We start from the raw sequence: 55,622 nt of genomic DNA, 5'->3' as shown, positions 1-55,622 counted from the left end.
ATCGAGCGCCGAGGTCGGCTCATCGAACAGCATCATCTTCGGTTTCACCGCCAGCGCGCGGGCGATAGCGACGCGCTGCTGCTGGCCGCCGGAGAGTTCAGACGGGAAGTGGTGCGCGCGCTCGGCCAGACCAACCTTCGCCAGCAGCTCGCGCGCCAGCTGGTGTGCGTCCGCTTTCTTTGCGCCGCGCACGCGGATCGGGCCGAACGCCACGTTATCCAGCGCGCTCATCTGCGGGAACAGGTGGAACTGCTGGAACACCATGCCCGCTTCCTGGCGGATCAAGCGCTCGTCGACTTTAGGATCGTTGACCTTCAGGCCGTCGACGATCAGCTCGCCGCTGCTGATCTCTTCCAGCTTGTTGATGCAGCGCAGCAGCGTCGATTTGCCCGAGCCGGACGGCCCGATAATCACTACCACTTCGCCCTGATTGATCTTCAGGTTGATGTCGTGCAGCACCTGGGTTGTGCCGAAGCTCTTGGAAACGTTTTTGAATTCAATCACAGGATTTTCATCCTTTTCTCAATACGGCGCAGCACAAAGCTCAACACCAGGGTAATAACGAGATAGATAATCGCCACGGCGCTCCAGATCTCCAGCGCGCGGAAGTTGCCGGCGATGATTTCCTGGCCCTGACGCGTCAGTTCCGCCACGCCGATAACGATAAACAGCGAGGTGTCTTTGATGCTGACGATCCACTGGTTGCCGAGCGGCGGCAGCATGCGACGCAGCGCCAGCGGCATAATCACGTAGCGCAGGGTTTCGCGACGCGACAGACCCAGCGCCAGGCCCGCTTCGCGGAAGCCTTTGTTGATCGACAGCACCGCGCCGCGCGTGATCTCGGCGATATAGGCGCCAGAGTTGATCATAATGGTCACCACCGCGGCGGTGAAGGGATCGATGCGCAGATCGGGAAACGCCATCGGCAGGGCGAAGTAGATAAACATCACCTGTACGACGATAGGGGTGCCGCGAATGATCTCGATAAAGACCAGCGCGAGATTATTGGCGATCCAGCCGCCGTAGGCGCGGGCAAAGCCGGCGACCAGGCCGATGATCAGTCCGCCGACCAGACCGAGCACCGAGATCAGCAGGGTCATTTTCGCGCCTTCAATCAGCACCGGCATAGCGGGCCAGATGACGCTCCAGTCAAACTCCATGGTGTGACTCCAGTTTTGTTGCGATGGAAAAAAGCAGGGAACGCGTCCCTGCCTAAAATTACGTCAAGACTTTCTTATTTAGGTTCGCTGCCAAACCATTTTTTGTAGATCTGGTTATAGGTGCCGTTCTCTTTCAGGGTTTTCAGCGCGCCGTTTACTTTTTCACGCAGCTCGTCGCTGCCTTTCGGGAACGCAACGCCATACTGCTGCGCTTCGATAGAGTCGCCTACCGCTTTGAAGCGGCCTTTGCCGGCGGTGTTAATGAAGTACAGAATATTCGGCGTATCGTGCAGCACCGCGTCAGCGCGGTTGGTACCCAGTTCCATATAGGCGTTGTCGATATTCGGGAACTGACGCAGGTCTTTGGTTTTAATATGTGCCTTCGCGTAATCGACCGAGCCGGTGCCGCTCTTCACCGCCACCACTTTGCCGTTCAGATCGTCGATGCCTTTGATGTCGTTTTCGTTGTTGCGCACCATCACCAGCAGGCCGCTTTTGTAGTAGCCGTCAGAGAACTCGATCGCTTTTTTACGTTCGTCGGTAATGGTGATGCCCGCCAGCGCCAGGTCGATATTGCGCGTTTGCAGTGCGGGAATAATGCCGCTGAAGTCCATCGGCTTCAGGGTATAGTCCAGCTTCAGCTCTTTGGCGACGGCGTCCCAAAGGTCAACGTCAAAACCTACATACTTATCGCCCTGCTTGAATTCAAACGGCACGAAAGCGGTGTCGGTGGCGACGATCAGTTTTTTTTCTGCTGCGGTAGAAGAGAGAGAGAAGGCCAGCGCCAGCGCGGCCACAGAGACTTTAAACAGTGACTTCATCATTTTTCCTTATTACTGCCCGGCCCGAAAGCGGTGTTTTCAGCTTACCATATGAAAAAACTATGCCAACTTTTCAATTCAGCCAGAATCAACAGCTTAAACCGCAAAGCTGACACGATTTTGCACTGGCAAAACCTTTTGCACCAAAAATGGGCACCATAATGGTGCGTAGTGAGTTTTTGGTGCAATCGCACCTTTGCATGCGGCAATAAGGGTGGGAAGAAGGGGAGTGCAGAAGTGTTATAGAGGTCAAAGAATGGTAATTTTTCTGTGATGCAGAGAGAAAAAAGGCGGGTCTCCCCGCCTGATAACGCTTTTCAGTTTTATTCGATGTTGGATTCAATGAACCACAGGAATTTGTCTAAATCGCGTGACGCTGCGGTAAAGATGTCAGCGGTGTCTTCATCTTTCACTTCGGAGATCGCTTTACGCGTGTCGTTGGCGACAATTGCGTAACGATCGGCCAGCGCCTTCAGGTGATCCTGCACGCTGTGAATGTTAAGCGGGTAGCTCTGCAGCGGCGTACGGTCGTTAACGACCTGGGTGGTGCCCAGCGCTACGCCGCCCAGCTGTACGACACGTTCAGCGATGGTGTCCTGATGATCGGTAATGGTAGTGCGGAAACCGTCCAGCATTTCATGTACGCCGATAAAATTCGCGCCGCGCATGTTCCAGTGCGCCTGCTTGGTAATCAGCGACAGATCGATAAATTCCACCACCAGACGGTTGAGCACCTCAATGGTGGCTTTTTTCTCGTCGTCAGCCACATCGTTACGGGTGTAAAGCAGATCGGAAGCGTTCGTTTTAACCAGTTTTGCGGTACTCATCGTATGAATCCTCTCTTTGATGGGTTGTCCTAATCAAGCACGGGAATAAGTATAGCAGCAGCTGGCGTGTTTGCAGTATTGAGCTTATCGATGGCTGAAATAGATAGCATTTACGGATAAGGCTTAAGCGTAAATATGGGCAGCGCATTAGCGGCAACAGCAGGGCCGTGAAATAAAGAAGCGAATTAACAATTAGTTAAATCTGAAGATGCGGTAAAGTTCAACAGTATGTTTCAGAATAATAATATTAATGTGTATTGCTGGTTAAAATAAAGCCAGCGGGAGCCGGCGAATATTATCCGCCGGCGACAGAAGCCGACGGAATAGCTTATTGCGGCGGTGGCGTGTTTATTTTTACTTCTTTCAGCTGATTATTTTTGGGCTTTAGCGTCAGCGTCGCGCCAGCGGACGCCAGGATGATTGCCAGCAGGCCTGCGCACTGCTTCAGCGACAGCGTTTCCCCCAGGAACAGAATGCCCGACAGCGCGGCCACTGCGGGTTCAAGGCTCATCAGGGTGCCGAAAATGCGCGCCGGCAAACGGGTCAGCGCTACCATCTCCAGCGCGTAGGGAATGGCGCTGGAGAGCAGGGCGACCAGCAGCGCCACAGGGATCACGCTCCAGTGCCAGATGCCCGGCTCGGCGAAGGTCAGTCCCAGCGGCACAAAGATCACCGAGGCGATCAGCGACCCCATCGCCACCGTCGCCGGGCCGTGCTCCGCGCCCGCACGCGGACCCGCCAGAATATAGAGCACCCAGCAGGCGCCCGCGCCGACCGCCAGTGCCGCGCCCAGCGGATCGATCGTCTTCATACTGTCGCCGAACGGTAGCAGGAACCACAGGCCGGCCACCGCCAGCACCACCCAGATCAGGTCCAGCAGGCGGCGCGTGCCCAGCAGCGCCAGCGTCAGGGGACCGGTGAACTCCAGCGCCACCGCCACGCCCAGCGGCACGGTACGCAGCGACAGATAAAACAGAAAGTTCATGCAGCCCAGCGCCAGGCCGTAGATCAGCAGGGGCAGGCGCTGCTCGCGCGTGAAGCGCAGCCGCCAGGGTTTGAAGATCGCGCACAGCATCAGCGTGCCGAGGCCGAGGCGCAGCGCGGTAATGCCGGTGGCGCCCACGGCGGGGAACAGCGATTTCGCCAGCGACGCGCCGCCCTGCAGCGACAGCATGGCGATCAGTAGTACAGCGACCGACAGAGCCGGGGCTGCGTTTTTATCGGAGAGAGAAAGAGACATCCTGTACACGCGTCCTGATAGTCAACACAGAGGTAACAAAGGGTGCCAGTTTAATGGAAGCGAAGGGAAAAACAGAGAAGACATTCAGCAAAATCCGTTGGCGACTGCGTGAAATTTAACCCATTTCAGGGCCATTTACGTAAAGAAACGTCAGGTTTTTTTAGGATTTTACTTAAACGACAATTTTTATTGCGGGAAATTCATTGCAGTTTAATGACGCAAAATATAAGTAAAATGAATAACATAGGAAACTTCATTAACTTTCTGTTACACCAAACATTCTGTTAGACAATAATTTGCGGGCAGAGTTTCTTGCTGAGTTTTGTTATATTTTTAGCGTTGTCAGGAGAGAAGTATTATCACATTTGAGGTGGTTATGAAAAAAATTGCATGTCTTTCAGCACTGGCTTGTGTTCTGGCAGTTTCTGCGGGTTCCGCAATGGCGCAGAGCACAGTCACCGGCGGTTACGCTCAGTCCGACTATCAGGGCGTGGCTAACAAAGCGAACGGTTTCAACCTGAAATACCGTTACGAAGACGGCTCTAACCCACTGGGTTGGATCGGTTCTTTCACCTACACCGAAAAAGATCGCACTGATTCTGGCGTGTACAACAAAGGCCAGTACTACGGCTTCACCGCAGGTCCGGCTTACCGTCTGAACGACTGGGCGAGCATCTACGGCGTAGTAGGTATCGGCTACGGCAAATTCCAGCAGAATGACACGGTTGTCCGTGACAAATCTGACTCCAGCGACGTGGGCTTCTCCTACGGTGCCGGTCTGCAGTTCAACCCGTACGAGCAGTTTGCTATCGACGTGGGTTACGAGCAGAGCCGTATCCGTAACGTCGACGTAGGTACCTGGATTGCTGGCGTAGGTTACAGCTTCTAAGTTCTTGCTTAGACCAGTTACAAAAAAACGGCCCTTCGCGGCCGTTTTTTTTATGCTTTTTGCGCGACAGCAGCTGCTAAAAAAGGCGCATAGCAAAACAGCCCTGACCGGAGAGGAGGGCTGTTAAGAAGCGCGAGCGCGTTAACCGCGCCAGATAAGATTAGGGCAGTTGCGGTTGGCGCGTTTGCTGCCAAGCAGTTTTTCAACCAGCATCAGGCGCAGGGAAAACGGGGAGCGGCTCAGCAGGCAAAGCCATGACTTCAGCGATGCGGATGAAGCCGGTGTTTCAGTCTGGAAGCATTTGCCGCACTCAAGGCAGCATTTCAGGGTGCTCATATCGACCTCCCAATCAGTAACGTCGTAATAGCAGGCAGAGCCCGGCGACATACAGAAGAAACAGCAGTAATAACAGATAAGGATCCTGCACGATCGTTTCTCCATTGCCAGCGCGTTTGCCTACAATATCAACAAATATAGCACTGGCTATACCCTGTAGCCAATGCTATTTACGAAAAATTTGAGCTTCTTTGTGCCTGGTTTACAATGAGCGCAGCAAATCCGTCTCGCTGCGCGGGTACGGAGAATAATAAAGAGGAAGCTGAATGAGTCGTCGTGCCAAAACTGGGGTGTCCGCGCCGCAAGGACCCCTGAAAGATATCGAAGAGCATGTCGAAGGATTTCGACAGGTTCGCGAAGCGCATCGCCGCGAACTGATCGATGACTACGTTGAGTTGATCTCAGATTTAATCGGTGAATTCGGCGAAGCGCGCCAGGTGGATATGGCGGCGCGCCTGGGCGTTTCGCAGCCTACCGTGGCGAAAATGCTGAAGCGCCTCAGCAGCGGCGGGCTGGTTGAGCAGGTTCCCTATCGCGGCGTGTTTTTAACCGCGGAAGGGGAGAAGCTGGCGGCGGAAAGCCGCGCCCGCCATCATATTGTCGAAACCTTTCTGCTCGCGCTCGGCATCAGCCCGGAAACCGCGCGTCGCGATTCTGAAGGCATCGAGCATCACGTTAGTGATGAAACCCTGGCCGTATTTCAGAAATTCTACGAAAGCCGCAGTTAACCTCTGGATGGTGCACCATGTCGACCCTGCTGCGCTCTTTTTTGCACGATCGTCTTCTGCATCTGCTGCTGGCGCTCGGCGCGCTGCTGCTGCTGCTGGCGGACTTCCGTTGGCCGGATCTGCCTCGCGCGGTGGACTGGCACACCATCGTTACCCTGACGGGCCTGCTGCTGCTGACCAAAGGGCTGGAAACCAGCGGCTATTTTGACGTACTGGGCGCGCGGCTAATCGGCCGCTTCCGCCACGAGCGCGCGCTGGCGCTGTTTATGGTGCTGGCCGCGGCGCTGCTGTCGACCTTTCTCACCAACGACGTGGCGCTGTTTATCCTGGTGCCACTCACCCTGACGCTGCGTAAGTTTTCACGCCTGCCGCTATCCCGATTGATCATCTTTGAGGCGCTGGCGGTTAACGCCGGCTCGCTGCTGACCCCGGTCGGCAATCCGCAAAACATCCTGCTGTGGAGTCACGGCAAACTCAGCGTGGCGGGGTTTATCGCGCAGATGGCCCCGCTGGCGATCTGGCTGTTGTTGACGCTGCTGGCGCTGACGTGGTTCAGCTTTAAGCCGCGCGCCATTGAGAAGCATGGCAACGACGACGCGCGCCAGTGGCAGAAGCCGCTGTTCGCCCTTAGCGTGCTGCTCTACCTGGTGTTTGTCGCCGCGCTGGAGTGGCAGATGACCGGCTGGGCGCTGCTGCTGATTATCGGCTGTTACCTGCTGATGGCGCGCAGGGTGCTGACCACCATCGACTGGAGCCTGCTGGCGGTTTTTATCGCTATGTTTATCGACGTCTATCTGCTGACGCATCTGCCGCTGGTACAGCGTCACTTCGATGCGGTGGCGCATCTGGGCGACGGCGCCATTTATCTGCTGGCTATCGGGCTGTCGCAGGTGATCAGCAACGTGCCCGCCACCATCCTGCTGCTGCAGAAAATCCCGCCGTCCGAGCTTTTCGCCTGGGCGGTTAACATTGGCGGTTTCGGGCTGCTGCCGGGTTCCCTTGCCAACCTGATTGCGCTGCGCATGGCGCAGGATCGCCGCGTCTGGTGGCAGTTTCATCTCTTCTCGCTGCCGATGCTCGCCTGGTCGATGCTCTGCGGCTGGCTGCTGCTGCGCCTGCTGTCCTGACTTGCGCTGCGCTTAAAAAAATGTTGCAGGTTGTGCCTCTTTTGTCGGGAAAGGTCAAGAAACGCTGGAAAATGTCAGTTTTTTATCTACTGTTGATCTGACCTTTTATGCCCGGGAATTAGGGCGTTAGCCATGCGGAACTGACTATGAGCGAGAATGAGAAACGCGGATCCCATCAGGATGATGCAGAGAACGCGCAGCAGCCTTCTAATGACCAGTCTGAACAAAACAATAACGATGAGCCAGAACGCAAAAGGCCCGGCAAAAAACCGCTGATTATCCTCGCGATTGTCGTGGTGATCATGCTGATTGTCGGTTTCTGGTTCTGGTTCACCACCCGTAATCAGGAGACCACCGACGACGCCTTTACCGAAGGTGACGCGGTCACTATTGCCCCGAAAGCCTCTGGCTACGTGGTAAAGCTGCTGGTCAACGATAACCAGCGGGTGAAAAAGGGCGATCTGCTGGTAGAAATCGATCCAAGTGATACCCTGGCCCAGCGCGATCAGGCGAAAGCGCAGCTCGGGCTGGCGCAGGCGCAGCTGCATCAGGCACAGGCGCAGCTGGCGCTGTCGAAGGTGCAGTACCCGGCGCAGCGCGACCAGGCGCTGGCCGACCAGGCGAAAGCCCAGGCTAACCTGCTGAATGCGGAAGCGGACTATCGTCGTCAGCGCGGCGTCGACCCGCGCGCCACCAGCCAGCGCAATATTGATACCGCCGCCGCGCAGCTGCGCTCGGCTCAGGCGCAATTGCAGAGCGCCAAAGCGCAGGTGGAAGTCGCCTCACAGGTGGCACTGCAGATCCGCCAGCAGGAAACCAACGTCGAGGCACGGCAGCAGCAGGTGGCGCAGGCGCAGGCGCAGCTCAACACCGCCGAACTGAACCTCTCTTATACCCAGGTGCGCGCGCCCTATGACGGCTTCGTCACCAAACGCAACGTCCAGCTCGGCACCCTGGTGCAGGCGGGCAGCTCGCTGTTTTCGCTGGTGTCGCCCGATATCTGGATCACCGCCAACTTTAAAGAGTCGCAGCTGGCGCGTATGAACCCAGGGGATAAAGTGGCCATCAGCGTCGACGCCTGGCCCGATATGCAGCTGGAAGGGCACGTCGACAGCATCCAGATGGGCTCCGGCTCGCGCTTCTCTACCTTCCCGTCGGAGAACGCCACCGGCAACTACGTTAAGATCGTGCAGCGCGTGCCGGTGAAGATCGTCATTGATAAAGGGCTGGATCCCAACCATCCGCTGCCGCTCGGCCTGTCGGTGGAACCGAAGGTGACTGTGGAATGAGCCAGTCGCAGAGCTGGCAACCCTCCAGCAATCCCTGGCTGGTGGCGGTGACCGTCACGCTGGCGGTGTTTATGGAGATCCTGGACACCACCATCGTTAACGTGGCGCTGCCCCATATTGCCGGCTCGCTCTCATCCAGCTACGACGAATCCACCTGGGTGCTGACCTCTTATCTGGTGGCGAACGGCATCGTGCTGCCGATCTCCGCCTTCTTTAGCCGCCTCTTCGGCCGCAAGCAGTTCTTCCTGATCTGCATCGTGATGTTTACCATCTGCTCGTTCCTGTGCGGCATCGCCACCGAGCTGTGGCAAATCATCCTGTTCCGCGTGCTGCAGGGTTTTTTCGGCGGCGGCCTGCAGCCGGTGCAGCAGTCGGTGCTGCTTGACTACTTTAAGCCAGAGGATCGCGGCAAAGCATTCGGCCTCTCCTCGATCGCCATCATCGTCGCGCCCGTTATCGGCCCGACGCTTGGCGGCTGGATCACCGATAACTACAGCTGGCGCTGGGTCTTCTTTATCAATATTCCGGTGGGCATTCTGACGGTGCTGGCGATCTACCAGCTGCTGGAGGATCCGCCGTGGGAGCGCAAGTGGGCGAAAGGGCGGCTGAAGATCGACTACATCGGCATTGGTTTGATCACCCTCGGCCTCGGCTGCCTGCAGGTGTTCCTCGACCGTGGCGAAGATGAAGACTGGTTCGCCTCGCACTTTATCGTGCTGTTCGCCACCCTGGCGCTGGTCGGCATCGTCGGGGCGATTTACTGGCTAATGTATGCACGCAAGCCGGTGGTGGATATCCTGGTAATGAAAGACCGCAACTTCTGGGTGTCTGGCCTGCTGATGGCGGGCATGGCGATGATCCTGTACGGCAGCTCGGTGGTTCTGCCGCAGCTGGCGCAGCAGGATCTCGGCTATACCGCCACCTGGTCGGGGCTGGTGCTGTCGCCGGGCGCGATCCTGATTGTGCTCACCATTCCGCTGGTGATCAACCTGATGCCGCGCATACAGACGCGCTACATCATCGCCTTTGGCTTCAGCTGCCTGGCGCTGGCGTTTTTCTACTCCTCGACCCTGACGCCGGATGTGGATTTTAAAACGCTGGTGCTGATGCGCAGCGCGCAGTCTATCGGGCTGGGCTTTCTGTTCGTGCCGCTGACCACCATCGCGTTCGTCACCATCCCGCAGCGCCTTAACGCCGACGCGTCGGCGCTGTTTACCATGTTCCGCAACGTAGCGGGCTCTATCGGCATTTCGCTGTCGACAGCGGCGATCACCGAGCGCGAGCAGGTGCGCTCGGCGCATATGGTGCACAACATGTCGCCGCTCAACGAGCCGTTCAATATCACCGTGCAGCACTGGGCGCAGGCGATCCGCGACTTCACCTCGGCGGTGGGCGATCCCGCGACGCTGGCGACCGGCCAGCTCTATCAGGAGATGGTGGCGCAGTCGCGCATCCTGGCATATATCGACGTTTTTTCGGGCCTGAGCATCGTCGCCCTGATCTTGATCCCATTTTGTTGGCTGCTGTCGCCGATTAAGAGCGAAGGCAGCGCAGGAGCACACTGACATGAAGGTTATCTCTACTCGTTCGCTGAGGCCGCTCAGCCTGCTGACGCTGGCGCTCTGGCTGGCGGGCTGCGCCGTCGGGCCCGATTATCAGGCGCCGAAACCGCAGCTGCCCGGCGGCTATCATCAGCTGGACGCGCAGCAGGCATCGAAAACCGCGCCGGGCGCCGTCAATGCGCGCTGGTGGCAAACCTTTAACGATCCGCAGCTCAACAGCCTGATCGATCGCGCTATTGAAGGCAATCTGACGCTGCAGCAGGCGGTGTTGCGCATCGCGGGCGCGCGTCAGGAGCTGGCGCAGGCGCGCGGCGGCCTGTTTCCCAGCCTGAACGGCAGCGCCAAAGTCACGCGCCAGCAGCTGGGTCTGGAGGGGCTGCTCAAGGCGAACGGCGTCACCGACCAGCTCGACAGCGACACCGCCAGCCAGCTCAGCAGCCTGGAGCAGCCGGTCACGCTTTATCAGGGCAGCTTTGACGCCAGCTGGGAGCTGGATCTGTGGGGCAAAGTGCGCCGTCAGGTCGAGCTGGCAGACGCGCAAACCCAGGCGGCCGTAGAGCAGCGCAATGACGCGCTGGTGTCGCTGGAAGCGGAAGTGGCGCGCGCCTACCTGCAGCTGCGCGGCGCGCAGGCCACGGTCGCGACGCTGGAGCAGCAGATTGCCGTGGCGCAGCAAAGCTGGGAGCTGACCCAGAGCCAGCAGCGCAACGGCCTCGCACCGCTGACCGATGTGGAAAACGCGCGCGCGCAGCTCAGTTCGCTGCAGGCGCAGCTGCCGCAGTATCAGTCGCAGGCGCGGCAGGCGATGAACGGTCTGGCGGTGTTGCTGGGCAAAACGCCGGGCGCGCTGGATAACGAGCTGTATGCGACGAAGCCGATGCCGGCGTTGCCGCAGATGGTGCCGGTCGGCATTCCCGCCACGCTGGCGCGGCGGCGTCCCGACATCCGCCAGGCGGAAGCGACGCTGCATGCCCAGACGGCGAATATCGGCGTCTCAGTGGCGCAGCTTTTCCCCAGCCTGTCGCTCACCGGACAGCTTGGCGTGCGCAATACCGACGTCAGCTACCTTGATAACTGGAGCAGCCACTTCTATTCCGTCGGCCCCTCGCTGTCGATCCCTGTTTTTCAGGGCGGCCGGCTGGTGTCGAGCGTGAAGCTGGCGCGCGCGCAGCAGGCCAGCGCGGCGCTCGACTATCGTCAGACAGTGCTGACCGCGCTGCAGGATGTTGAAAACGCGCTGGTAAGCTATCGCGCCGATCAGGCGCGCGTCACGGCGCTGGATGAAACCACCGGCTCGCTGCAGCGCGCTTTCGATCTGGCCAGCGACAGCTACCGCCAGGGCATCTCAACCTTTATCGACGTGCTGGACGCGCAGCGTCAGCTGGCACAGGCGCAGGAGCAGGCGACCCAGGCGCGCATGCAGAGCGCGCTCGATCTGGTGGCGCTCTACAAAGCGCTGGGCGGCGGCTGGGAGAGCTACCAGAACGTGACGCTGCCGCAGTTCGACGTCTTCGGCCCGGCGACGCAGGCCAACTGAGTCTGCCGCAATAGCGGCTGCGGCAGGCGCCGCAGCCCGCTTGCTCGACGCGGCTATTTTTCCGCTTCTTTCTATGAAATAAACATTCCTTTTTTCATTTCCTTTCGGATAAGAGAGAGAAGATAATCTCTGTACGTAAAGCGTTGCAGGGGATATTTGTGATCTGTTATACAAAATGAGGCGGAACATATGACTCACCGCGCAAAACTAATATTTCATATTTTGTTTACACGATAGAAATAATCTATTTTCACTGGACACCTGCACACCATCGGGAGAATACATGTCCAGAGAACCCTACCTTACGCTGAATAAAGCCTCAGGGCCGAACAGCACCACCCGCACCGAGCCCTTCGTCAAAGTCATCGCCGTGGTCGCCACCCTGGGCGGCCTGCTGTTTGGTTACGACACCGGCGTGATTTCAGGTGCGCTGCTGTTTATGGGCCCCGAACTCAATCTGACGCCTTTTACCACAGGACTGGTCACCAGCAGCCTGCTGTTTGGCGCCGCGTTTGGCGCGCTTATCTCCGGTCATTTCGCGGCGGCGGCCGGACGGAAAAAAATTATTCTGGTACTCGCCATCATCTTTGCCATCGGCGCGCTGGGCACCTCGATGGCGCCGGATGTAGAGTGGATGATTTTCTTCCGTCTGGTGCTCGGCGTCGCGGTCGGCGGCGCGGCGGCGACCGTGCCGGTCTATATCGCGGAGATCGCGCCCGCCAACCGGCGCGGTCAGCTGGTGACGCTGCAGGAGCTGATGATCGTCTCCGGCCAGATGCTGGCCTATATCTCCAACGCCGGTTTTAACGCCGCGTGGGGCGGCGAAACCACCTGGCGCTGGATGCTGGCCGTGGCGACGCTGCCAGCGGTGCTGCTCTTCTTCGGCATGATGTTTATGCCCGATACGCCGCGCTGGTATGCGATGAAAGGACGTCTGGCCGAGGCGCGTAAGGTGCTGGAGCGCACCCGCGCCCGACAGGATGTGGAGTGGGAACTGACGGAGATCGAAGAGACGCTGGCGGAAGAGGAGCAGCAGCGGCCGCGCCTGCGCGAGCTGCGCAAGCCCTGGCTGTTTAAGCTGTTCTTTATCGGCATGGGCATTGCGGTCATCCAGCAGCTGACCGGCGTCAATACCATTATGTATTACGCGCCGACTATGCTGAAGGCGGTTGGCATGGACGACAGCGCCGCGCTGTTCGCCACCATCGCCAACGGCGCCATCTCGGTGCTGATGACCTTTGTCGGCATCTGGCTGCTGGGCAAAATCGGCCGCCGCACCATGACGATGCTGGGCCAGTTCGGCTGCACCGCCTGTCTGGTCTTTATTGGCGCCGTCACCTTTTTTATGCCGGAAACTATTAACGGTGAACCCGATATGCTGCGCAGCTATATGGTGCTGCTTGGCATGCTGATGTTTTTGAGCTTTCAGCAGGGGGCATTATCGCCGGTCACCTGGCTGCTGCTGTCGGAAATATTCCCGACGCGCCTGCGCGGCATTTTTATGGGCGGCGCGGTGTTTGCCATGTGGATCGCCAACTTTCTTATTTCGCTGATGTTCCCGGTGCTGCTGGCGAGCGTCGGGCTGGCGGGCGCGTTCTTTATCTTTGCGCTGGTCGGCATTGCGGGCGCGATATTTGTAATAAAATGCGTACCGGAAACGCGTAACCGCAGTCTCGAGCAGATTGAACATTATCTGCATGAAACGCTCTCTCGCGATGCGGCGCCTGCTCACGAAGCACTTGGACGGCCGTTAAATAAAACTTCATAATAAAAAGTTATCAATTCGCTCCTGAGCCGGCTTAACCGCCGGCTTTTTTTTATCCATTTTTCGCGCTGCATCACCTTTTTCAGGCCATGCGCCTGCGATTCTTCGCAAACCAGGCCATGCAGCGTCCATCAGGCACTATTTGCAAAACATAAAGCGTAAAGGCGTTTTATATCCACTTTTTTCCCGCATGCCACGCTATTAACCTGGGCGGCAGGCAATGAAAACGATTTCAGCTGCGCGTTTTTATCGCGGCGACTGCTGTTAATTCATCGTTAATAATGCAGCCAGGATCGTCAGGTTTTTTGCTGGGAAAATTAACGCTTATGCTTCAGAATTTTCCGTAGACGAAAATTAATTTATTTTTTTATTTGAATTGGGTAATCTTGTCGCTACAGTTTTATTAAACCCCTTAGTCAAGGACATTGTAAAATGAGTGACGCATTTAAAGTTCTGAACAACATTCGCACATTGCGTGCTCAGGCGCGCGAACTGCCGTTGAGCGATCTGGAAGAAATTCTGGAGAAATTAACCGTCGTCGTCACAGAACGCCGCGAAGAAGTGGAAGCTGAAGAAGCGCAGAACCGCGAAAAAGAAGAAAAGCTCTCTAAATATCGCGAAATGCTGCTGGCCGATGGAATTGATCCGAATGAATTACTGGGCGCGCTGGAAACCGGTAAAAAACGCGCCAAGCGCGCGCCGCGTCCGGCCAAGTATTCTTACACCGACGAAAACGGCGAAGAAAAATCCTGGACCGGCCAGGGCCGTACTCCAGCGGCAATTAAAAAGGCGCTGGACGCCGGCAAAAGCCTCGACGATTTCCTGATCGGCTAAATTTCCCTCATCCTTGCAAGCGGTAGCCGGTGGCGTCACAGCCATCGGCTTTTTTATTTTTCCCCCGCCGCCAGCGGTTTGCCTCTGCCCGCACGCCTGGCGCTGGCATGCGTAAGGCGATGTCTGGCATAATGGCCGCCGTTTTTTCCTCCACTCAGCCATAAAGGTTAATGCCGTGTTAGTAAGCAGCAATATCACCATGCAGTTTGGCAGCAAGCCACTGTTCGAAAATATCTCCGTAAAATTTGGCGGGGGTAATCGTTACGGTTTAATCGGTGCAAACGGCAGCGGTAAATCCACCTTTATGAAAATCCTCGGCGGCGACCTGACGCCCACCGGCGGAAATGTCTCTTACGATCCCAATGAGCGCATCGGCAAGTTAAGACAGGACCAGTTTGCGTTTGAACAATATAGCGTGCTGGACACCGTCATCATGGGTCACCATGAATTGTGGGAAGTAAAGCAGGAGCGCGATCGCATATATGCGCTGCCGGAGATGAGCGAAGAGGAAGGCTATAAAGTGGCGGACCTCGAAGTGCTCTACGGTGAAATGGATGGTTACACCGCTGAGTCGCGCGCAGGCGAGTTACTGCTGGGCGTCGGTATTCCGGTTGAGCAGCATTATGGCCCGATGAGCGAAATTGCGCCGGGCTGGAAATTACGCGTGCTGCTGGCGCAGGCGTTATTTTCCAATCCCGATATTTTGTTGCTGGACGAACCGACCAACAACCTGGATATTGACACCATTCGCTGGCTTGAGCAGGTGCTGAACGAGCGTGAAAGCACCATGATCATCATTTCGCACGACCGCCACTTTTTGAATATGGTCTGCACGCACATGGCGGATCTGGATTACGGCGAATTACGCGTTTATCCCGGCAATTATGACGAGTATATGACGGCGGCCACCCAGTCGCGCGAACGCTTATTAGCGGACAACGCCAAGAAAAAAGCGCAGATTGCCGAACTGCAGTCTTTTGTCAGCCGCTTTAGCGCCAACGCCTCTAAATCGCGTCAGGCGACCTCGCGCGCAAAACAAATTGATAAAATCAAGCTGGACGAAGTGAAAGCCTCCAGCCGTCAAAACCCCTTTATTCGTTTTGAGCAAGAGAAGAAACTGTTCCGTAATGCGCTGCAGGTGGAAGCATTACGTAAAGGTTTCGATAATGGCCCGCTGTTTAACAATCTTAACCTGCTGCTGGAAGTGGGCGAGAAGCTGGCGGTCATTGGCGCCAACGGTATTGGTAAAACCACCCTGTTGAAAACCCTGGTAGGGGAAATGGCTCCCGACAGCGGCAGCGTTAAATGGTCAGAAAATGCGCGCATCGGTTATTACGCGCAGGATCACGCCGCCGACTTCGCCGACGACCTCAGCGTCTTCGACTGGATGAGCCAGTGGAAGCAAGAGGGTGACGACGAGCAGGCGGTGCGCAGCATTCTGGGGCGTCTGCTGTTTAGCCATGATGACATCAAGAAACCGGCGAAGGTGCTGTCGGGCGGTGAAAAAGGACGCATGCTGTTCGGCAAGCTGATGATGCAGAAACCGAACATTCTCATCATGGATGAACCGACCAACCACCTGGATATGGAGTCGATTGAGTCGCTGAACATGGCGCTGGAGATGTACGAAGGCACGCTGATCTTCGTTTCCCACGACCGTGAGTTCGTCAGCTCGCTGGCGACGCGCGTGCTGGAGATCAAAGAGGACCGCGTGGTGGACTTCACCGGCAACTACGAAGACTATCTGCGCAGCCAGGGTATTTACTGATTCGACAGGCTATGTGGGGTAGCGAGAGTTACCCCATGGCGGTTAGTTCAGGCGCGAACGCAGGTGGCATGGCCCGATCGCAAAGTCGCTTAAGCATCCATGCCGCTCGGCCCGCGCCATCCCTGGCGCGGGACGCTTTGTTTTTCGGGCCATGCCGCCTGCTTTGAAGCTTATTTGCTGGCTGCCGGTAAACCACAGACTTCGCAGTGCGCATCCTGCGCCACCTTCACGCTGCGGAACTCCGCGCTCATCGCATCATACATCAGCAGCCGCGACGTGGCGGGCGTGCCGAAGGCCGTCAGCACTTTAATCGCCTCCATTGCCTGCATCGCGCCGATCACCCCGACCAGCGGCGCCATCACTCCCGCCTCCACGCAGCTTAGCGTCTGCTCGCCAAACAGGCGGCTGATGCAGCGATAGCAGGGCGTGCCCGGCTGCCAGCTAAACACGCTAATCTGGCCCTCCATACGGATCGCCGCGCCGGAAACCAGCGGCACGCCACGCGCGCGACAGAGCCGGTTAAGCTGTTCGCGTATCTGCACGTTGTCGGTGCAGTCGAGCACCACCTGCTGCCCGGCGATCAGCGCCTCAAGTCCGGCATCGTCCAGCAGGCCGTTAACCGTTTCGATCTGCACATGAGGATTTATTGCCGCCAGGCTCTGCGCCGCCGAGTCGACCTTGGCGCGGCCGATATCAGCGTCGTGATGCAGGATCTGTCGCTGCAAATTCGACAGGGCGACGGTATCGAAGTCGAGCAGCGTCAGCACGCCGACGCCCGCCGCCGCCAGGTAGGGCGACGCCGCGCAGCCCAGCCCGCCGAGGCCGACAATCAGCGCGCGGCTCGCCTTCAGCCTTTCCTGACCGTCGAAGTCAAAGCCGCGCAGTACGATCTGGCGGTTGTAGCGCAGCATCTCTTCATCACTGAGTTCCGGCAGCATTTACCCCTCCAGCAGCGCGTTAAACGGCTCAATCTCCACCCATTCGCCCGGCTCGACCGCGCCGCGATCGCGCTCCAGCACGATAAAGCAGTTGGCGGCGGCGAACGAGCTAAAGACGTGCGAACCCTGATGCCCGGTGCTGCTCACCTCCAGCTCGCCGTCCGCGCCGCGGCGCATGATGCCGCGCTGGAAGTCGAGGCGGCCAGGGGATTTCTTCAGGCGCGAGGCGGCGCGCGCGCGCAGGCGCGGCGGCAGCGGCGAGGCGTGCTGGCCGGTCAGGGCGGCGAGCAGCGGCTGCACCAGCTGATAGAAGGTGACGGCGGCCGACACCGGGTTGCCCGGCAGCCCGCAGAACCAGCTGCTGGCGAGACGGCCAAAGGCGAATGGCTTGCCCGGCTTAATAGCCAGCTTCCAGAAGGTGATCGCGCCCAGCTCATCCAGCATGGTTTTGGTGAAATCCGCTTCGCCCACCGACACGCCGCCGGTGCTGATCACCACATCGGCCTGACGATCCGCCTCTTCAAAGGCGCGGCGCAGCGCCTGCGGATCATCTTTGATAATGCCTAAATCGAGAACCTCACAGCCGAGCTTGTGCAGCATCAGCGAGACGGCAAAGCGGTTGGTGTCGTAAATCTGGCCCGGCGCCAGTGGCTGGCCCACCGGCTGCAGCTCATCGCCGGTGGAGAACACCGCTACGCGCAGCTTGCGCAGCACGCTGACCTCAGCGATGCCGAGCGAAGCGAGCAGCGGCAGCTCCGCCGCGCCGAGGCGTACGCCCGCCGCCAGCACCGGCTGGCCGCAGCGGATATCCTCGCCGATCAGGCGGATATTCTGTCCCGCCTGCACCGGCGCATTAATCACAATGCCCCCGTCGACTTCGCGGGTCTCCTCCTGCATCACCACCGCTTCGCAGCCGGCCGGCACCGGCGCGCCGGTCATAATGCGCACCACGCTGCCCGGCGGCCAGTCGCCGCTGAAGGGGGCGCCGGCGAAGGCTTTGCCGGCGACGCTGAGCGGGCGATCGGGGTGAAGATCGGCCAGCCGCACGGCATAGCCGTCCATCGCGGAGTTGTCGAACGGCGGCACGTCAAGGGGCGAGGTGACCGGCAATGCGGTAATGCGGCCCGCGGCGTCGGCCAGCGGCACGCTAAGGCGATCGCGAAGAGGCTGAAGCTGCGCCAGCATTTTCGCCTGCGCTTCTTCCAGAGAGATGAGCCCTGCGGTAAAGCTTTCCATGGTAATAACAACCTGCGTGAAGAGAGTAGCTGCTTATTATGGTGCTAATCGCCAGCGGAGTCACATCTGCGCCACGGCATAAGCCACAATAAAAGGTTATGGCGCTCAGGCGACATTCCGCTTTACAAGCCTTAACAGGCTTTCTATAGTCAAAAATCACTAAAATTGGCTGAAAACCATTTTAAATCAGTGTTTTCACTCCAGTAAAAGGACAGGGCAAGCGTTATGGTCAAAGCAGTCATCGCCATTCACGGTGGGGCGGGCGCCATTACGCGCTCGGCAATGAGCGCAGAAAAAGAGCAGGCGTATCGTCAGGCGCTGAGCGATATCCTCGCCGCCGGCCAGGCGATGCTGGCGCAGGGCGCCAGCGCGCTGGACGCGGTAACCGAGGCGGTGCGGCTGCTGGAGGAGTGCCCGCTGTTCAACGCCGGCAGGGGCGCGGTCTTTACCCATCAGGGCACGCACGAACTCGACGCCTGCGTGATGGATGGCCGCACGCTGGAGGCGGGCGCGGTGGCGGGCGTCTCGCGCCTGCGCAATCCGGTGCTGGCGGCGCGCAAAGTGCTGGAGGTGAGCCCGCACGTGCTCTTTATCGGCGCGGGCGCCGAACAGTTCGCGCGGGACAACGGACTGGAAGAGGTTGAGCCCGATTTCTTTTCGACGCCGGAGCGCTGGGCGCAGCTGCAGCGCGCGCTGGCCAGCGACGAGACGCTGCTGGATCACGACGGCGCGGCGCAGCCGGACGATCCGCTCGATCCCGACCATAAATTCGGCACCGTCGGCGCGGTGGCGCTCGACGCCGAGGGCAACCTCGCCGCCGCGACGTCCACCGGCGGCATGACCAACAAGCAGGCGGGCCGCGTCGGCGATTCGCCGCTGCCGGGCGCCGGCTGCTACGCCAGCAACGACACGGTGGCGGTCTCCTGTACCGGCACCGGCGAAGTCTTTATTCGCACCCTGGCGGCCTACGATATCGCCGCGCAGATGCGCTACGGCGGTCACTCGCTGCAGCAGGCGTGCGTCAACGTCATCCACGACGCCATTCCCGAGCTGGGCGGCAGCGGCGGCTTAATCGCCGTCGACCGCTTTGGCAACGTGGCGCTGCCGTTCAACAGCGAAGGCATGTATCGCGGCGTGGCGCGCGTGGGCGAAGAGATTGAGGTCGGCATCTACCGCGAAAGCTAAGGAGCAGGCATGACGCAGCAAATGGCGCCGGAGCAGGTGCTGGCAGTACGCAATCTCAACGTGCGCTTCAGCCATGAAGGGCGCGTGACGCAGGCGGTGCGCAACCTCTCGCTGGAGGTGCAGCGCGGCGAAACCCTGGCGATTGTCGGCGAATCCGGCTCTGGCAAATCGGTCACCTCGCTGGCGCTGATGCGGCTGATCGAGCAGGCGGGCGGCGAGGTCAGCGGCGATATCCTGCTGCGTCGCCGCAGCGGCGATCTGCTGGACGTCTCGCGCGCCGCGCCGGGCGTGATGCGGCGCGTGCGCGGCGCCGATATGGCGATGATCTTCCAGGAGCCGATGACCTCGCTTAACCCGGTTTTCACCGTGGGCGAGCAGATCGCCGAATCGATCCGCCTGCATCAGGGAAAAAGCCACCAGCAGGCGCTGGCAGAAGCGCGCCGCATGCTCGATCTGGTGCGCATCCCTGAAGCGCAGGGCGTGCTGTCGCGCTATCCCCATCAGCTCTCCGGCGGCATGCGCCAGCGCGTGATGATCGCCATGGCGCTGTCGTGCCGGCCGGCGCTGCTGATCGCTGACGAGCCGACCACGGCGCTCGACGTCACCATTCAGGCGCAAATATTACAGCTGATCCGCGTGCTGCAAAAAGAGATGCAGATGGGGGTGATTTTTATCACCCACGATATGGGCGTGGTGGCGGAAATGGCAGACCGCGTCCAGGTGATGTATCGCGGCGACGTGGTGGAAAGCGCGCCGGTGCAGCAGCTGTTTGACGCGCCGCAGCAGCCCTATACCCGCGCGCTGCTGGCTGCGGTGCCGAAGCTCGGCGCCATGAGCGGCCAGCCGCTGCCCGCGCCTTTCCCGCTGCTGGGCGCCGACGCGCAGGCCGAGCCGGAAACGCCACAGGACACGGTGCAGCGCGACAGAGAACCCATTTTACAGGTGCGCGATCTGGTAACGCGCTTCGATATCCGCGGCGGCCTGCTTAACCGCGTTAAACGCCGCGTGCACGCGGTGGAGAAGGTGAGCTTCGACCTCTACGCCGGCGAGACGCTGGCGCTGGTGGGCGAATCGGGCTGTGGCAAATCCACCACCGGCCGCTCGCTGCTGCGGCTGGTGGCGAGCCAGGGCGGCACCATCACCTTTAACGGCCAGCGCATCGACCAGCTTGCCGGTTCGGCGCTGGCGCATCTGCGGCGCGACATTCAGTTTATTTTTCAGGATCCTTACGCCTCGCTCGATCCGCGCCTGACGGTGGGCTTCTCGATTATGGAGCCGCTGCTGGTGCACAAGGTGATGCCGCGCCGCGAGGCGGAGCAGCGCGTCGCCTGGCTGCTGGAAAAGGTCGGGCTGCTGCCGGAGCACGCGCAGCGCTATCCCCACGAATTTTCCGGCGGTCAGCGCCAGCGTATCTGCATCGCCCGCGCGCTGGCGCTCAACCCGAAAGTGGTGATCGCCGACGAGTCGGTGTCGGCGCTCGACGTCTCGATTCAGGCACAGATCGTCAATCTGATGCTCGACCTGCAGCGCGAGTTCGGCATCGCCTTTTTGTTTATTTCGCACGATATGGCCGTGGTGGAGCGCATCAGCCATCGCGTGGCGGTGATGTACCTGGGACAGATCGTTGAAATGGGGCCGCGCCAGGCGGTGTTCGAACAGCCGCAGCACCCCTACACCCGCAAGCTGATGGCCGCCGTGCCGGTGGCGGATCCGACGCATCGCCGCCGCGAGCGCGCGCTGCTGGTGGATGAAATCCCCAGCGCGGTGCGCGCGCTGGGCGACGAACCGGAGGTCGCGCCACTGATTGAGGTGGCGCCAGGCCACTTCGTCGCGCGCCATGCCATCAGCAGCACCTGATATCACACTCACACTAAGCAGGGATTACAGGAGAACCAGATGCACAACACAATGCGTAAAGGGCTACTGGCGGCAGGCGTGCTCAGCGCCATCACGGCGCTGCCCGCCTGGGCGGCGAAAGATGCGGTGATCGCCGTCGGCTCGAACTTCACCACGCTCGATCCTTACGACGCCAACGACACGCTGTCGCAGTCGGTGGCGAAATCCTTCTATCAGGGGCTGTTCGGCTTCGATGAAGAGATGAAGCTGACCAACGTGCTGGCGGAAAGCTATCAGGCGAGCCCGGACGGGCTGACCTACACCATCAAGCTGCGTCCAGGGATCAAATTTCAGGACGGCACGGATTTCAACGCCGAAGCGGTCAAGGTCAACCTGGAGCGCGCCAGCAATCCGGACAATCACCTGAAGCGCTACAACCTGTTCAAATATATCGCCACCACCGAGGCGGTCGATCCCACCACGGTGAAGATCACCCTGAAGCAGCCTTTCTCGGCTTTTATCAATAATCTGGCGCACCCGGCCGCGGTGATGATCTCCCCGACCGCGCTGAAAAAATATGGCAAGGAGATCGGCTTCCATCCAGTGGGCACCGGTCCCTATGAGCTGGTGACCTGGAACCAGACCGACTTTGTGAAGGTGAAGAAGTGGGACTGCTACTGGAAAAAGGGCTATCCGAAGCTCGACTCCATCACCTGGCGTCCGGTGGTCGACAACAACACCCGCGCCGCGATGCTGCAGACCGGCGAGGCGAACTTCGCCTTCCCGATCCCGTTCGAGCAGGCAAAACTGCTGGAGAAGAACGCGAAGCTGAAGGTGGTGACCTCGCCGTCGATTATGCAGCGCTATATCAGCCTGAACGTTACCCAGAAGCCGTTCGACAACCCGAAGGTGCGTGAGGCGCTAGAGTACGCCATCAACCGCGAGGCGCTGACCAAAGTCGCCTTTGCCGGCTACGCCACGCCGGCGACCGGCGTCGTGCCGCCCGCCATCGACTTTGCGCAAAAATATCCGGCGATCCCCTACAATCCGGCCAAAGCGCGCGAGCTGCTGAAGGAAGCGGGTTACCCCAACGGCTTTGAAACCACGCTCTGGTCGTCGCACAACCACAGCACCGCGCAAAAAGTGCTGCAGTTTACCCAGCAGCAGCTGGCGCAGGTGGGCGTGAAGGTGAAGGTGACGGCGATGGACGCTGGTCAGCGCGCCGCCGAGGTGGAGAGCAAAGCACAGAAAGAGAGCGGCGTGCGCATGTTCTACACCGGCTGGTCCGCCTCGACCGGCGAAGCGGACTGGGCGCTGACGCCGCTGTTCGCCACCACCTCCTGGCCGCCCGCCATTTTCAACACCGCGTTCTACAGCAACCCGCAGGTTGATAAAGATCTGGCCGACGCGCTGAAAACCACGGACCGCGAGCGTAAAGCGAGCCTCTACAAAGACGCGCAGGATAAAATCTGGAACGATCATCCGTGGATCCCGCTGGTGGTGGAGCAGCTGGTTTCCGCCAACACCACCTCGCTGAGCGGCTTCTACGTCCAGCCGGACACCGGCTTCAATTTCGACGAGGCCGATCTGAAGTAACCCGACAGGCCAGCCCGTCTGGGCTGGCCGCCGCTGCGCAGGATTTCGCATGCTTAACTATTTTATTAAACGGCTGCTGGGGCTGATCCCCACGCTGCTGATTGTGGCGGTGCTGGTGTTCATGTTCGTTCACCTGCTGCCGGGCGATCCGGCGCGCCTGATCGCCGGTCAGGACGCGGACGCGACGGTGGTCGCGCTGGTGCGCCAGGAGCTGGGCCTGGATCAGCCGCTGCCGCAGCAGTTCTGGCACTTTATGCTCAACGCGCTGCAGGGCGATTTCGGCCAGTCGCTGGTGTCGAAGCGGCCGGTGGCCGACGAGATCGCCGCGCGCTTTATGCCCACGCTGTGGCTGACGCTGGCCAGTATGATCTGGGCGGTGGTGTTCGGCATGGCGATTGGCATCCTCTCTGCCGTCTGGCGCAACCGCTGGCCGGACCGTCTTGGCATGACGCTGGCGGTGTCAGGCATCTCCTTTCCCGCTTTCGCCCTCGGCATGCTGCTGATGCAGGTGTTCTCGGTGGAACTCGGCTGGCTGCCGACCGTCGGCGCCGACAGCTGGCGACACTATATTCTGCCGTCGATTACGCTGGGCGCCGCGGTGGCGGCGGTAATGGCGCGCTTTACCCGCGCCTCCTTCGTTGAGGTGATGCAGGAGGATTATATGCGCACCGCGCGCGCCAAAGGGGTGCGCGAATCGCTGGTGGTGGTGAAACACGGCCTGCGCAACGCCATGATCCCGGTGGTCACCATGATGGGCCTGCAGTTCGGCTTTCTGCTTGGCGGCTCCATCGTCGTCGAGGTGGTGTTTAACTGGCCGGGGCTGGGCCGTCTGCTGGTGGATTCGGTGGAGATGCGCGACTACCCGGTGATCCAGGCCGAAGTGCTGCTCTTTTCGCTGGAGTTCATCCTGATTAACCTGATTGTCGATCTGCTCTATGCGGCAATCAATCCCGCCATTCGCTACAGGTAAGGAGTCGCAATGAAAAACTGGCGACGTGAAGCGGCGCTGAAAAGCCTGCCGCTGACCACGGAAAATCGGGTTCGTACGCCCTGGAGCGAGTTCTGGCGACGTTTTCGCCGTCAGCCGGTGGCAGTGACGGCCGGACTGTTCGTGCTGCTGCTGATCGTGGTGGCCTTTATCGCGCCGCTGATCGCCCCCTTCGACGCAGAAAACTACTTCGACTACGACCGGCTCAACGAAGGCCCCTCGGCGCTGCACTGGTTCGGCGTCGATTCGCTGGGGCGCGATATCTTTAGCCGCGTGCTGGTGGGCACGCGCATCTCGCTGATCGCCGGCTTCTTTTCCGTGGCCATCGGCGCGGCGATCGGCACGCTGTTCGGCCTGCTGGCGGGCTACTACGAAGGCGCCTGGGATCGCATTACCATGCGCGTCTGCGACGTGCTGTTTGCCTTTCCCGGCATTCTGCTGGCGATCGCCGTGGTGGCGATTATGGGCAGCGGCATGAGCAATGTGATCATCGCCGTGGCAATCTTCAGCATTCCGGCGTTTGCTCGCCTGGTGCGTGGCAACACGCTGGTGCTGAAGCATCAGACCTATATCGAGTCGGCGCGTAGCATCGGCGCCTCGGACGCCACTATCCTGCTGCGCCATATCCTGCCCGGCACGGTGTCGTCCATTGTGGTCTACTTCACCATGCGCATCGGCACCTCAATCATTACCGCCGCCAGCCTGTCGTTTCTCGGGCTGGGCGCGCAGCCGCCCACGCCGGAGTGGGGCGCGATGCTGAACGAGGCGCGCGCCGATATGGTGCTGGCGCCGCACGTGGCGATTTTCCCCAGCCTGGCGATTTTCCTCACGGTTTTAGCATTTAATTTGCTTGGCGACGGGCTTCGCGACGCACTCGATCCTAAACTCAGGTCATGAAAAAATTCGACTACGAGCAAGACTTTAAAACCATCGACTTCCGCAAGCAGCCGGAGCGCTATCAGGTTGGGCGCGGCGAGCAGGGCGTGCTGATGGTGGAGCCCTATAAAAGCGAGATCCTGCCGCACTGGCGCTTTCGCACCGTGCCGATAGCGCAGGCCTCGGCGGCGAAGATCATGGAGCTGTTTGAGGCCTATCGCGCGCAGGATGATTTCGTTGGTATGGATATGGCGCGTAAATTCATTCAGATGGGCTACACCCGCGCGCGTCGCTACAGCAACCACAAGGGCGGACGCAAATATGACGCCGACGGCAATGAGCTGCCGCGCGGCGTCGACGAAGAGAAGGCCGCGGCGGCGGCCGTGTTCAAAGCCTACTGGGATCGCCTGCGCGAAGATGAGGACTATCTGGCGCGCAAACAGGCGCACCAGAAGCTGTATGGCTAAATGTCGCACGATTGACCGATAAATCGTGGGGTTTTTCAACCAGATAAAGGGCGCTTCCCTGTGCGGGCAAACCGCCTTTTCTTTGGTCCATTACGTAAATAAGTGCAAACACCGTCGCCGGGCGTTTGCTGGCTAACCTCGCGTTATCTCAGTAAAAAATCAAAAAAACGCTCTCAGATGGAACCGGCTGGTGCGCACAACAGGGTTGAGTTTGGCGCGGCCTGGTGCTTAAATCCGACATTCAAATTTACTGTGAATTCAATAATAAGCAGATAACAAGGCAGCTGCGGACACCTGTCGCCGCAGTCGACGAAGTGGATAATGTGAGAGCGCAATGATGAAAGAGATCGTTAACGGATTTCTGAGTTTTCAACAGAATGTGTTTCCTGAAAGGAAGGATCTTTTCAAAAGCCTGGCGTCGAACCAAAATCCTAAAGCGCTGTTTATCTCCTGTTCCGACAGCCGTCTGGTGCCGGAGCTGGTGACGCAGCAGGAGCCGGGCCAGCTGTTCGTGATCCGCAACGCGGGCAATATCGTGCCGCCGTTCGGTCCTGAGCCGGGCGGCGTCTCCGCCACCATCGAATATGCGCTGATGGTGCTGGGCGTCAGCGAAATCATCATCTGCGGCCACTCCAACTGCGGCGCGATGAACGCTATCGCCTCTTGCCAGTGCATGGACACCATGCCGGCGGTTGAGCACTGGCTGCGCTACGCCGACGCGGCGAAAACCGTGGTGGAAGAGCGCGAGTTCGAAACGCCGGAAGCCAAGCTAAACGAGATGGTGAAAGAGAACGTTATCGCGCAGCTGAACAATATCAAGACGCATCCGTCCGTGGCGCTGGCGCTGCGTAAAGGCAAAGTGCGCCTGCACGGCTGGGTCTACGACATTGAGTCAGGCAAAATCATCGCCCTGACCGAAGGCGGCAAAAGCTTTATCTCTCTCTCCGATAACCCGGAAACCTGCTTCGAGTAATCCTCTCGCCCGCTGTGTCCACAGCGGGCGTTTTCTTTCCTTTTCTTCCGGCGCGTTCTCATTAGATTATCTAAGCTATTAACGTCCTGTTTCCACTTGAGAACTGACTATGCGCAAAATTTCCTTGTTGACCCTGTTAGCAGGCGCCGCGCTGCTGGCGGGATGTACCTCGCACGTTACCGATAAACAGCACTATTCCGGTTTTATCCAGGATTACAGTCAGCTTAAACCCGCTTCTTCCGCCAGCGACCGACCGACGCTGCGCTGGATTTCGCCCGACTACCGCAGCAGCGACTACAGCTCGGTGGTCTATACGCCGGTGGTGTACTATCCGGCGGCGAAGCCTACGGCGCGCGTCAGCCAGCAAACCCTGGATCAGATCCGCAGCTACACCGACACGCGGCTGAAAGCGGCGATTGGCGAGCGTAAAAAGCTGGTGACGCAGCCCGGCCCGCGCACGCTGATCGTGCGCAGCGCCATCACCGGCGTCACGGCGGAAAACGAGGGCGTGCAGTTCTATGAGGTGGTGCCGGTCGCGGCGGTGATCGCCAGCACCATGGCGGCGACCGGGCACCGCACGCAGAACAGCGCGCTGTTCCTGGAGATCGAAGCGCGCGACGCCCAGACCGGCAAACCGCTGATCAAGGTGGTGCGCAAAGCGTTCGGCAAGCCGCTGAACAACAGCAGCGCGCCCATCACCTACGGCGACGTGAAAAGCGCCATTGACGAAACCGTCAGCGACGCTATGCACTTTAGCGCGCCCTGAGTCAGCGGGCACTGGCAGGGATGCCATACTTAATCTTTTGTAAAGCCTGAACATTATCCCGTCGCGCTGGCTACCCTTAAGCTTATCCCCTGGCGACTGGAGCACTCTATGGCCCGATTCACTGCTGCGCTGCTACTCGGCGGCGCGCTCGCGACGCTTCCCGCGCTGGCGGCGGAGGTGCAGGTTCAGGTTTTACAGGACAAACTCGATCATCCCTGGTCGGTGGCGTTTCTGCCGGACAATCAGACGCTGCTGATCACCGAGCGCAGCGGCCAGCTGCGCAGCTGGCAGCCGCAGAGCGGCCTGTCGCAGCCGATTGAGGGCGTGCCGCAGGTGGTGGCGCGTCGCCAGGCAGGGCTGCTCGACGTGGTGCTGGCGCCGGATTTTGCGCAGAGCCGCCGCGTCTGGCTGAGCTATACCGAGGCCAACAGCCGCGGCGAGCTGGGCGCAGTGGTGGGCTACGGTCAGCTCAGCGCGGATAATCGCCGCCTGACCGACTTTAAAACGGTGGTGCGCCAGACGCCGCAGCTGTCGGCGGGCAACAACCTCGGCACGCGCCTCGCCTTCGATGGCGACGGCTATCTCTATATCGTCTTCGGCGACAACTTCCACAGCAGCAGCGCGCAGGATCTCGACAAGCTCACCGGCAAAATCCTGCGTCTGAATCAGGACGGCAGCGTGCCAAAAGATAATCCATTCGTCAGCCGCAGCGGTGCGCGTCCTGAGATTTGGGCTTACGGCCTGCGCAATCCGCAGGGGCTGGCCTTTAATCCCTGGACGCAGCAGATGTGGGAGAGCGAGCATGGCCCGCGCGGCGGCGATGAGGTGAATATTCCGCAAAAGGGCAAAAATTACGGCTGGCCGCTGGCGACCTGGGGCATTGACTACAGCGGCAGTAAAGTGCCGGAGTCAAAGGGCACGCACGTGGCGGGAACGGAGCAGCCGGCGTTTTACTGGAAAGTCTCGCCGGCGGTTAGCGGCATGGCGTTTTACAACAGCGCCCGTTTTCCGCAGTGGAAAAATTCGCTGTTTATCGGCGCGCTGAAAGAGAAAAGCCTGATCCGCCTCAGCGTCAACGGCGATAAGGTGGTCGAGACGCAGCGCCTGCTGGGCGATCGCCACGAGCGCATCCGCGACGTGCGTCAGGGGCCGGACGGCTATCTCTATGTGCTCACCGACGAGGACAACGGCAAGCTGCTGAAGGTCGGGCTGGCGCAGGAGGCCAGCGCCGCACGCGGCTAATCAGCGCGCCCAGCGGCAGACCTCCCAGCCGCGCGCGAGCGCTTCCTGATGCAGCCGCGCGTCGGGGTTGATCACCAGCGCATGATCGGCCTGCGCCAGCAGTGGCAGGTCGTTCATGGAGTCGCTGTAGGCCCAGGTGCGATCAAACTGACTCTCCTGCTGCAGCGCGCGCCAGTCGGTCAGCCGCGTCACCTTGCCCTCTTTGTAGGTCAGGGTGCCGTAGGTCTGGCCGCTGTAGCGATCGTCCACCACTTCGACGCCAATCGCCAGCGCGCCGTGCGCCCCCAGGCGTTCGGCAATCGGCGCCACCAGATGCTCGCCGCTGGCGGAGCAAATCACCACTTTGTCGCCGCGCAGCTGATGCCATCCAATGCGGTCACGCGCCTCTGGATAGACGCGCGGCAGGATGTCGCGCTGGATCCAGCGGCGCACCCAGCCCGCCACGGTCGGCGCCGCCAGCCCGGCCAGCGGCGAGAGCGTCAGCGCCATATACTCTTCCATCGCCAGGGTGCCGGCGTAGTACTGCGCCATCAGCGCCTGCTCTTCCGCCAGCAGCGTTTCCCGCGCGAAGCCCTGCGACACCAGCCAACGCAGCCACAGGCCAGTACTGTCGGCGCAGATGACGGTTTCGTCGAGGTCAAATACGGCTAAGTCCATGGTGCATCTCCTCAGTTGACTCCCATCAGCCTGGCAGAATTTTGTGACGGTCTTAACTCTTCTGCGAAAAATCGGAATTTAACCGGCTTTTCTCCACGCGCGCGCGGCGCGACACTGGTCAGCGCGTCCGGCTGGTGCCAGGGTTACTCTACTAAACTCTATAAAACTTTACGGTTGGGCGGTTTTTTTCATGCGCTGCAGAGGGTAGCGTTTTACTCTGTCGTTTTTTGCCTTAAAACCGCGATTTAACATGGAATTTCCTCGCATATGACAACTATTCGCTCTCCACGCCGCCTGCGGTTCGCCGCCGCCTCGTTACTGCTGTTTGTCGCGCCCGCCGCGCTTGCCGTTGATGCCCCCGCGCCGCCTCAGGTTGAGGCCAAAGCCTGGATTCTGATGGATTACGCCAGCGGTAAGGTGCTGGCGGAAGGCAACGCGGACGATCGGCTCGATCCCGCCAGCCTGACCAAAATGATGACCAGCTATGTGGTCGGGCAGGCGCTGAAATCGGGCAAGATTAAGCGCGACGATATGGTGACAATCGGTCAGGACGCATGGGCCACCGGCAATCCTAAGCTCAAGGGTTCGTCGCTGATGTTCCTTAAGCCTGGCGACCGCATTCCGGTGTCGGAGCTGAATAAAGGCATTGTTATCCAGTCCGGCAACGACGCCTGCATCGCGCTGGCCGACTATGTCGCCGGCAGCCAGGACGCCTTTATCGGCCTGATGAACAACTACGTGAAGGCGTTCGGGCTGAAAAACACCCACTTTATGACGGTGCACGGGCTGGATGCAGAAGGGCAGTACAGCACGGCGCGCGATATGGCGCTGATTGGCCAGGCGCTAATCCGCGACGTGCCGGAAGAGTATGCGCTGAATAAAGAGAAAGAGTTTACCTTCAACCATATTCGCCAGATGAACCGCAACCGGCTGCTGTGGAGCACCAATCTGCAGGTCGACGGCATCAAGACCGGCCACACCTCGGGCGCCGGCAACAATCTCGTGGCCTCCGCCACCGAGAACGATATGCGCTTGATCTCCGTGGTGCTCGGCACCGCCACCGACGCCGCGCGTTTCCGCGAAAGCGAGAAGCTGCTGACCTGGGGATTCCGCTTTTTCGAAACCGTGACGCCGATTAAGGCGGACAAGCCGTTCGCCCAGCAGCGCGTCTGGTTCGGCGATCGCAAAGAGGTCAATCTGGGTGTCGAGAAAGACGCCGCGCTGACGCTGCCGAAAGGGCAGATGAAGAACCTGAAGGCGAGCTATAACCTGACCACGTCGCAGCTTGAAGCGCCGTTAAAGAAAAATCAGGTGGTGGGCACCATCGACTTCCAGCTGGATGGCAAAACCATCGAACAGCGTCCGCTGGTGGTGATGGAGGAGGTGCCAGAAGGCAATTTCTTCAGCCGCATCGTCGATTTCGTGCTGATGCAGTTTCACTCGCTGTTCGGCAAGTGGTTTAGTTAAAGTACACTCTGGTAGTGTTGAGCAGACGCGGATGGCGTGGGCCGATCGCAAAGTCGCTCACGGCCTCCCTGCGCGCTCGGCCCGCTTGCTTAATCCTGGATCCAGCCCTTGCGTATCGGCAGGGCGAACAGCGCGCGGTAAAGCGCGCTACAGGTCGCCAGCATGCGCGCGCCGTAGCCCTGCCAGGCGAGATGCGACGCCAGACAGCCGAGCAGCCCCACCAGAAACCCGCCCAGCATATCCATCGGCCAGTGCACGCCAAGGTAAACACGCGACCAGGCGATGGCCGTGCCGAGCGCCATCAGGATCACGCCCGACCAGAGGCGATGCCAGAAAATAAACGCCAGCGCAAAGGTAAAAATGGTGGTGCCGTGATCGCTCGGGTAGGAGTCGTCAGGCGCATGATGCAGAAACTGATAGCCCAGCCCGATGGCGAACGGGCGCGGATGCGGAAACAGCTGGCCGACGCACCATGAGATGCTCAGCGCGTAAATCAGCGCCATGCCGGTTTTCAGCACCAGCACGCGCTGCGAGTGGACGCGATCGCGCGGACCCCACAGCCAGAGCGCGACAATCAGCAGCGGCACAATAGCGATCAGGTCTTTGGCGATAAAGGTCGCCAGCGCCAGCAGCCAGGCGGGGGAATCCGGGGTGGCGTTGATCAGTAAAAACAGAGAGTGGTTAAGCGCTTCCATCGTGGTGTCAGTCTCCTCGTCATAAACCTGCGCCCGTCTACCGTTGCGCACAAAATGGCAATAAAAAGCCTATCCTGGCGGCACGGCCCGCCGGGGTATATAGCGTCGGTTCTTAAATGACACGCAGGTTGCAGAACGGTTTAAGTTCAGTGACGCTGCGCGCAGCCTTTGCCCGCTGCGACGCAGTAAATCGCAGGCATAAAAAAACCCGTCAGTAAAAAACTGGCGGGCTCCACAATTTGGGGATTTCAAAGAAAAGCAGTGGCACATATTCAGACTCGGTCTTAACAAAAAAGTTCTGGACTGAGTCAAAAAAATTTTATAAGGGCAAAATCGGCCAGATAATCACAATCAGCGTGCCGGCCAGCGTCAGCAGCACGTTGGCGATGGCGTAGGTGCCTGCGTAGCCGAGCGCCGGAATATTGCTGCGCGCCGTATCGCAGATAATCTCCATTGCCGGCGCGCAGGTGCGGGCGCCCATAATGGCGCCAAACAGCAGCGCGCGGTTCATACGCAGCACGTAGGCGCCGAACAGATAGCAGATCACCACCGGCAGCAAACTCACCAGCAGGCCGCACAGCAGCATCAGCGCGCCTTCGCTGCCGAGCCCGTGATTGATGCCGCTGCCGGCGCTCAGGCCGACGCCCGCCATAAATACCATCAGCCCAAACTCCTTCACCATGGTCAGTGCCCCCTGCGGGATATAGCCGAAGGTCGGATGGTTGGCGCGCAGGAAGCCGAGCATAATGCCGGCGAACAGCAGCCCGGCGGCGTTGCCGATGCCGAAGCTGAAGTTGCTGAACTGAAAGGTAATCAGCCCGATCATCAGCCCGACGATAAAGAAGGCGCAGAACGCCAGCAGATCGGTTACCTGACTGTGAATGGCGATAAAGCCGATGCGGTCCGCCACGTTTTTCACGCGCTTCGCCTCGCCGCTGACCTGCAGGATATCGCCCTTGTGCAGCATAATGCTGTCGTCGATCGGCATCTCAATCTGGCTGCGGATCACCCGGTTCAGGAAGCAGCCGTGATCGGTCAGGTTGAGTTTGCTAAGGCGCTTGTTCACCGCGTTGTGGTTTTTCACCACAATCTCTTCCGTGACGATGCGCATATCGAGCAGATCGCGGTCAAAAACCTCTTTGCCGTTGCGGAAGCTGGCGTCGAGGCGCGCGTGGGCGTCGGGGTAGCCCACCAGCGAAATATCGTCGCCAAGCTGCAACACCGCGTCGCCGTCCGGGCTGGCCAGTATGCCGTTGCGGCGAATGCGCTCGATATAGCAGCCGGTCTGGCGGTAGATGCCCAGCTCGCGCAGGTTCTTGCCGCCGCTCCATGCCACCAGCTCCGGGCCGACGCGATAGGCGCGGATCACCGGCAGAAAAACCTTGCGCTGGCTGTCGGCGTCGAGCCCGCGCTCGCGCGCGATCTGCTGCGCGCAGGTCGGCAAATCCTGATGCTGCAGGCGCGGCAGGTAGCGCGCGCCAAAAATTAAACTCACCAGGCCCACCAGATAGGTGAGGGCATAGCCGAGAGAGAGATGATCCTGCATCAGCGCCAGCTGAGCGCGGTCGTTTATACTTTGCCGCAGCGTGTCGCCGGCGCCCACCAGCACCGGCGTGGAGGTCATCGACCCCGCCAGCATGCCCGCCGTCAGGCCGATATCCCAGCCGAACAGCTTGCCAAAGCCGAGCGCCAGCAGCAGCGCGCTGACCACCATCACCATCGCCAGCAGAAAATAGTTTTTTCCGTCGCGGAAGAAAATCGAGAAAAAGTTGGGGCCCGCCTCTACGCCGACGCAAAAAATAAACAGCATAAAGCCCAGGCTCAGCGCGGCGGTATTAATCGCGAAGTGCTGCTGCCCGAGTAATAAAGAAACCACTAATACGCCGATGGAATTTCCTAACTGCACCGAACCCAGGCGTAATTTACCCAGACAGAGTCCGAGCGCTAAAACGACAAATAATAACAGAACGTCATTTCCGCTTAACAAATCTGCGACGTTTATGTTCACTGTTTAACTTCTTGTTTACGTGTAAGCTGTTGATGACAGGCCTGTTTTTCGCTATCTTGTGCAGGCCGCGCGGTGAGCCTGCTATTTACCCAAACAGGCCACTCTGAAACGGCAGACATTCTAATCATAAAAATCACCCTCAGCCATGCGCTGAAAACGTCATTCAGCCCCTGGCCTGTTTCATTTTATTTCCACCAGATCGCGGCAGGTTATTGTCATTGTGATAATTTTCAACAAGTGGGGTGATATGCCACAGCGTTCGCTGCGCTGGACGGGGGCAATGCTCGGCGTTGCGCTCTATAGTCTGGTGTTTATTTATGCTCATCGTTTCTGGCTGGTCGGCAATACGCCGCTGCGCGGCCAGCCTGAACTGCTGCTGTTTTTACTGCCTGGCGTGGTGATGGCGCTGCTGCATGCGCAAAGCCCGCTAAAAAGCACGCTGCTGATGGCGCTATGGGGCACGCTGCTCGGCGTGCTGCTGCTTAACAACGCGCTGCTGGCGCACACCAGCTGGCTGATGCTCTCTACCTGGAGCCTGAGCGCACTCTTCTGGGCGGGCAGCGGCGCGCTGCTGGTGCGTCTGGCGCGTATCGTCTGGCGCTGACGCCAGAATGAAAAACGGGCCGAAGCGGCCCGTTAGCTGTGCATTGACGCCTTACGCGCCTAGATTCTCTTTGCTCCAGGCGGCGAAATCGGTGTAACCGCCGATATGCTGCTCATCCACAAAAATCTGCGGCACGGTGCTTACCGGTTTGCCCGCGCTCTTTTCCAGATCCGCTTTGGTGATGCCTTCTGCCTGGATATCCACATACTGATAGCTAAAGTCGTCGCGCTCGGCGCTGAGCTTGTCGGCCAGCTCTTTCGCACGCACGCAGTAGGGGCAGCCTGGACGACCAAAAATCACAGTAACCATGAAACGCTCCTTAATTCAGGTTCTACAATGTGACCCATGTCACATAAGTTCAGAACGGATAGTCAATATCATGCCCGCTCGAACCGCTTAAAGAAAGCGGGAAATGCCTGTTAGTCTGATGCGCGCCGCCTATGCAAGTTTGTGAAGCTTGACCATAATTAGCGGCCTGAACCCGGTGCGACCCAGGAGAACGCCATGACCCCACTGGCACGTTTACCCAAAGCTCTGCTGCTGATGGAGGCGCTCGGCGGCCTGATGGCGCTCTGCGCGCTGCTGCTGGCTAACCGCTGGCTACCGCTGCCCGCGCACCTTGACAGCAAGACGCTGGCGACCGCGCTGCTGATGGTGGGCATTCTGCTGATGCTGCCCGCCGCCTGGCTGATGATGTGGCGTACCGCCCGAGCCATGGCGCCGCAGCTGTTTGGTCGCACCACTAACAACAACAAGACTCGCCGGAGACCTTAATGACACCGACTATCGATCTATTGTGCAGCCACCGTTCCATTCGTGCCTTTACCGACCAGGCGATTAGCGCGGAACAGCGTGAGGCGATTATCGCCGCGGCGCAATCGGCGTCCACCTCCAGCTTTCTACAGTGCTCTTCTATTGTGCGCATTACCGATCCCGCGCTGCGTCAGCAGCTGGTCCAGCTGACCGGCGGCCAACAGTGGGTCGCGGACGCGGCGGAATTCTGGGTGTTCTGCGCCGACTTCAACCGTCATCTGCAAATTTGCCCGGACGCGCAGCTGGGCCGCGCCGAGCAGCTGCTGCTCGGCTGCGTCGACACCGCGCTGATGGCGCAGAACGCCATGGTCGCCGCCGAATCGCTCGGCCTGGGCGGCGTCTTTATCGGCGGCATCCGCAACAATATCGCGCAGGTTACCGAGCTGCTCGGCCTGCCGAAATTCGTGCTGCCGCTGTTCGGCTTCTGCATCGGCTATCCCGACGCGGTGCCCGACGTTAAACCGCGTCTGCCGCAGGCGATGCTGGTGCATGAAAACCGCTATCAGCCGGTCGATCCGCAGGTGCTGGCCGACTACGACAGCCGCACGGCGATCTACTACGAACAGCGCGACAGCAATCAGCGCAGCGAAACCTGGAGCGAGCTGATCCAGCGCCTGATCGTCAAAGAGACGCGCCCCTTTATGCTCGACTACCTGCATCAGCAGGGCTGGGCAACGCGCTAACCGGCACGAGGATCGATGATGAAAATCGCTATATTGTCGCGCGATCCGACGCTCTACTCCTGCCGCCGTTTATGCGAAGTGGGCGAGCGGCGCGGGCATGAGATTCAGGTCATCGATCCGCTCTCCTGCTACATGAACATCAATCCAGCGTCGCCGACGGTGCACTATCGCGGTGAACCGCTGGGCCATTTCGACGCGGTGATCCCGCGCATCGGCCCGGCCATTACCTTTTACGGCACCGCGGTGCTGCGCCAGTTCGAGATGTGCGGCAGCTATCCGCTCAACGAGTCGCTGGCGATCGCCCGTGCGCGCGATAAGCTGCGCTCGCTGCAGCTGCTGGCGCGTCAGGGAATCGATATGCCGGTAACCGGCTTCGCCTCGTCGCCGGACGACACTCAGGATCTGATCGCTATGGTGGGCGGCGCGCCGCTGGTGGTGAAGCTGGTGGAAGGCACGCAGGGCATCGGCGTGGTGCTGGCGGAGACACGCCAGGCGGCGGAGAGCGTGATTGATGCCTTTCGCGGCCTCAACGCCCATATTCTGGTGCAGGAGTTTATTCAGGAAGCGCAGGGACGCGACCTGCGCTGTCTGGTGATCGGCGATGAGGTGGTGGCGGCGATTGAGCGCAAGGCGAAAGAGGGCGATTTCCGCTCTAACCTGCATCGCGGCGGCACCGCGCGCGCGGTGGAGATCACCCCGCAGGAGCGCGATATGGCGGTGAAAGCGGCGGCGACGCTGGGGCTGGCGGTTGCGGGCGTTGATATCCTGCGCGCCCGACGCGGGCCGCTGGTGATGGAGGTCAACGCCTCCCCTGGGCTGGAGGGGATCGAAACTACCACCGGCCTCGATATCGCCGCTCTGATGATCGGCTGGATTGAGCGCAACGCTTTGCCCGGCTTCACTCTTAAAACCGGCGGCTGACGCGCGCTTTTCAGCAGTTTTCGTAGCGTCCCGCCCTTTTTTTCCGTAAGCTTAGTCGCCTGTTTATTCACCCCTTGGGACACTACGATGGATTCTCTTGTCGTTCCGGATATCGACCTGTTGCGTCGCTGGCTGGATCAGCAAAATATCACCTGGTTCGAATGTGATGCCTGTCAGGCACTTCATCTGCCGCACATGCAAAATTTCGATGGGGTGTTTGACGCCAAAATCGATCTGGTCGACAACGTCATTCTCTTCTCCGCGCTGGCGGAGGTGAAGCCGACGGCGCTGATCCCGCTGGTCGGCGATCTGTCGCAGATCAACGCCAGCTCGCTGACGGTGAAAGCCTTTGTCGACATTCAGGATGACAATCTGCCGAAGCTGATTGTCTGCCAGTCCCTCGCCACCAGCGCCGGTCTGACCTTTGGCCAGTTCGCCAGCTTTATGAAGCAGAGCGAAGAGCAGGTTTCGATGGTGATCATGGAAGCGTTCGCCAATAATCTGCTGATGATGGGCGAAGAAGAAGAGCGCGCGCCGGTCAGCTTCAGCCATTCGCTGCTGCACTAAGCACCCCCATTTTCCTGCTTTTTTAACTGCCGCTTTATGCGGCAGTTTCTATTTTTGCGCCACCATTTTTTATTCTGCATTTCGCCCTTTACTGCCAGATATTTCTCGTGCTTTATGCCAATCCTGCCAGACCACATAGCACAAACATGCATAACCTGTCGCTAAAAGGCGTTTTTTACGCTGGGGTATGGCAGCGGCAGGGGCGGGGGGCTATTCTTGCGGGGCTGCATGAGACGTGGATCCGCAGCGCAGGTATCAGTTTTTACTATTAAACTCTCAGTGAATATTGATTCATTGTGTCCTTGAATTCGCGCACAGCTTGCCATGCAGGGATCCGCGTTGACCCGGTGGTGATGATCCGCTCAGGAGGAACTAAAAAGATGTCTACTCAAAAAAAATGGTTGTCAGGTGCGATCGCCGGCGTACTGATGGTCGCCTCTGCAGGCTCAATGGCGGAAGATAAAACGCTGCACGTTTATAACTGGTCAGATTATATCTCGGCGGACACCGTTCCCAATTTTGAGAAAGCGTCCGGCATTAAAGTGGTTTACGACGTGTTTGACTCTAACGAGGTGCTGGAAGGCAAACTGATGGCGGGCAGCACCGGCTACGACGTGGTGGTGCCATCCTCCAGCTTTCTGGCGCGTCAGCTGCAGTCCGGCGTATTCCAGGAGCTGGACAAGAGCAAGCTGCCGAACTACAAAAACCTCGATCCTGAGCTGATGAAGAAGGTGGCGCAGCACGATCCCGACAATAAATACGCCATCCCTTACCTGTGGGGCACCACCGGCATCGGCTATAACGTCGACAAGGTGAAAGCCGCGCTGGGCACCGACGCGCCGGTCAACAGCTGGGATCTGGTGCTGAAGCCGGAAAACCTCGAGAAGCTGAAAAGCTGCGGCGTCTCCTTCCTCGACGCGCCGGAAGAGATTTTCGCCACCGTGCTTAACTATCTCGGCAAAGATCCTAACAGCAGCGACGCCAAAGACTACTCCGGCGCGGCGACCGATCTGCTGCTGAAGCTGCGCCCCAGCATTCGCTACTTCCACTCGTCGCAGTACATCAACGATCTGGCAAACGGCAACACCTGCGTTGCCATCGGCTGGTCGGGCGATATTCTGCAGGCGAAAAACCGTGCCGAGCAGGCGAAAAACGGCGTCCATCTCGCCTATAGCGTGCCGAAAGAGGGCGCGCTCGCCTTTTTCGACATGATGGCGATCCCGAAAGATGCGAAAAACCTCGACGCCGCCTATCAATGGCTGAACTACATCATGGATCCGAAAGTCATTGCCGACGTTTCCAACAAGATGTCCTACGCTAACGGTAACAAGGCGTCGCTGCCGCTGATCAACGCTGACATCCGCAACAACCCGGGTATCTTCCCGACGCCGGAGGCGATGTCGAAGCTGTTTGTGCTGAAGGTGCAGGATCCGAAGCTGGATCGCGCGCGCACCCGCGCGTGGACGCGCGTGAAAAGCGGGAAATAAGCCGCGTTTAGCGCACCCGAACGTTAACAACCTGGAACAGAGGCGCTGCGCTGGCCTCTGTTTTCCTTTTTTTAGCGGCTGGCTCAGCCGTTCCGCGTAGACCGGAGTGAACTGTTAGTGAACGACGCGATCCCTCGTCCTCAACCTAAAACCGCAAAAGCGTTAACGCCGCTGCTGGAGATCCGCAACCTGACCAAATCGTTCGACGGCCAGCACGCCGTCGACGACGTCAGCCTCACCATCTATAAAGGCGAAATTTTCGCACTGCTCGGCGCCTCCGGCTGCGGAAAATCGACCCTGCTGCGCATGCTGGCGGGCTTCGAGCCGCCGACCAGCGGCCAGATCGTGCTGGACGGCCAGGACCTCTCGCACGTGCCGCCTTATCAGCGTCCGGTCAATATGATGTTCCAGTCCTATGCGCTTTTTCCGCATATGACGGTAGAGCAGAACATCGCCTTCGGCCTGAAGCAGGACAAACTGCCGAAGGGCGAGATCGCCGCGCGGGTGCAGGAAATGCTGGCGCTGGTGCATATGCAGGAGTTCGCGAAGCGCAAGCCGCATCAGCTCTCCGGCGGCCAGCGTCAGCGCGTGGCGCTGGCGCGCAGCCTGGCGAAGCGGCCCAAGCTGCTGCTGCTCGACGAGCCGATGGGCGCGCTGGATAAAAAACTGCGCGACCGGATGCAGCTGGAAGTCGTGGATATCCTGGAGCGCGTCGGCGCCACCTGCGTGATGGTGACCCACGACCAGGAAGAGGCGATGACCATGGCGGGCCGCATCGCCATTATGAACCGCGGCAAATTCGTGCAGATCGGCGAGCCAGAAGAGATTTACGAGCACCCGACCACCGTCTACAGCGCGGAGTTTATCGGCTCGGTGAACGTCTTTAACGGCATGCTGCGCGAACGCCAGGAGGATGGTCTGGTGATCGACAGTCCCGGCCTGGTGCACCCGCTGAAGGTCGACTCCGACGTCTCGGTGCTGGATAACGTGCCGGTGCACGTCGCGCTGCGCCCGGAAAAAGTGATGCTGTGCGACGAGGTGCCGGCGGACGGCTACAACTTCGCCGTCGGCGAGGTGGTGCATATCGCCTATCTCGGCGATCTCTCCATCTTCCACGTGCGGCTGAAAAGCGGCCAGATGATCAGCGCCCAGCTGCAGAACGCCCATCGCTTCCGCAAAGGGCTGCCGACCTGGGGCGACGAAGTACGCCTCTGCTGGGATGTCGACAGCTGTGTGGTGCTGACGGCTTAAGGAGACGCAATGAGCCAACTTTTTCACTCCAGCAAGCCGGTGCGCGCGCGCCTGGCCGGCACGCCGCTGCAGCGCTGGGCGACGCGCATGAAAATGCGTCACGGCCGCAAGCTGGCGATCGCGCTGCCCTACGTCTGGCTGGTGCTCTTTTTCCTGCTGCCGTTTTTGATTGTGCTGAAGATCAGCTTTGCCGACATCGCGCGCGCCATTCCGCCCTATACCGAGCTGATTAGCTGGGCAGACGATCAGCTCAACATCGTGCTCAATCTCGGCAACTACCTGACGCTAACCGACGATCCGCTCTACGTGGACGCCTATCTGCAGTCGCTGAAGGTGGCGGCGGTCTCGACCCTGATCTGCCTGCTGGTGGGCTATCCGCTCGCCTGGGCGGTGGCGCACAGCAAACCCTCGATGCGCACCATTCTGCTGCTGCTGGTGATCCTGCCGTCGTGGACCTCGTTTCTGGTGCGCGTCTACGCCTGGATGGGGCTGCTGAACAACAACGGCATCCTGAACCGGTTTCTGATGTGGCTGGGCGTCATCGACCATCCGCTGGTGATCCTCTACACCAACACGGCGGTCTATATCGGCATCGTTTACTGCTATCTGCCCTTTATGGTGCTGCCGATCTACACCGCGCTGACGCGCATCGACTATTCGCTGGTGGAGGCCTCGCTCGATCTCGGCGCGAAGCCGCTGAAAACCTTTTTCAGCGTGATCGTGCCGCTGACCAAAGGGGGCATTATTGCCGGCTCGATGCTGGTGTTTATCCCGGCGGTAGGCGAATACGTGATCCCGGAACTGCTCGGCGGCCCGGACAGCATTATGATTGGCCGCATTCTGTGGCAGGAGTTCTTCAACAACCGCGACTGGCCGGTCGCCTCGGCGCTGGCAGTGATTATCCTGCTGATTTTGATCCTGCCGATCGTCTGGTTCCACAAGCATCAAAACCGTGAAATGGGAGAGAAGGAATGAACCAGCTGCCTGCGATCCGCTCGCCGTGGCGCACCGCCATTCTGGCCTGCGGCTTCCTGTTTCTCTATGCGCCGATGCTGCTGCTGGTGGTCTACTCCTTCAACAGCTCGCAGCTGGTGACGGTGTGGGAGCGCTTCTCGTTTCACTGGTATCGCGTGCTGTTTCAGGACAGCGCCATGCTCGACGCGGTGGGGCTGAGCCTGACCATCGCCGCGCTGAGCGCCACCATGGCGGTGGTGCTCGGCACCATGGCAGCGGTGGTGGTGGTGCGCTTTGGCCGCTTTCGCGGCCATACCGGCTTCGCCTTTATGCTCACCGCGCCGCTGGTGATGCCCGACGTGATCACCGGACTGTCGCTGCTGCTGCTGTTCGTCGCCATGGGTAACGCCTTCGGCTGGCCGAGCGATCGCGGCATGCTCACCATCTGGCTGGCGCACGTTACCTTCTGCACCGCCTATGTGGCGGTGGTGATCAACTCGCGCCTGCGCGAGCTGGATCGCTCGATTGAAGAGGCGGCAATGGATCTGGGCGCGACGCCGCTGAAGGTCTTCTTCGTGATCACCGTGCCGATGATCGCCCCGGCGATCGTCACCGGCTGGCTGCTCGCCTTTACGCTGTCGCTGGACGATCTGGTGATCGCCAGCTTCGTCACCGGGCCGGGCGCCACCACCTTGCCGATGGCGATCTTCGCCACCGTGCGGCGCGGCGTGAACCCGGAGATCAACGCGCTGGCGTCGCTGATCCTGTTTGTGGTCGGGCTGGTGGGCTTTATCGCCTGGCGCTGGATGGCGCACGAAGAAAAACAGCGTATTCGCGATATTCAGAAAGCCAGACGTGGCTGAAATCCGTAACTTTTGCCACTATAAAGACGGGCGGATGGTGCCGCCCGTCTACGCGTGGTGACGGAGCCTGCCGATGTCGGAAACCCTGAAGAACAGCGATTTTATCTCTCTCGCGCCTGTACCGGTGACGGTGGCGGGCATCGCTATTATCGCCACGCGCTGTTTGAGCGTGCTGATGCTGGCCAACGAGCTGGGGCTTGAGGAGATTGCCAACTTCGTTCATCGCAGCGCTCAGGCGTGGGACTCTACCCTGATCTTTATCGCCAGCCAACTGATCTTCTTTTATGAGCTGCGCTGCGCCTTTCTGCTGCTGCGCGGCAGCAACCGCGGGCGCTGGGGCTTTGCGGCGACGCAGCTGGTGGTGCTGCTCTATATGCTGCTGGCGTCGACCGGCGCCGTCTACCCGGAGATTTTCAGCATCAGCGGCGCCAGTAACGCACAAATCATCCATCATACGCTGATGCAAAAGCTGCCCGATCTGCTGGTGCTGGGGCTGCTGTTCGTCCCGGCCGGCAGCCGCGCATTTTTCCGTAAGCGGTGATACAATCGCGCTCCGCCCGACCTCCCACGATTAATACAGGCCTTACCCGATGCAATGCGCGCTCTATGACGCCGACCGCTGCCGTTCATGCCAGTGGCTGGAAAAACCCTATTCGCAACAGCTGCGCGACAAACAGGCGCGGCTCGAAGCGCTGCTGGCGCAGCAGCCGGTTGGAGAGTGGCTGCCGCCGGTGACCTCGGCGCAGCAGGCGTTCCGCAACAAAGCGAAGATGGTGGTCAGCGGCAGCGTCGAACGTCCGGTGCTCGGCATGGTGCAGCGCGACGGCACGGCGGTGGATCTCAGCGCCTGTCCGCTCTATCCGGCCAGCTTCGCGCCGGTGTTCGCTGCCATCAGGCCCTTTATCGCCCGCGCGGGCCTGACGCCCTATAACGTGGCGCGCCGGCGCGGCGAACTAAAATTTCTGCTGCTGACCGAAAGCACCCAGGGCGGCATGATGCTGCGCTTTGTGCTGCGCTCGCGCGCGAAGCTGGATCAGCTGCGCGCCGCGCTGCCGTGGCTGCAGCAGCAGCTGCCGCAGCTTGAGGTGATCTCGGCCAATATTCAGCCGGTGCATATGGCGATTCTCGAAGGGGATGAGGAGATTGCGCTGACGCCGGCGCAGTCGCTGGCGGAGAGCTTTAACCAGGTGCCGCTCTGGATCCGGCCGCAAAGCTTTTTCCAGACCAACCCGCAGGTGGCCGCCGCGCTCTACGCCACGGCGCGCGACTGGGTGCACGCGCTGAACGTCGGCAGCATGTGGGATCTGTTTTGCGGCGTTGGCGGCTTCGGCCTGCACTGCGCCACGCCGCAGATGCAGCTGACCGGCATTGAGATCAGCGCCGAGGCGATCGCCTGCGCGCAGCGCTCGGCGCAGATGCTGGGACTGGAGAAGGTGAACTTTGCCGCGCTCGACTCAACCGCTTTCGCCACCGGGCGCGACGCGGTGCCCGATCTGGTGCTGGTCAATCCGCCGCGGCGCGGCATCGGCGCCGCGCTGTGCGACTATCTCAGCCGCATGGCGCCGCAGACTATCCTCTACTCGAGCTGCAATCCCGAGAGCATGGCGCAGGATATCGCGCGGCTGGCGGCCTATCGCGTCACGCGCGTGCAGCTGTTCGACATGTTTCCGCACACCGCGCACTTTGAGGTGCTCTGCCTGCTGACGCGCCGTGGCGCGGAAGAGGGTGGGCCAGCGTCCTGACAGCCTGAACTGAGGAGCGTGCAGAACCGGTCAGACTCTCGTCCGCTGGCCCATAATGGCGTTACTCAGGAAACCATTTTTGATTCAGCTGCTGCAGGGCGCCGTTGCTTTTCAGCGTCGCCAGCGCGTCGTTCAGACGGTCGCGCAGCGCCGCGTTGCCTTTGCGCACCGCAATGCCCAGACCGGTGCCGAAATAGGCCTTGTCGGTGACGTGCTCGCCCACCGGCGCTAAGTCGCTGTTGGTCTTCAGCCACTGATTGACCACGGCGGTGTCGCCGAATACGCCATCCAGGCGACCATTTTTCATATCAAGAATCGCGTTCTGATAGCTGTCATAGGCGACGGTGGCGATCTCAGGATGCTTCTCCTGCAGATATTTCTGGTGGGTGGTGCCGTTCTCCACGCCAATACGTTTGCCCTTCAGCGCGGCGAAGTCGCTGAATTTGCCCTTACGCGCAATCACCACGGCGGAGTTGGCGTAGTAAGGCTGAGTGAAGTCCACCTGTTTGCTGCGCTCGTCGGTGATATCCATGCCGGAGATCACCGCGTCGAAGCGGCGGAATTTCAGCGACGGGATCAGGCTGTCGAAGGCGTTGTTGGTGAAGGTGCACTCCGCTTTCATCTGCTGACAGAGCGCTTTCGCCAGGTCGATATCGTAGCCGACGATCTGGTTGTCGCGATCCAGCGATTCAAACGGGGGATAGGTCGCGGAAGAGGCGAAGCGGATTGTCTCCGCCGCGTGGGCGCTCATTGCCAGAGTCGCCAGCGCGGCGGCAAGGATCCATTTTTTCATTGTGTGACTCCTGAAAACCATGCCAGAGGCGGAACGGTTGACACGATGCCAGTAAATGAATCTTTATGCAATATTTGTGAGTAAAAAATTAAAAAGGCGAGCATTGCTCGCCTGGTTATTAACTTCTACGCTCAAAAGCGAGCGCGCGCCGCTCAATCAGCCGCATCATCAGCGTCAGCAGCCCGTTCACCACCAGATAGACCAGACCGGCCGCGGCGAACACCATCACGTCGTAGGTGCGGCCGTAGAGCAGCTGGCCGTGGCCCATCACTTCCATCAGCGTAATGGTGTAGGCGAGCGATGTACCTTTGAATACCAGCACCACCTCGTTGGAATAGGAGGAGAGGGCACGCTTAAACGCATAGGGCAGCAGGATGCGCAGCGTATCTTTGCGGTTCATGCCCAGCGCGGCGCAGGATTGCCACTGGCCCGACGGGATGGCGCGCATCGCGCCGTAAAACAGCTGCGTGGTGTAGGCGGCGCTGTTGAGCGACAGCGCCAGCATGGCGCAGAGCCACGGCTGCGACAGCAGATGCCACAGCCAGGGAACGCTCTGCAGGCTGGGGAACTGGCCGGGGCCGTAGTAAATCAGGAAGATCTGCACCAGCAGCGGCGTGCCGGTAAACAGAGTGATATAGATCTTCACCAGCGGCGTGAGCAGCGGGGTTTTCAGCGACAGCACCACGGTGAACAGCAGCGCCAGCACCAGCGCCACCAGCAGCGACGCCAGCGTCAGCGTCAGGCTGGTATGTAACCCTTTAAGAATTTCAGGCAGGTAGCTCAGCATTAGCTCTCCCCTCGCTCGAAGCGGGTGGTGCGCAGCTCAATCCGACGCAGCACCGCCTGGCTCAGCAGCGTAATGACCAGATAGATCGCCGCGGCGATAAGAAACCAGGTAAAGGGCTCCTGCGTGCGGGTGGCGATGCTTTTGGTCTGCAGCATCAGATCGTTGACGCTGATCAGCGAGACCAGCGCGGTATCCTTTAGCAGCACCAGCCACTGGTTGCCGAGGCCCGGCAGCGCGTGGCGCCACATCTGCGGCATAATCAGGCGCAGAAAAATCGCCGATTTCTTCATGCCCAGCGCCTGGCCCGACTCCCACTGTCCCTGCGGCACCGCCTTGAGCGCGCCGCGCAGGGTTTGCGAGGCGTAGGCGGAGTAGAGGATCGCCAGCGCGATCACGCCGCACAGAAAGGGGCTGACGTCGAAGTTTTCGATCTGAACCTGCACCGGCAGCTGGAACAGGCCGAGATTCAGGGTAAAGCCGTCGGAGAGCAGCAGCAGCAGCTGCGAGGCGCCGAAATAGATAAACAGCACCACCAGGATTTCCGGCAGGCCGCGGATCAGCGTCACCAGCGCGGTGCCGATCCACGCCAGCGGCTTGATGCGCAGCGACTCCCAGCCGGCAAAAATCATCGCCAGCGCAAGGCCGGCGATCAGGGCGCAAACAGCGAGGCCGACGGTCATGCCGGCGGCGCTGGCGAGAGGATAGAACTCACTCATCGGTAATTACTGCTGGAACCATTTGCTGTAGATGGTTTTGTAGGTGCCGTCGGCCTTCACCTTCGCCAGCGCGGCGTTGAACTTCGCCTGCAGATCGCTGTTGCCCTGACGCACGGCGATGCCGAGGCCGGTGCCGAAGTAGGCTTTGTCGGTGACCTTGTCGCCCACCGCCGCCAGATTCGCGTTCTGCTTCAGCCATTCGTTGACCACCGCCGTGTCGCCGAACACCGCGTCAATACGGCCGTTTTTCAGGTCCAGCACCGCGTTCTGATAGCTGTCGTAGGGCACGGTGGTGATGTCGCCATGCTGATCGTTCAGGTATTTCTGGTGCGTGGTGCCGTTCTGCACGCCGACGCGTTTGCCCTTCAGCGCGGCCACATCGGCCACTTTGCCTTTCTGGGCGATAAACAGCGCGGAGTTGTCATAGTAAGGCTGGCTGAACAGCACCTGTTTTTCACGCTCCGGCGTGATATCCATGCCGGCCATCACCGCGTCGAAGCGGCGGAACTTCAGGCTCGGGATCAGGCTGTCGAACGCCTGATTGGTAAAGGTGCAGGTCGCGTCCATCTCTTTACAGAGCGCGTTCGCCAGATCGACGTCAAAGCCCTGGATCTTGTTGCTGGAATCGACGAATTCGAACGGAGGATAGGAGGCTTCGGTGGCGAAACGAATAGTCTGCGCCGCCGACGCGCTCAGGCTCAGACCAGCAAGCAGTGCAGCAAGTACGATTTTTTTCATTGGGAGCTTCCTGACTTAATGCGAAAGATAATGTGCAAACGCCTCGGTTTGCGGCTGTGTAAATCGGCTGGCGTCGCCTTGTTCCACGATATGGCCGTTCTCCATATAGACCACGCGGCTGGCGGTCTTACGGGCGACTTCGACTTCGTGGGTAACGATAACCTGCGTAATATTGGTCTGGGCCAGCTCGCGGATAATGCTGACGATCTGCGCGGTGATTTCGGGATCGAGCGCGGCGGTCGGCTCGTCGAACAGCAGAACCTGCGGCTCCATCATCAGGGCGCGTGCGATGGCGACGCGCTGCTGCTGGCCGCCGGAAAGGTGCAGCGGGAAACGGTCGGCATAGGGCGTCAGGCGCAGGCGCTCCAGCAGCTTGTCGGCGCGGGCGCGCGCCTCGCCTTTGCTGAGGCCCAGCACGCGGCACGGCGCTTCGATCAGGTTCTGCACCACGGTGAGGTGCGGCCAGAGATTATATTGCTGAAACACCATACCGACATTTTGACGCAGTTCGCGAATGGCGGCGTCAGAAGGCGTTTTGCTGAAGTCGAAATGGTTGCCGGCAATTTTCAGGCTGCCTGAGCGCGGCTGCTCCAGCAGGTTAAGCACGCGCAGGAGTGAGCTTTTCCCCGCGCCGCTTGGGCCGAGCAGCACCAGCGTTTCGCCTTGCGGGCAATCCAGATTGATGTCAAACAGCGCCTGATGGGCGCCGTAAAAGCAGTTAATCCCGTTTAGTTGAATACTCATGCGCAAATTTTGAATAGCCATTAGTGCCGCGAATCTTAACCGCACCAGAATAGTTATGCAAATGAAGTGGGTTAAAATTTATTAAACTGCAGCGAAACAGGTAAAGCGTAGCACAATATCGCGCCACTCCGCGCAGGTCGCCAGGGGCAAAAAATCGCGCCGCTGAAGAGCGGCGCGCGTCAGGGAAACAGGCGTTATTTTCTCGCCTGCTCCAGCGTCTGGCTCAGGGTGCCGCCGCCCGGATGGGGCCAGTCGGCGACGTAGCGCACGTCGTCCACTACCCAGCAGGTGCCTTCGCGGATCATCAGCACCTCATCCTGCCAGCTTTTGTTGTCGCGGCTCAGCTCGACGCGCAGCGGAATATTGCGCGCGTCGCGGTTGGGAATGGTGGAGCTGTCCGCCACGCTGGCGGCGGTCGGGCCCTGCGGCAGGCTGGAGAAGAGATCGCCGCTGCGCCACGCTGCCGAGGCGTTGCCGCTCTGGCTGCCGGCCTGCTGCAGCGCCTGGTAGAGACGTTCGCTCAGGTAAGGGCGATATTTTGCCAGCTGATCGCTGCCAGGCAGGCCTGGGGTCGGCTGCTGAAGGCGCAGATCGTAAAACTGCTGCGCGACGCTGTCCGGGCCGCCGTCGACGCAGGGCGCGCTGCGAGGGCCGTTGTCCTTAATCACCGGCTCGACCGTGGTGCAGGCTGAGAGCAGCAGCGCGGTGGGGATCAGCAGCGCAAAGGCTTTGTTTCTCATCTCGATTTCCTTATTGTTCTCTGGCAAAGCGCTATTTTTAGCATAGAGTATAGCCGTGCTTTTTAGTTGAAAGAGCCTTGCACGCCATTTCATAGAAGGAGAGAGCGATGAAGTTTTCCACTACGCCCACCCTGGAAGGACACAGCATCAGCGACTACTGCGGCGTCGTCACCGGCGAGGCGATCCTCGGCGCCAATATCTTCCGCGACTTTTTTGCCGGTATTCGCGATGTGGTTGGCGGCCGCTCCGGCGCCTACGAGAAAGAGCTGCGCAAGGCGCGTGAAATCGCCTTCGAAGAGCTGGAAGCGCAGGCGAAATCGCTGGGCGCCAATGCGGTGGTCGGCATCGATATCGATTATGAAACCGTCGGCAAAGATGGCAGCATGCTGATGGTCAGCGTCTCCGGCACGGCGGTGATCCTGCGTTGAGGCGGCGGCTGGCGGCGCTGTCGCTGCTGCTGCTGGCGGGCTGCCACAGCGGGCTGGAGTCGCGGCAGGGCTACTGGGTCGATACGCAGCATCCCGCTTACGGCGCCAGGCCGCGTATCAAAACCCTCGTTATTCACTACACCGCCGAAGATTTTCCCTCGTCGCTGGCGACCCTGACCGATCGCGACGTCAGCGCCCACTATCTGATCCCGCGCCAGCCGCCGCAGCGCGCCGGCAAACAGGTGGTGTGGCAGCTGGTGCCGGAGGCGCAGCTCGCCTGGCATGCCGGCGCCAGCTACTGGCGCGGCGCGACGCATATCAACGACACCTCGATTGGCATCGAGCTGGTGAATCGCGGCTACAGGCGCACGCTAACCGGGCGCGACTGGCAGCCCTTTAGCGCGGCGCAGATCGCCGCGCTGATCCCGCTGCTGAAAGATATTACCCAGCGCTACGCCATCGCCCCGGTGCAGATCGTCGGCCACAGCGACATCGCGCCGCAGCGCAAACAGGATCCCGGCCCGCTGTTTCCCTGGCGCCAGCTGGCGCAGCAGGGCATCGGCGCCTGGCCAGAGGCAGCGCGCGTGCAGCACTACTTAGCGGGCCGCGCGGCGCAGGATCCGGTTGAGACAGAAAAGCTGTTGTCGGCGCTGTCGCGCTACGGCTATGACGTGAGCGGTGCGACCACGCCGCGCGAGCAGCAGCGGCTGATCGCGGCGTTTCAGATGCATTTTCGTCCGGCGGACTATCGCGGTTTGCCGGACGCGGAAACCCTGGCGATCGCCAGGGCGCTGCTGGAGAGATATGGCGATTAACGCTGCAGGAAGGCTCTCCAGTGCGCCACCAGCTGCTCCAGCGCAGAACGATCGACATCCAGATGGGTGACGATGCGCGTTACCGGCCCAACGCTAAGCAGCACGTCGCGCTGGGCGAACCAGCTTTTTAGCGCCTCGACCTGCTCGGCGGGCACGCGCACAAACAGCATATTGGTCTGCTGCTCCACCACCTCGACGCCCGCCTGCTGCAGCTGCTGGCCCAGCCAGGCGGCGTTATCGTGATCCTCTTTCAGCCGCGCCACGTTGTGCTGCAGCGCATAGAGGCCGGCCGCCGCCAGGATGCCCGCCTGGCGCATGCCGCCGCCGGTCATTTTGCGCCAGCGACGCGCGCTGTCGATATAAGCCTCATCGCCGCACAGCAGCGATCCCACCGGCGTGCCCAGTCCTTTCGACAGGCAGATAGTCAGGGTGTCGCAGTAGCGCGCGATCGCCTCCAGCGTGACGTTTTGCGCCACCACCGCGTTAAAGATGCGCGCGCCGTCAATATGCAGCGCCAGCTTGCGCTCGCGGCTAAATTCAAAGGCGCGAGCGAGATAGTCGAGCGGCAGCACCTTGCCGTGATGGGTATTTTCCAGGCTGAGCAGGCGGGTGCGCGCGAAGTGAATATCGTCCGGCTTGATGGCGGCCGCCACGACGTCGAGCGGCAGCGTGCCGTCTGCGGCGGCGAGGATCGGCTGTGGCTGGATGCTGCCCAGCACCGCCGCGCCGCCCGCTTCATATTTGTAGTTGTGCGCCTGCTGGCCGACGATATATTCATCGCCGCGCTGGCAGTGGCTCAGCAGCGCCACCAGGTTGGCCTGGGTGCCGGTAGGGAAGAACAGCGCGGCCGCTTTGCCGCTGAGCCGCGCCGCTTCCGCCTCCAGCGCGTTAACGGTGGGATCGTCGCGATAGACGTCGTCGCCGGTGTCGGCGGCCATCATCGCCTGCAACATCGCGGCGCTGGGCCGGGTTACGGTATCACTGCGTAGATCGATCACGTGGCTCTCCTGAGAAAAGAAAAGCGGGCGCAAACGCCCGAACAGACTGCACACAGGGTGAGGAGCGGATGGCGTGGCCCGAGGAGCAAAGCGTCCCGCGCCATGGACAAAAACGCCAGGAGCGTTTTTGAACAACGCAGCGCGTTGGCCCGCGCGCATACGCACCTCAGGGATGAGGTGCGTATGCGCGCGGGCCGAGCTGGCAGGGATGCCGTTTTTTGCGTCTTTGCGATCGGGCCACGCTATCCGCGCAGGCACCTTGCCTGTATCTTCAGCGGACCCAGATGCCCGCTGGCCTCTTTCTCTTTTACCGCAGCCAGTTGGTTTTCGCCAGCTCTACCACTTCGTCGCCGCGACCATTCAGAATGGCACGCAGCATATAGAGGCTGAAGCCTTTCGCCTGCTCCATCTTGATCTGCGGCGGCATCGCCAGCTCCTCTTTGGCGGTGATGACGTCCACCAGCGCCGGGCCGGGATGGGCGAACGCCTGCTCCAGCGCGCCGTTAAGATCGGACGCTTTCTCAACGCGATACCCTTTGATGCCGCAGGCTTCGGCGATAGCGGCGAAGTCGGGATTATCCAGCTCGGTGCCGTCAGTAAGGTAGCCGCCCGCTTTCATTTCCATGGCGACAAAGCCCAGCACGCTGTTGTTAAAGATCACCAGCTTCACCGGCAGTTTGAGCTGCGCCAGGGTGATAAAGTCGCCCATCAGCATGCTGAAGCCGCCGTCGCCGCACAGCGCCACCACCTGACGCTGGCGGTCAAGCGCCTGCGCGCCGATCGCCTGCGGCATCGCATTGGCCATCGAACCGTGATTGAAGGAGCCGAGCAGGCGACGGCGGCCGTTCATCTTCAGATAGCGCGCCGCCCAGACGGTGGGCGTGCCGACGTCGCAGGTGAACACGGCGTCGTCGCTGGCGTAGTGGCTGATCTGCTGCGCCAGATACTGCGGGTGGATCGCCTGTTTGTCGTTGGCGTTGGCCAGCTCGTCCAGCCCTTTGCGCGCGTCGGCGTAGTGCTCCAGCGCGCTGTCGAGATGATGACGGTCGCTTTTCTGCGTCAGCCGCGGCAGCAGCGCCTGCAGCGTCGGCTTCACCGCGCCGACGTACGCCTGATCGACATGACAGTGCGCACCCAGGCTGCCGGGATTGATATCGAGCTGAATGATTTTCGCCTTTTCGGGATAGAAGGCGCGATAGGGGAATTTAGTGCCGAGCAGCAGCAGCGTATCGGCATTCATCATGGCGTGATAGCCGGAAGAGAAGCCGATCAGGCCGGTCATGCCGACGTCGTAGGGATTGTCATACTCGATATGCTCTTTGCCGCGCAGCGCGTGGACGATAGGCGCCTTCAGCGTCTCCGCCAGTCGCACCACCTCGTCATGGGCGCCGGCGCAGCCGCTGCCGCACAGCAGCGTGATATTGCCCGCCTCGTTGAGGCTCTGCGCCAGCTGCGCCAGTTCCGCTTCCTGCGGCAGCACCTGCGGCAGCAGCGGCGGATACCACTCGGCGGTGGCGCTCTCTGGCGCCGGCTTCAGCGCCACGTCGCCCGGCAGCACGATCACGGAAACGCCGCGATTCAGGATCGCCTTGCGCATCGCAATGCCCAGCACCTGCGGCAGCTGCTCGGGACTGGAAACCAGCTCGCAGTAGTGGCTGCACTCGCGAAACAGCTCCTGCGGATGGGTTTCCTGAAAATAGCCGCTGCCGATTTCGCTGGAGGGAATATGGGCGGCGATCGCCAGCACCGGCACGCGGTTGCGGTGGCAGTCGAACAGGCCGTTGATCAGATGCAGGTTGCCCGGCCCGCACGAGCCGGCGCACACCGCCAGCTCGCCGCTGACGTGAGCCTCGGCGCCTGCGGCGAAGGCGGCAACCTCTTCGTGGCGCGTCGGCATCCACTCGATGGTGCCCATGCGGTTCAGGCTGTCGCTCAGCCCGTTCAGGGAGTCGCCGGTGACTCCCCAGATGCGTTTCACGCCCGCGTTTTCCAGCGTTTTGGCGATCAGCGCCGCAACGGTCTGCTTCATTCTCTTCTCCTCTGGCTGCAAGCCATCGTCCCGATGGCGGACAAAAAGAGAAGCGTAGTCGAGGTTGCGCGCGCGCAGCCGTGAAAAAGTGCGCTGCGCCTCAGGCGGAGAAAAAGGCGATCAGCAGCGGCGCCAGCAGGCTCATCACAAAGCCGTGCACGATGGCCGCTGGCACGATCTCGTTGCCGCCCGCGCGCTGCAGCACCGGCAGGGTGAAATCCATCGCCGTCGCGCCGCACAGGCCCAGCGCGCTGGAGCGGTGCCGGGCGATCAGCGCCGGGACCAGCATAATGGCGATCAGCTCGCGCAGCAGATCGTTGAAAAAGGCGGCGCTGCCGATCACCGGTCCGAACGCCTCGGTCATCAGGATGCCGGAAAGAGAGTACCAGCCGAAGCCGCTGGCCAGCGCCAGGCCGGTTTTCAGCGGCAGACCCAGCAGCGCGGCGGCAATCGCGCCGCCCAGCAGCGCGCTCAGCAGCACCACCAGCGACACCAGCATGCCGCGTCGGTTAAGCAGGATCTGGCGCAGCGTCATGCCGCTGCCGCGCAGCTGCACGCCCACCAGAAACAGCAAAAAGAGCAGCGCGTACTCGCTGGCCGTCGAGGCGTGGCGCAAAAAGGGAAACTGCGTCAGCCCCGCGAGGAAGCCCAGTACCACCACGCCGCACAGGGTCAGGGAGTCGAGCGCCATGCGCAGCCGCGACGGCAGCGCTTCCTGCTTATGCTGATGCTGCCAGGGGCGCTTTTTTTCCAGCAGGCGCAGCGCCAGCAGGTTACACAGCAGGATCGCCAGCGCGCTCACCAGCGCGATATGAAACACGCTAAGCAGATTGCGGCTAAGGTTATCGAGAAAAGCGAGGCTGATGCCCATAAAAAACAGGATGATGTAGACCATCCAGCCCAGCAGGCGATTAACGAGGCGTAACACGGCGGGCTGACGCAGCGGCAGCAGCCAGCCGAGCACCAGCGGCAGCAGAATGATAAGAAGTCCAGAGTACATAACGGATGCGTTTCCTTACAGAGAGTGGCGACACGCTAGCGAAAAAGCCTGAAGGAGTAAACACTTGTATCACCGCGGCCTGGCCGAACCTGAGGAGGGATGCCCATGATTCTGGAACATATTGAGATTACCGGCTTTCGCGGCATTAGCCATCTATCGCTGCCGCTCACCCAGACCAACCTGCTGATTGGCGAAAACGCCTGGGGCAAGTCGAGTTTGCTGGACGCCCTGAGCCTGCTGCTGGCACCGCAGGAGACGCGCTACGTCTTTACCCGCCACGACTTTCACTTCACGCCCGGCAACGGCGCGGCCCCGATGCGGCGGCTGCAGATCGTGCTTCATTTCCGCGACGACGGCAGCGAGCAGGCAGACGCCTTGTCGCCGTTCTGGCAGCGCGACGCGCAGGGCGCGCGGCGGCTCTACTTCAGCACGCGCGCACGGCTGCGTGACGACGGTGTCAGCGACTCGCGCCGCTTTTTGCGCGCGGACGGCGAGCTGTTGCCGCTGGCGGGCAGCGAAGCGGCGATCGGCGAGCTGGTGCGGCGGCATCCGGTGCTGCGGCTGCGCGACGCGCGCTTTAGTCGGCGGTTGCGCCATGATGAGGGCGAGGCGCAGCGCGCGCTGGCGACGGATATCGCCAGCCTGACGCGCCAGCTGGCGTCGCAGCCGCATCAGCTTAGCGATGAGACGCTGCGCCAGGGCGTCGCGACGATGCAGCAGCTGATGGAGCACTACTTTCTCGTGCTACAGCCTGCTGACGGCCAGGCGCGGCGCAGCGATCCGCAGAGGCGCGACGGCGCGCACGGCTGGCGCGCGCTGGATCGGCTTAATCAGCTGATGGGCGAAACCGACTCGCGCAGTCAGCAGATCGTGCTGCTGCGCATGTTTGTGCTGCTGGCGCAGGCGCGCGGCGCGGCGGCACTCTCGCCCGAAGCGCGGCCGCTGCTGCTGATCGAAGATCCCGAAACCCGGCTGCACCCGATTATGCTGTCGGTCACCTGGAATCTGCTGGAGCTGATGCCGCTGCAGAAAATCGCCACCACCAACTCCGGCGAGCTGCTGTCGCTGACGCCGGTGGAGAACGTCTGTCGGCTGGTGCGCGAACCCGCACGCGTCGCCGCCTGGCGCATCGGTCCTCAGGGGCTGAGCGCCGAAGAGAGCCGCCGTATCGGCTTTCATATTCGCGTCAATCGTCCCTCGGCGCTGTTCGCCCGCTGCTGGCTGCTGGTAGAGGGCGAAACCGAGGTGTGGATCATCAACGAGCTGGCGCGCCAGTGCGGCTACCACTTCGCGGCGGAAGGGGTGAAGGTGATCGAGTTCGCGCAGTCCGGCCTGAAGCCGCTGCTGAAGTTCGCCGCGCGCATGGGCATCGCCTGGCATGTACTGACCGACGGCGACGATGCTGGTAACAAATATGTCGCCACGGCGCGCAGTCAGCTTCAGCCGCATGAGGAGAGCGACCACCATCTGACGCAGCTGCCGGCGCGCGATATGGAACATTTCCTGTTCAGCGCCGGCTTCAGAGAGGTCTATTTGCAGATGGCGCACCTGCCGTTAAATGCGGCGATGAGCCCGAGGCGTATTATTACCCATGCCCTTCAGCACGCCTCCAAGCCGGAACTGGCGATCGCCGTGGCGATGGCCGCCGCCGAGCGCGGCGAGCAGGCGATGCCGCCATTGATGCGTCAGATGTTTTCACGCGTGATGTGGCTGGCGCGCGGCAAGGCGGATTAACCGCACGTGCGCAATAAAATAAAATGCCAGCGACACGGCTGGCATTTTTTGGGGGAGCGTTCAGAATGGGGGAGTGCCGTTCAGGCGTGCTGCACAGCCTCCACCGGCACGATCAGACTGGCGTGATTACCCTTGGGGCCTTGATGAACGTCAAACTGAACTTGTTGGCCGGCTTTTAATGTTCTGTAACCATCCATCTGAATCGTAGAGTAGTGCGCGAAGATATCTTCTCCGCCACCAATCGGACAGATAAAGCCGAAGCCCTTGGCGTTATTGAACCATTTAACAGTACCCGTCTCCATGCTTTTACTTCCCTCGCAAGACATTTTGATAATCAGGTGAGTAAATTAAAGCTGGGGTCGAGTTTGTTTAAAACTCAATCAGCTTGTGTCTGTAGAATGTAGAGAAAGGGCCCCTGGCGTCAAGCAAACCGCCGGAGAGCGCCGGGATAAAATCGTCAAAATTTGAGGCAGTTAACGCTATTGCAAATTTTGTGATGCAGGTCGCGTGCGGTTTTTTTCGCTAAAAAGCGCGGCGGCGGCGGGGCCCTTGACAGGCGTGTTAAACTCTACGTATGGACAGCTAATCGTCCGTATCGATGTGCAGAATTTCAACGGAACATTATGGCAAACACTAACGACTGGCTTAATTTTGAACACCTGGCCGAAGACAAAGCGAAAGAGGGGCTCCAGCCGCCCTCTATGTATAAAGTCATCCTGAACAATGACGATTATACGCCTATGGAATTTGTTATTGACGTTCTGCAAAAGTTCTTTTCTTATGATGTTGAACGTGCAACGCAACTGATGCTGAAAGTTCACTACCATGGAAAAGCGATCTGCGGTGTGTTTACCGCCGAAGTGGCGGAGACCAAAGTCGCCATGGTGAACAAGTATGCGCGGGAGAATCAGCATCCACTGCTGTGTACGCTAGAAAAAGCCTGAACTCGCCCTCATATCCTGGAGGTGAGGTTATCAGAGCGATAATTGGGGGAGGTGCCAAATGCTCAATCAAGAACTGGAACTCAGTTTAAACATGGCTTTCGCCAGAGCGCGTGAGCACCGTCATGAGTTTATGACCGTCGAGCATCTGTTGCTGGCATTGCTGAGCAACCCGTCGGCCAGAGAGGCACTGGAAGCCTGTACCGTCGATATTGCCGCGCTGCGGCAAGAACTCGAAGCTTTCATCGAACAAACCACACCGGTGCTGCCTGCCAGCGAAGGCGAGCGCGATACGCAACCGACGCTCTCTTTCCAGCGCGTGCTGCAGCGCGCGGTGTTCCATGTCCAGTCATCGGGCCGCAGCGAAGTTGCCGGCGCCAATGTGCTGGTCGCCATCTTCAGCGAGCAGGAGTCGCAGGCGGCTTATCTGCTGCGTAAACATGAAGTCAGCCGACTCGACG

The 55,622-nt window shown here is 60.2% G+C and carries 57 protein-coding genes (2 of these 57 running past the window's edge); 35 read left to right on the top strand and 22 right to left on the bottom strand.

Going from position 1 to position 55,622, the window contains the following annotated elements; translation table 11 throughout:
- From glnQ to rhtA, 5 genes are all read right to left on the bottom strand, one after another.
- Positions 1-504, bottom strand: partial view of a glutamine ABC transporter ATP-binding protein GlnQ gene (gene glnQ / locus B2J69_RS02525; protein ID WP_081136020.1) — the 5' portion only. Its footprint begins 219 nt before the window's first position; the window shows 504 of its 723 coding nt (coding positions 1-504); it begins with the start codon at positions 502-504; its stop codon lies beyond the left edge, outside the window.
- Positions 501-1,160 carry a glutamine ABC transporter permease GlnP gene (gene glnP, locus B2J69_RS02520; protein ID WP_081136017.1) on the bottom strand — a complete coding sequence of 220 codons (660 nt, stop codon included), beginning with the start codon at positions 1,158-1,160 and terminating at the stop codon, positions 501-503. Before glnP ends, glnQ begins: the two co-directional genes overlap by 4 nt.
- A 74-nt stretch (positions 1,161-1,234) precedes the next feature.
- The gene (gene glnH / locus B2J69_RS02515) at positions 1,235-1,981 is read right to left on the bottom strand and encodes a glutamine ABC transporter substrate-binding protein GlnH (protein ID WP_048786446.1); all 747 of its coding nucleotides are present in this window, start codon (positions 1,979-1,981) and stop codon (positions 1,235-1,237) included.
- 323 nt (positions 1,982-2,304) lie between these two features.
- Positions 2,305-2,808: a DNA starvation/stationary phase protection protein Dps gene (gene dps, locus B2J69_RS02510; protein ID WP_081136014.1), complete on the bottom strand. Its 504-nt coding sequence runs from the start codon at positions 2,806-2,808 to the stop codon at positions 2,305-2,307.
- Between the two features lie 328 nt (positions 2,809-3,136).
- Positions 3,137-4,048: a threonine/homoserine exporter RhtA gene (rhtA, locus tag B2J69_RS02505; protein ID WP_081136011.1), complete on the bottom strand. Its 912-nt coding sequence runs from the start codon at positions 4,046-4,048 to the stop codon at positions 3,137-3,139.
- 376 nt (positions 4,049-4,424) lie between these two features.
- On the opposite strand from rhtA, the gene ompX reads away from it, so the two are divergent.
- Complete coding sequence (gene ompX / locus B2J69_RS02500; RefSeq protein WP_081136008.1) at positions 4,425-4,937, top strand: outer membrane protein OmpX; 513 nt, start codon at positions 4,425-4,427, stop codon at positions 4,935-4,937.
- Positions 4,938-5,078: 141 nt separating this feature from the next.
- On the opposite strand, the gene B2J69_RS02495 is transcribed toward ompX, so the two are convergent.
- Positions 5,079-5,273 carry a hypothetical protein gene (locus B2J69_RS02495; RefSeq protein ID WP_081136367.1) on the bottom strand — a complete coding sequence of 65 codons (195 nt, stop codon included), beginning with the start codon at positions 5,271-5,273 and terminating at the stop codon, positions 5,079-5,081.
- Between the two features lie 266 nt (positions 5,274-5,539).
- On the opposite strand from B2J69_RS02495, the gene mntR reads away from it, so the two are divergent.
- The 8 genes from mntR to B2J69_RS02455 all read left to right on the top strand — a co-directional run bounded on the left by mntR (position 5,540) and on the right by B2J69_RS02455 (position 15,883).
- Positions 5,540-6,001 carry a manganese-binding transcriptional regulator MntR gene (mntR, locus tag B2J69_RS02490; protein ID WP_081136005.1) on the top strand — a complete coding sequence of 154 codons (462 nt, stop codon included), beginning with the start codon at positions 5,540-5,542 and terminating at the stop codon, positions 5,999-6,001.
- Between the two features lie 17 nt (positions 6,002-6,018).
- A complete protein-coding gene (locus B2J69_RS02485) occupies positions 6,019-7,128 on the top strand; it encodes an SLC13 family permease (protein WP_081136002.1) in 1,110 nt (369 codons plus the stop codon).
- A 146-nt stretch (positions 7,129-7,274) separates the two neighbouring features.
- Positions 7,275-8,417 carry an HlyD family secretion protein gene (locus tag B2J69_RS02480; RefSeq protein WP_081135999.1) on the top strand — a complete coding sequence of 381 codons (1,143 nt, stop codon included), beginning with the start codon at positions 7,275-7,277 and terminating at the stop codon, positions 8,415-8,417.
- The gene (locus tag B2J69_RS02475) at positions 8,414-9,982 is read left to right on the top strand and encodes a DHA2 family efflux MFS transporter permease subunit (protein ID WP_081135997.1); all 1,569 of its coding nucleotides are present in this window, start codon (positions 8,414-8,416) and stop codon (positions 9,980-9,982) included. Before B2J69_RS02480 ends, B2J69_RS02475 begins: the two co-directional genes overlap by 4 nt.
- Position 9,983: 1 nt before the next feature.
- Complete coding sequence (locus B2J69_RS02470; protein WP_081135996.1) at positions 9,984-11,516, top strand: efflux transporter outer membrane subunit; 1,533 nt, start codon at positions 9,984-9,986, stop codon at positions 11,514-11,516.
- Between the two features lie 283 nt (positions 11,517-11,799).
- Positions 11,800-13,284 (top strand): sugar porter family MFS transporter, encoded by a 1,485-nt coding sequence (locus B2J69_RS02465; protein WP_081135995.1) that lies wholly within the window; start codon positions 11,800-11,802, stop codon positions 13,282-13,284.
- Between the two features lie 429 nt (positions 13,285-13,713).
- A complete protein-coding gene (locus B2J69_RS02460; protein WP_081135993.1) occupies positions 13,714-14,115 on the top strand; it encodes an H-NS family histone-like protein in 402 nt (133 codons plus the stop codon).
- Positions 14,116-14,290: 175 nt separating this feature from the next.
- A complete protein-coding gene (locus B2J69_RS02455; protein ID WP_081135991.1) occupies positions 14,291-15,883 on the top strand; it encodes an ABC-F family ATPase in 1,593 nt (530 codons plus the stop codon).
- Between the two features lie 170 nt (positions 15,884-16,053).
- On the opposite strand, the gene moeB is transcribed toward B2J69_RS02455, so the two are convergent.
- Both moeB and moeA read right to left on the bottom strand, forming a co-directional pair.
- Positions 16,054-16,821 (bottom strand): molybdopterin-synthase adenylyltransferase MoeB, encoded by a 768-nt coding sequence (gene moeB / locus B2J69_RS02450; protein ID WP_081135989.1) that lies wholly within the window; start codon positions 16,819-16,821, stop codon positions 16,054-16,056.
- Positions 16,822-18,057 carry a molybdopterin molybdotransferase MoeA gene (moeA, locus tag B2J69_RS02445; protein WP_081135987.1) on the bottom strand — a complete coding sequence of 412 codons (1,236 nt, stop codon included), beginning with the start codon at positions 18,055-18,057 and terminating at the stop codon, positions 16,822-16,824. It abuts the gene before it with no gap.
- Between the two features lie 225 nt (positions 18,058-18,282).
- Between moeA and B2J69_RS02440 the strand changes: the two genes are divergently transcribed.
- From B2J69_RS02440 to B2J69_RS02400, 9 genes are all read left to right on the top strand, one after another.
- Positions 18,283-19,242 (top strand): isoaspartyl peptidase/L-asparaginase family protein, encoded by a 960-nt coding sequence (locus tag B2J69_RS02440; protein ID WP_081135985.1) that lies wholly within the window; start codon positions 18,283-18,285, stop codon positions 19,240-19,242.
- 9 nt (positions 19,243-19,251) lie between these two features.
- A complete protein-coding gene (gsiA, locus tag B2J69_RS02435; protein ID WP_081135983.1) occupies positions 19,252-21,099 on the top strand; it encodes a glutathione ABC transporter ATP-binding protein GsiA in 1,848 nt (615 codons plus the stop codon).
- A 39-nt stretch (positions 21,100-21,138) separates the two neighbouring features.
- On the top strand, positions 21,139-22,674 hold the full coding sequence (gene gsiB, locus B2J69_RS02430) for a glutathione ABC transporter substrate-binding protein GsiB (RefSeq protein WP_081135981.1): 1,536 nt from the start codon (positions 21,139-21,141) through the stop codon (positions 22,672-22,674).
- Between the two features lie 49 nt (positions 22,675-22,723).
- A complete protein-coding gene (gene gsiC / locus B2J69_RS02425; protein ID WP_081135979.1) occupies positions 22,724-23,644 on the top strand; it encodes a glutathione ABC transporter permease GsiC in 921 nt (306 codons plus the stop codon).
- Positions 23,645-23,653: 9 nt separating this feature from the next.
- A complete protein-coding gene (gene gsiD / locus B2J69_RS02420; protein WP_081135977.1) occupies positions 23,654-24,559 on the top strand; it encodes a glutathione ABC transporter permease GsiD in 906 nt (301 codons plus the stop codon).
- Complete coding sequence (locus tag B2J69_RS02415; RefSeq protein ID WP_081135975.1) at positions 24,556-25,005, top strand: DUF4385 domain-containing protein; 450 nt, start codon at positions 24,556-24,558, stop codon at positions 25,003-25,005. The genes gsiD and B2J69_RS02415 overlap by 4 nt, the downstream gene beginning before the upstream one ends.
- A gap of 337 nt (positions 25,006-25,342) precedes the next feature.
- The gene (locus tag B2J69_RS02410; RefSeq protein WP_081136363.1) at positions 25,343-25,978 is read left to right on the top strand and encodes a carbonic anhydrase; all 636 of its coding nucleotides are present in this window, start codon (positions 25,343-25,345) and stop codon (positions 25,976-25,978) included.
- A 109-nt stretch (positions 25,979-26,087) separates the two neighbouring features.
- Complete coding sequence (locus B2J69_RS02405; protein ID WP_081135973.1) at positions 26,088-26,744, top strand: DUF3313 domain-containing protein; 657 nt, start codon at positions 26,088-26,090, stop codon at positions 26,742-26,744.
- A 108-nt stretch (positions 26,745-26,852) separates the two neighbouring features.
- A complete protein-coding gene (locus B2J69_RS02400) occupies positions 26,853-27,986 on the top strand; it encodes a PQQ-dependent sugar dehydrogenase (protein ID WP_081135971.1) in 1,134 nt (377 codons plus the stop codon).
- Here B2J69_RS02400 and B2J69_RS02395 read toward each other — a convergent pair whose 3' ends face one another.
- Positions 27,987-28,643, bottom strand: a complete 657-nt coding sequence (locus B2J69_RS02395; RefSeq protein ID WP_081135969.1) for an HAD family hydrolase — start codon at positions 28,641-28,643, stop codon at positions 27,987-27,989.
- 267 nt (positions 28,644-28,910) lie between these two features.
- On the opposite strand from B2J69_RS02395, the gene B2J69_RS02390 reads away from it, so the two are divergent.
- Complete coding sequence (locus B2J69_RS02390) at positions 28,911-30,110, top strand: serine hydrolase (RefSeq protein ID WP_081135967.1); 1,200 nt, start codon at positions 28,911-28,913, stop codon at positions 30,108-30,110.
- Positions 30,111-30,199: 89 nt separating this feature from the next.
- Here B2J69_RS02390 and ybjG read toward each other — a convergent pair whose 3' ends face one another.
- Together ybjG and B2J69_RS02380 are read right to left on the bottom strand one after the other, a co-directional pair.
- Positions 30,200-30,805 carry an undecaprenyl-diphosphate phosphatase gene (ybjG, locus tag B2J69_RS02385; protein ID WP_081135965.1) on the bottom strand — a complete coding sequence of 202 codons (606 nt, stop codon included), beginning with the start codon at positions 30,803-30,805 and terminating at the stop codon, positions 30,200-30,202.
- Positions 30,806-31,124: 319 nt separating this feature from the next.
- Entirely contained in the window at positions 31,125-32,813 is a 1,689-nt protein-coding gene (locus B2J69_RS02380) for an aspartate:alanine antiporter (protein ID WP_081135963.1), read from the bottom strand.
- 247 nt (positions 32,814-33,060) lie between these two features.
- On the opposite strand from B2J69_RS02380, the gene ybjM reads away from it, so the two are divergent.
- The gene (gene ybjM, locus B2J69_RS02375) at positions 33,061-33,417 is read left to right on the top strand and encodes an inner membrane protein YbjM (RefSeq protein ID WP_081135961.1); all 357 of its coding nucleotides are present in this window, start codon (positions 33,061-33,063) and stop codon (positions 33,415-33,417) included.
- 51 nt (positions 33,418-33,468) lie between these two features.
- Here the strand turns inward: ybjM and B2J69_RS02370 are convergent, their stop codons facing one another.
- On the bottom strand, positions 33,469-33,726 hold the full coding sequence (locus B2J69_RS02370) for a GrxA family glutaredoxin (RefSeq protein WP_081135959.1): 258 nt from the start codon (positions 33,724-33,726) through the stop codon (positions 33,469-33,471).
- A gap of 195 nt (positions 33,727-33,921) precedes the next feature.
- Here B2J69_RS02370 and B2J69_RS02365 point away from each other — a divergent pair, with 195 nt between their 5' ends.
- From B2J69_RS02365 to rlmC, 10 genes are all read left to right on the top strand, one after another.
- Complete coding sequence (locus tag B2J69_RS02365) at positions 33,922-34,191, top strand: DUF1418 family protein (RefSeq protein WP_081135957.1); 270 nt, start codon at positions 33,922-33,924, stop codon at positions 34,189-34,191.
- Positions 34,191-34,913 carry an oxygen-insensitive NADPH nitroreductase gene (nfsA, locus tag B2J69_RS02360; protein WP_081135955.1) on the top strand — a complete coding sequence of 241 codons (723 nt, stop codon included), beginning with the start codon at positions 34,191-34,193 and terminating at the stop codon, positions 34,911-34,913. Before B2J69_RS02365 ends, nfsA begins: the two co-directional genes overlap by 1 nt.
- Positions 34,914-34,931: 18 nt before the next feature.
- The gene (gene rimK / locus B2J69_RS02355) at positions 34,932-35,834 is read left to right on the top strand and encodes a 30S ribosomal protein S6--L-glutamate ligase (protein ID WP_081136361.1); all 903 of its coding nucleotides are present in this window, start codon (positions 34,932-34,934) and stop codon (positions 35,832-35,834) included.
- A gap of 87 nt (positions 35,835-35,921) precedes the next feature.
- Complete coding sequence (locus B2J69_RS02350; RefSeq protein WP_033789230.1) at positions 35,922-36,401, top strand: YbjN domain-containing protein; 480 nt, start codon at positions 35,922-35,924, stop codon at positions 36,399-36,401.
- Between the two features lie 380 nt (positions 36,402-36,781).
- A complete protein-coding gene (gene potF, locus B2J69_RS02345; RefSeq protein ID WP_081135953.1) occupies positions 36,782-37,888 on the top strand; it encodes a spermidine/putrescine ABC transporter substrate-binding protein PotF in 1,107 nt (368 codons plus the stop codon).
- A gap of 117 nt (positions 37,889-38,005) precedes the next feature.
- Positions 38,006-39,139: a putrescine ABC transporter ATP-binding subunit PotG gene (gene potG / locus B2J69_RS02340; protein ID WP_094078471.1), complete on the top strand. Its 1,134-nt coding sequence runs from the start codon at positions 38,006-38,008 to the stop codon at positions 39,137-39,139.
- 9 nt (positions 39,140-39,148) lie between these two features.
- Positions 39,149-40,114, top strand: coding sequence for a putrescine ABC transporter permease PotH (potH, locus tag B2J69_RS02335; protein WP_081135949.1), 966 nt, complete (start codon positions 39,149-39,151; stop codon positions 40,112-40,114).
- Entirely contained in the window at positions 40,111-40,956 is an 846-nt protein-coding gene (potI, locus tag B2J69_RS02330) for a putrescine ABC transporter permease PotI (RefSeq protein WP_081135947.1), read from the top strand. The genes potH and potI overlap by 4 nt, the downstream gene beginning before the upstream one ends.
- Before the next feature lie 73 nt (positions 40,957-41,029).
- On the top strand, positions 41,030-41,497 hold the full coding sequence (locus B2J69_RS02325) for a YbjO family protein (protein WP_081135945.1): 468 nt from the start codon (positions 41,030-41,032) through the stop codon (positions 41,495-41,497).
- Between the two features lie 49 nt (positions 41,498-41,546).
- Positions 41,547-42,698: a 23S rRNA (uracil(747)-C(5))-methyltransferase RlmC gene (gene rlmC, locus B2J69_RS02320; RefSeq protein ID WP_081135943.1), complete on the top strand. Its 1,152-nt coding sequence runs from the start codon at positions 41,547-41,549 to the stop codon at positions 42,696-42,698.
- A gap of 61 nt (positions 42,699-42,759) precedes the next feature.
- Here rlmC and B2J69_RS02315 read toward each other — a convergent pair whose 3' ends face one another.
- From B2J69_RS02315 to B2J69_RS02290, 6 genes are all read right to left on the bottom strand, one after another.
- Positions 42,760-43,491, bottom strand: a complete 732-nt coding sequence (locus B2J69_RS02315) for an arginine ABC transporter substrate-binding protein (RefSeq protein WP_081135941.1) — start codon at positions 43,489-43,491, stop codon at positions 42,760-42,762.
- Between the two features lie 118 nt (positions 43,492-43,609).
- Positions 43,610-44,278, bottom strand: coding sequence for an arginine ABC transporter permease ArtM (gene artM, locus B2J69_RS02310; RefSeq protein WP_033751357.1), 669 nt, complete (start codon positions 44,276-44,278; stop codon positions 43,610-43,612).
- The gene (gene artQ, locus B2J69_RS02305; protein WP_081135939.1) at positions 44,278-44,994 is read right to left on the bottom strand and encodes an arginine ABC transporter permease ArtQ; all 717 of its coding nucleotides are present in this window, start codon (positions 44,992-44,994) and stop codon (positions 44,278-44,280) included. The genes artM and artQ overlap by 1 nt, the downstream gene beginning before the upstream one ends.
- A gap of 6 nt (positions 44,995-45,000) precedes the next feature.
- Positions 45,001-45,732, bottom strand: coding sequence for an arginine ABC transporter substrate-binding protein (gene artJ / locus B2J69_RS02300; RefSeq protein ID WP_081135937.1), 732 nt, complete (start codon positions 45,730-45,732; stop codon positions 45,001-45,003).
- Between the two features lie 15 nt (positions 45,733-45,747).
- Positions 45,748-46,476: an arginine ABC transporter ATP-binding protein ArtP gene (artP, locus tag B2J69_RS02295; protein ID WP_094078470.1), complete on the bottom strand. Its 729-nt coding sequence runs from the start codon at positions 46,474-46,476 to the stop codon at positions 45,748-45,750.
- A 194-nt stretch (positions 46,477-46,670) separates the two neighbouring features.
- Positions 46,671-47,216, bottom strand: a complete 546-nt coding sequence (locus B2J69_RS02290; RefSeq protein ID WP_081135933.1) for a lipoprotein — start codon at positions 47,214-47,216, stop codon at positions 46,671-46,673.
- 107 nt (positions 47,217-47,323) lie between these two features.
- Between B2J69_RS02290 and B2J69_RS02285 the strand changes: the two genes are divergently transcribed.
- Entirely contained in the window at positions 47,324-47,644 is a 321-nt protein-coding gene (locus B2J69_RS02285) for a heavy metal-binding domain-containing protein (protein ID WP_081135931.1), read from the top strand.
- Positions 47,641-48,459, top strand: coding sequence for an N-acetylmuramoyl-L-alanine amidase (locus tag B2J69_RS02280; RefSeq protein ID WP_081135929.1), 819 nt, complete (start codon positions 47,641-47,643; stop codon positions 48,457-48,459). Before B2J69_RS02285 ends, B2J69_RS02280 begins: the two co-directional genes overlap by 4 nt.
- On the opposite strand, the gene ltaE is transcribed toward B2J69_RS02280, so the two are convergent.
- From ltaE to B2J69_RS02260, 3 genes are all read right to left on the bottom strand, one after another.
- On the bottom strand, positions 48,456-49,457 hold the full coding sequence (ltaE, locus tag B2J69_RS02275; protein WP_081135927.1) for a low-specificity L-threonine aldolase: 1,002 nt from the start codon (positions 49,455-49,457) through the stop codon (positions 48,456-48,458). The two genes, B2J69_RS02280 and ltaE, sit on opposite strands and share 4 nt — an antisense overlap.
- 307 nt (positions 49,458-49,764) lie before the next feature.
- Positions 49,765-51,486: a ubiquinone-dependent pyruvate dehydrogenase gene (gene poxB, locus B2J69_RS02265; protein ID WP_081135923.1), complete on the bottom strand. Its 1,722-nt coding sequence runs from the start codon at positions 51,484-51,486 to the stop codon at positions 49,765-49,767.
- Positions 51,487-51,586: 100 nt separating this feature from the next.
- Positions 51,587-52,486 (bottom strand): lysine exporter LysO family protein, encoded by a 900-nt coding sequence (locus B2J69_RS02260; RefSeq protein WP_081135921.1) that lies wholly within the window; start codon positions 52,484-52,486, stop codon positions 51,587-51,589.
- A gap of 105 nt (positions 52,487-52,591) precedes the next feature.
- Here B2J69_RS02260 and B2J69_RS02255 point away from each other — a divergent pair, with 105 nt between their 5' ends.
- A complete protein-coding gene (locus B2J69_RS02255) occupies positions 52,592-54,220 on the top strand; it encodes an ATP-dependent nuclease (protein ID WP_081135919.1) in 1,629 nt (542 codons plus the stop codon).
- A gap of 80 nt (positions 54,221-54,300) precedes the next feature.
- Here B2J69_RS02255 and cspD read toward each other — a convergent pair whose 3' ends face one another.
- Entirely contained in the window at positions 54,301-54,522 is a 222-nt protein-coding gene (gene cspD, locus B2J69_RS02250) for a cold shock-like protein CspD (RefSeq protein ID WP_081135917.1), read from the bottom strand.
- A 321-nt stretch (positions 54,523-54,843) separates the two neighbouring features.
- Here cspD and clpS point away from each other — a divergent pair, with 321 nt between their 5' ends.
- The gene (clpS, locus tag B2J69_RS02245; RefSeq protein WP_033751321.1) at positions 54,844-55,164 is read left to right on the top strand and encodes an ATP-dependent Clp protease adapter ClpS; all 321 of its coding nucleotides are present in this window, start codon (positions 54,844-54,846) and stop codon (positions 55,162-55,164) included.
- Positions 55,165-55,222: 58 nt separating this feature from the next.
- Positions 55,223-55,622, top strand: the start of a protein-coding gene (gene clpA / locus B2J69_RS02240; RefSeq protein WP_081135915.1) for an ATP-dependent Clp protease ATP-binding subunit ClpA. The gene runs 1,877 nt beyond the window's last position; 400 of the gene's 2,277 nt are visible here — the first part of the coding sequence; it begins with the start codon at positions 55,223-55,225; the stop codon falls past the right edge of the window.

Source organism: Pantoea latae, assembly GCF_002077695.1.
Classification (GTDB): Bacteria; Pseudomonadota; Gammaproteobacteria; order Enterobacterales; family Enterobacteriaceae; genus Pantoea; species Pantoea latae.
Note: the sequence above shows the minus strand (reverse complement) of the source record. Positions and strands in the feature narration are given on the sequence as shown.

What these genes read in the sequence shown, in the direction of transcription:
- glnP (WP_081136017.1), bottom strand. Translation starts at nt 1,160, where the DNA reads ATGGAGTTTGACTGGAGCGTCATCTGGCCCGCTATGCCGGTGCTGATT.
- glnH (WP_048786446.1), bottom strand. Translation starts at nt 1,981, where the DNA reads ATGAAGTCACTGTTTAAAGTCTCTGTGGCCGCGCTGGCGCTGGCCTTC.
- dps (WP_081136014.1), bottom strand. Translation starts at nt 2,808, where the DNA reads ATGAGTACCGCAAAACTGGTTAAAACGAACGCTTCCGATCTGCTTTAC.
- rhtA (WP_081136011.1), bottom strand. Translation starts at nt 4,048, where the DNA reads ATGTCTCTTTCTCTCTCCGATAAAAACGCAGCCCCGGCTCTGTCGGTC.
- ompX (WP_081136008.1), top strand. Translation starts at nt 4,425, where the DNA reads ATGAAAAAAATTGCATGTCTTTCAGCACTGGCTTGTGTTCTGGCAGTT.
- B2J69_RS02495 (WP_081136367.1), bottom strand. Translation starts at nt 5,273, where the DNA reads ATGAGCACCCTGAAATGCTGCCTTGAGTGCGGCAAATGCTTCCAGACT.
- mntR (WP_081136005.1), top strand. Translation starts at nt 5,540, where the DNA reads ATGAGTCGTCGTGCCAAAACTGGGGTGTCCGCGCCGCAAGGACCCCTG.
- B2J69_RS02485 (WP_081136002.1), top strand. Translation starts at nt 6,019, where the DNA reads ATGTCGACCCTGCTGCGCTCTTTTTTGCACGATCGTCTTCTGCATCTG.
- B2J69_RS02480 (WP_081135999.1), top strand. Translation starts at nt 7,275, where the DNA reads ATGAGCGAGAATGAGAAACGCGGATCCCATCAGGATGATGCAGAGAAC.
- B2J69_RS02475 (WP_081135997.1), top strand. Translation starts at nt 8,414, where the DNA reads ATGAGCCAGTCGCAGAGCTGGCAACCCTCCAGCAATCCCTGGCTGGTG.
- B2J69_RS02470 (WP_081135996.1), top strand. Translation starts at nt 9,984, where the DNA reads ATGAAGGTTATCTCTACTCGTTCGCTGAGGCCGCTCAGCCTGCTGACG.
- B2J69_RS02465 (WP_081135995.1), top strand. Translation starts at nt 11,800, where the DNA reads ATGTCCAGAGAACCCTACCTTACGCTGAATAAAGCCTCAGGGCCGAAC.
- B2J69_RS02460 (WP_081135993.1), top strand. Translation starts at nt 13,714, where the DNA reads ATGAGTGACGCATTTAAAGTTCTGAACAACATTCGCACATTGCGTGCT.
- moeB (WP_081135989.1), bottom strand. Translation starts at nt 16,821, where the DNA reads ATGCTGCCGGAACTCAGTGATGAAGAGATGCTGCGCTACAACCGCCAG.
- moeA (WP_081135987.1), bottom strand. Translation starts at nt 18,057, where the DNA reads ATGGAAAGCTTTACCGCAGGGCTCATCTCTCTGGAAGAAGCGCAGGCG.
- B2J69_RS02440 (WP_081135985.1), top strand. Translation starts at nt 18,283, where the DNA reads ATGGTCAAAGCAGTCATCGCCATTCACGGTGGGGCGGGCGCCATTACG.
- gsiA (WP_081135983.1), top strand. Translation starts at nt 19,252, where the DNA reads ATGACGCAGCAAATGGCGCCGGAGCAGGTGCTGGCAGTACGCAATCTC.
- gsiB (WP_081135981.1), top strand. Translation starts at nt 21,139, where the DNA reads ATGCACAACACAATGCGTAAAGGGCTACTGGCGGCAGGCGTGCTCAGC.
- gsiC (WP_081135979.1), top strand. Translation starts at nt 22,724, where the DNA reads ATGCTTAACTATTTTATTAAACGGCTGCTGGGGCTGATCCCCACGCTG.
- gsiD (WP_081135977.1), top strand. Translation starts at nt 23,654, where the DNA reads ATGAAAAACTGGCGACGTGAAGCGGCGCTGAAAAGCCTGCCGCTGACC.
- B2J69_RS02415 (WP_081135975.1), top strand. Translation starts at nt 24,556, where the DNA reads ATGAAAAAATTCGACTACGAGCAAGACTTTAAAACCATCGACTTCCGC.
- B2J69_RS02410 (WP_081136363.1), top strand. Translation starts at nt 25,343, where the DNA reads ATGAAAGAGATCGTTAACGGATTTCTGAGTTTTCAACAGAATGTGTTT.
- B2J69_RS02405 (WP_081135973.1), top strand. Translation starts at nt 26,088, where the DNA reads ATGCGCAAAATTTCCTTGTTGACCCTGTTAGCAGGCGCCGCGCTGCTG.
- B2J69_RS02400 (WP_081135971.1), top strand. Translation starts at nt 26,853, where the DNA reads ATGGCCCGATTCACTGCTGCGCTGCTACTCGGCGGCGCGCTCGCGACG.
- B2J69_RS02395 (WP_081135969.1), bottom strand. Translation starts at nt 28,643, where the DNA reads ATGGACTTAGCCGTATTTGACCTCGACGAAACCGTCATCTGCGCCGAC.
- B2J69_RS02390 (WP_081135967.1), top strand. Translation starts at nt 28,911, where the DNA reads ATGACAACTATTCGCTCTCCACGCCGCCTGCGGTTCGCCGCCGCCTCG.
- ybjG (WP_081135965.1), bottom strand. Translation starts at nt 30,805, where the DNA reads ATGGAAGCGCTTAACCACTCTCTGTTTTTACTGATCAACGCCACCCCG.
- ybjM (WP_081135961.1), top strand. Translation starts at nt 33,061, where the DNA reads ATGCCACAGCGTTCGCTGCGCTGGACGGGGGCAATGCTCGGCGTTGCG.
- B2J69_RS02370 (WP_081135959.1), bottom strand. Translation starts at nt 33,726, where the DNA reads ATGGTTACTGTGATTTTTGGTCGTCCAGGCTGCCCCTACTGCGTGCGT.
- B2J69_RS02365 (WP_081135957.1), top strand. Translation starts at nt 33,922, where the DNA reads ATGACCCCACTGGCACGTTTACCCAAAGCTCTGCTGCTGATGGAGGCG.
- nfsA (WP_081135955.1), top strand. Translation starts at nt 34,191, where the DNA reads ATGACACCGACTATCGATCTATTGTGCAGCCACCGTTCCATTCGTGCC.
- rimK (WP_081136361.1), top strand. Translation starts at nt 34,932, where the DNA reads ATGAAAATCGCTATATTGTCGCGCGATCCGACGCTCTACTCCTGCCGC.
- B2J69_RS02350 (WP_033789230.1), top strand. Translation starts at nt 35,922, where the DNA reads ATGGATTCTCTTGTCGTTCCGGATATCGACCTGTTGCGTCGCTGGCTG.
- potF (WP_081135953.1), top strand. Translation starts at nt 36,782, where the DNA reads ATGTCTACTCAAAAAAAATGGTTGTCAGGTGCGATCGCCGGCGTACTG.
- potH (WP_081135949.1), top strand. Translation starts at nt 39,149, where the DNA reads ATGAGCCAACTTTTTCACTCCAGCAAGCCGGTGCGCGCGCGCCTGGCC.
- potI (WP_081135947.1), top strand. Translation starts at nt 40,111, where the DNA reads ATGAACCAGCTGCCTGCGATCCGCTCGCCGTGGCGCACCGCCATTCTG.
- B2J69_RS02325 (WP_081135945.1), top strand. Translation starts at nt 41,030, where the DNA reads ATGTCGGAAACCCTGAAGAACAGCGATTTTATCTCTCTCGCGCCTGTA.
- rlmC (WP_081135943.1), top strand. Translation starts at nt 41,547, where the DNA reads ATGCAATGCGCGCTCTATGACGCCGACCGCTGCCGTTCATGCCAGTGG.
- B2J69_RS02315 (WP_081135941.1), bottom strand. Translation starts at nt 43,491, where the DNA reads ATGAAAAAATGGATCCTTGCCGCCGCGCTGGCGACTCTGGCAATGAGC.
- artM (WP_033751357.1), bottom strand. Translation starts at nt 44,278, where the DNA reads ATGCTGAGCTACCTGCCTGAAATTCTTAAAGGGTTACATACCAGCCTG.
- artQ (WP_081135939.1), bottom strand. Translation starts at nt 44,994, where the DNA reads ATGAGTGAGTTCTATCCTCTCGCCAGCGCCGCCGGCATGACCGTCGGC.
- artJ (WP_081135937.1), bottom strand. Translation starts at nt 45,732, where the DNA reads ATGAAAAAAATCGTACTTGCTGCACTGCTTGCTGGTCTGAGCCTGAGC.
- artP (WP_094078470.1), bottom strand. Translation starts at nt 46,476, where the DNA reads ATGAGTATTCAACTAAACGGGATTAACTGCTTTTACGGCGCCCATCAG.
- B2J69_RS02290 (WP_081135933.1), bottom strand. Translation starts at nt 47,216, where the DNA reads ATGAGAAACAAAGCCTTTGCGCTGCTGATCCCCACCGCGCTGCTGCTC.
- B2J69_RS02285 (WP_081135931.1), top strand. Translation starts at nt 47,324, where the DNA reads ATGAAGTTTTCCACTACGCCCACCCTGGAAGGACACAGCATCAGCGAC.
- poxB (WP_081135923.1), bottom strand. Translation starts at nt 51,486, where the DNA reads ATGAAGCAGACCGTTGCGGCGCTGATCGCCAAAACGCTGGAAAACGCG.
- B2J69_RS02260 (WP_081135921.1), bottom strand. Translation starts at nt 52,486, where the DNA reads ATGTACTCTGGACTTCTTATCATTCTGCTGCCGCTGGTGCTCGGCTGG.
- B2J69_RS02255 (WP_081135919.1), top strand. Translation starts at nt 52,592, where the DNA reads ATGATTCTGGAACATATTGAGATTACCGGCTTTCGCGGCATTAGCCAT.
- cspD (WP_081135917.1), bottom strand. Translation starts at nt 54,522, where the DNA reads ATGGAGACGGGTACTGTTAAATGGTTCAATAACGCCAAGGGCTTCGGC.
- clpS (WP_033751321.1), top strand. Translation starts at nt 54,844, where the DNA reads ATGGCAAACACTAACGACTGGCTTAATTTTGAACACCTGGCCGAAGAC.